At 55.0% G+C, this 47,960-nt stretch carries 34 protein-coding genes; 7 read left to right on the top strand and 27 right to left on the bottom strand.

The features are described from left to right. From FE784_RS34025 to FE784_RS33945, 18 genes are all read right to left on the bottom strand, one after another. Positions 1–488, bottom strand: a 488-nt coding sequence (locus FE784_RS34025; protein WP_218103860.1) for a hypothetical protein, incomplete at its 3' end; no start/stop codon positions are given. Between the two features lie 34 nt (positions 489–522). Continuing rightward, the gene (locus FE784_RS34020; protein ID WP_139606708.1) at positions 523–2,454 is read right to left on the bottom strand and encodes a hypothetical protein; all 1,932 of its coding nucleotides are present in this window, start codon (positions 2,452–2,454) and stop codon (positions 523–525) included. 316 nt (positions 2,455–2,770) lie between these two features. After that, on the bottom strand, positions 2,771–3,067 hold the full coding sequence (locus FE784_RS34015; RefSeq protein WP_139606707.1) for a hypothetical protein: 297 nt from the start codon (positions 3,065–3,067) through the stop codon (positions 2,771–2,773). A 188-nt stretch (positions 3,068–3,255) separates the two neighbouring features. Next, a complete protein-coding gene (locus tag FE784_RS34010) occupies positions 3,256–4,110 on the bottom strand; it encodes an HpcH/HpaI aldolase/citrate lyase family protein (protein ID WP_139606706.1) in 855 nt (284 codons plus the stop codon). Between the two features lie 87 nt (positions 4,111–4,197). Beyond that, a complete protein-coding gene (gene prpB, locus FE784_RS34005; RefSeq protein ID WP_139606710.1) occupies positions 4,198–5,109 on the bottom strand; it encodes a methylisocitrate lyase in 912 nt (303 codons plus the stop codon). A gap of 79 nt (positions 5,110–5,188) precedes the next feature. Then, the gene (locus FE784_RS34000; RefSeq protein ID WP_139606705.1) at positions 5,189–6,634 is read right to left on the bottom strand and encodes a bifunctional 2-methylcitrate dehydratase/aconitate hydratase; all 1,446 of its coding nucleotides are present in this window, start codon (positions 6,632–6,634) and stop codon (positions 5,189–5,191) included. A gap of 147 nt (positions 6,635–6,781) precedes the next feature. After that, on the bottom strand, positions 6,782–7,909 hold the full coding sequence (gene mmgD, locus FE784_RS33995) for a citrate synthase (RefSeq protein WP_139606704.1): 1,128 nt from the start codon (positions 7,907–7,909) through the stop codon (positions 6,782–6,784). Between the two features lie 56 nt (positions 7,910–7,965). After that, positions 7,966–9,153 (bottom strand): CaiB/BaiF CoA transferase family protein, encoded by a 1,188-nt coding sequence (locus FE784_RS33990; protein ID WP_139606703.1) that lies wholly within the window; start codon positions 9,151–9,153, stop codon positions 7,966–7,968. A 22-nt stretch (positions 9,154–9,175) separates the two neighbouring features. Continuing rightward, a complete protein-coding gene (locus tag FE784_RS33985; RefSeq protein ID WP_139606702.1) occupies positions 9,176–9,676 on the bottom strand; it encodes a MaoC family dehydratase in 501 nt (166 codons plus the stop codon). A 187-nt stretch (positions 9,677–9,863) separates the two neighbouring features. Next, the gene (locus tag FE784_RS33980; protein WP_139606701.1) at positions 9,864–10,049 is read right to left on the bottom strand and encodes a hypothetical protein; all 186 of its coding nucleotides are present in this window, start codon (positions 10,047–10,049) and stop codon (positions 9,864–9,866) included. 787 nt (positions 10,050–10,836) lie between these two features. Beyond that, positions 10,837–11,505, bottom strand: coding sequence for a GntR family transcriptional regulator (locus tag FE784_RS33975; RefSeq protein WP_139606700.1), 669 nt, complete (start codon positions 11,503–11,505; stop codon positions 10,837–10,839). Between the two features lie 534 nt (positions 11,506–12,039). Next, entirely contained in the window at positions 12,040–13,119 is a 1,080-nt protein-coding gene (locus FE784_RS33970) for a tartrate dehydrogenase (protein ID WP_139606699.1), read from the bottom strand. Then, a complete protein-coding gene (locus FE784_RS33965; protein ID WP_139606698.1) occupies positions 13,116–14,954 on the bottom strand; it encodes a CocE/NonD family hydrolase in 1,839 nt (612 codons plus the stop codon). The genes FE784_RS33970 and FE784_RS33965 overlap by 4 nt, the downstream gene beginning before the upstream one ends. After that, on the bottom strand, positions 14,930–16,267 hold the full coding sequence (locus FE784_RS33960) for a neutral/alkaline non-lysosomal ceramidase N-terminal domain-containing protein (RefSeq protein WP_139606697.1): 1,338 nt from the start codon (positions 16,265–16,267) through the stop codon (positions 14,930–14,932). Before FE784_RS33960 ends, FE784_RS33965 begins: the two co-directional genes overlap by 25 nt. Positions 16,268–16,472: 205 nt before the next feature. Continuing rightward, positions 16,473–17,537, bottom strand: coding sequence for a Gfo/Idh/MocA family protein (locus tag FE784_RS33955; RefSeq protein WP_139606696.1), 1,065 nt, complete (start codon positions 17,535–17,537; stop codon positions 16,473–16,475). Then, positions 17,534–19,429, bottom strand: a complete 1,896-nt coding sequence (locus FE784_RS33950) for an FAD-dependent oxidoreductase (protein ID WP_176706710.1) — start codon at positions 19,427–19,429, stop codon at positions 17,534–17,536. Before FE784_RS33950 ends, FE784_RS33955 begins: the two co-directional genes overlap by 4 nt. Next, positions 19,404–20,279 (bottom strand): FAD-dependent oxidoreductase, encoded by an 876-nt coding sequence (locus tag FE784_RS41285; protein ID WP_176706709.1) that lies wholly within the window; start codon positions 20,277–20,279, stop codon positions 19,404–19,406. Before FE784_RS41285 ends, FE784_RS33950 begins: the two co-directional genes overlap by 26 nt. A 33-nt stretch (positions 20,280–20,312) precedes the next feature. Then, positions 20,313–21,143 carry an AraC family transcriptional regulator gene (locus FE784_RS33945; protein WP_176706708.1) on the bottom strand — a complete coding sequence of 277 codons (831 nt, stop codon included), beginning with the start codon at positions 21,141–21,143 and terminating at the stop codon, positions 20,313–20,315. A 309-nt stretch (positions 21,144–21,452) separates the two neighbouring features. Here FE784_RS33945 and FE784_RS33940 point away from each other — a divergent pair, with 309 nt between their 5' ends. After that, positions 21,453–22,775, top strand: a complete 1,323-nt coding sequence (locus FE784_RS33940) for an ABC transporter substrate-binding protein (protein ID WP_139606693.1) — start codon at positions 21,453–21,455, stop codon at positions 22,773–22,775. 192 nt (positions 22,776–22,967) lie between these two features. On the opposite strand, the gene FE784_RS33935 is transcribed toward FE784_RS33940, so the two are convergent. After that, complete coding sequence (locus tag FE784_RS33935) at positions 22,968–28,961, bottom strand: carboxypeptidase regulatory-like domain-containing protein (protein ID WP_176706707.1); 5,994 nt, start codon at positions 28,959–28,961, stop codon at positions 22,968–22,970. Positions 28,962–30,234: 1,273 nt separating this feature from the next. Between FE784_RS33935 and FE784_RS33930 the strand changes: the two genes are divergently transcribed. Beyond that, the gene (locus FE784_RS33930) at positions 30,235–31,134 is read left to right on the top strand and encodes an acetylxylan esterase (RefSeq protein ID WP_139606691.1); all 900 of its coding nucleotides are present in this window, start codon (positions 30,235–30,237) and stop codon (positions 31,132–31,134) included. Here the strand turns inward: FE784_RS33930 and FE784_RS33925 are convergent. Then, positions 31,131–32,918, bottom strand: a complete 1,788-nt coding sequence (locus tag FE784_RS33925; RefSeq protein WP_139606690.1) for a sensor histidine kinase — start codon at positions 32,916–32,918, stop codon at positions 31,131–31,133. The genes FE784_RS33930 and FE784_RS33925 overlap by 4 nt on opposite strands. Positions 32,919–32,924: 6 nt before the next feature. Then, positions 32,925–33,701 carry a response regulator transcription factor gene (locus FE784_RS33920; protein WP_139606689.1) on the bottom strand — a complete coding sequence of 259 codons (777 nt, stop codon included), beginning with the start codon at positions 33,699–33,701 and terminating at the stop codon, positions 32,925–32,927. Positions 33,702–34,039: 338 nt separating this feature from the next. Between FE784_RS33920 and FE784_RS33915 the strand changes: the two genes are divergently transcribed. The 5 genes from FE784_RS33915 to FE784_RS33895 all read left to right on the top strand — a co-directional run bounded on the left by FE784_RS33915 (position 34,040) and on the right by FE784_RS33895 (position 39,662). Continuing rightward, positions 34,040–35,374 carry an ABC transporter substrate-binding protein gene (locus FE784_RS33915; protein WP_139606688.1) on the top strand — a complete coding sequence of 445 codons (1,335 nt, stop codon included), beginning with the start codon at positions 34,040–34,042 and terminating at the stop codon, positions 35,372–35,374. 133 nt (positions 35,375–35,507) lie between these two features. After that, positions 35,508–36,395: a carbohydrate ABC transporter permease gene (locus FE784_RS33910; protein WP_246132311.1), complete on the top strand. Its 888-nt coding sequence runs from the start codon at positions 35,508–35,510 to the stop codon at positions 36,393–36,395. Positions 36,396–36,397: 2 nt separating this feature from the next. Then, positions 36,398–37,237, top strand: a complete 840-nt coding sequence (locus tag FE784_RS33905; protein WP_139606686.1) for a carbohydrate ABC transporter permease — start codon at positions 36,398–36,400, stop codon at positions 37,235–37,237. A 45-nt stretch (positions 37,238–37,282) separates the two neighbouring features. Continuing rightward, positions 37,283–38,353, top strand: coding sequence for a Gfo/Idh/MocA family protein (locus FE784_RS33900; RefSeq protein ID WP_139606685.1), 1,071 nt, complete (start codon positions 37,283–37,285; stop codon positions 38,351–38,353). Between the two features lie 34 nt (positions 38,354–38,387). Further along, on the top strand, positions 38,388–39,662 hold the full coding sequence (locus FE784_RS33895) for a nickel pincer cofactor-dependent isomerase, group 22 (protein WP_218103859.1): 1,275 nt from the start codon (positions 38,388–38,390) through the stop codon (positions 39,660–39,662). Between the two features lie 449 nt (positions 39,663–40,111). Here FE784_RS33895 and FE784_RS33890 read toward each other — a convergent pair whose 3' ends face one another. The 6 genes from FE784_RS33890 to FE784_RS33865 form a co-directional block, all read right to left on the bottom strand. Next, positions 40,112–40,663, bottom strand: a complete 552-nt coding sequence (locus FE784_RS33890; protein WP_139606684.1) for an RDD family protein — start codon at positions 40,661–40,663, stop codon at positions 40,112–40,114. 133 nt (positions 40,664–40,796) lie between these two features. Next, complete coding sequence (locus FE784_RS33885; RefSeq protein WP_139606683.1) at positions 40,797–41,228, bottom strand: GNAT family N-acetyltransferase; 432 nt, start codon at positions 41,226–41,228, stop codon at positions 40,797–40,799. A 394-nt stretch (positions 41,229–41,622) separates the two neighbouring features. After that, positions 41,623–42,687, bottom strand: coding sequence for an amidohydrolase family protein (locus FE784_RS33880; protein WP_139606682.1), 1,065 nt, complete (start codon positions 42,685–42,687; stop codon positions 41,623–41,625). Positions 42,688–42,705: 18 nt separating this feature from the next. Then, positions 42,706–43,752, bottom strand: coding sequence for an amidohydrolase family protein (locus FE784_RS33875; protein WP_139606681.1), 1,047 nt, complete (start codon positions 43,750–43,752; stop codon positions 42,706–42,708). A gap of 482 nt (positions 43,753–44,234) precedes the next feature. After that, positions 44,235–45,266, bottom strand: a complete 1,032-nt coding sequence (locus FE784_RS33870) for a Cfr family 23S rRNA (adenine(2503)-C(8))-methyltransferase (protein WP_139606680.1) — start codon at positions 45,264–45,266, stop codon at positions 44,235–44,237. Between the two features lie 969 nt (positions 45,267–46,235). Next, a partial coding sequence (locus FE784_RS33865) for a carboxypeptidase-like regulatory domain-containing protein (protein ID WP_139606679.1) occupies positions 46,236–47,960 on the bottom strand: 1,725 nt, incomplete at its 5' end.

Below are 47,960 nucleotides of genomic sequence, written 5' to 3'. Positions count from 1 at the left end.
GGGAAGATGCCGCCGGCAAATTTGGACGACGGATAGTTCGGGTCGTCACAATCGATGATCGGCGCCATGTCTCCCGTGTACGTGTACGTCTTCGCATTCTTTGCATACGCCGCACGAACGCGAGCCGTACAATCTACGCCGGACTGGACGCCGACTTGTTTCATATCGATGCCGTTCGACAGATCCATCACGGCGACTTTTCCCGCTGTACTTAATGCATGATCCACAAAACCATCCGGAGTCCCCGCGTAGCTTGTACTCGCCACAATGCGATACCATGCGCCTCCGCCGTCGCCTGATGCATAGTAGCCGCTTGTCCTGACCCATTGTCCCTCATCCACACTGCTTAGCAGCAGCATCTGCGCAACCGTGTCAACTAGCATACACGACGAGCTTGCCGCTTCGGCGAGATTAAGCGGCAGCATGCTCCCTGCCAACATCGTGCCTCCTGCAAGCCCCAACGTACCAAGCAATGCACGACGACTCATCCTTTTGCTCTCCATCTTTTTCCCCCATCTCCTATTAGATTTGATCCAACAGCGACCATATGCCTGCGAGATTGGCCTTTGCCGTGTAGGTCTCCTGCGCAGCTACGATCTGTTGCGTACTGCTTGCCTCCCCGTTTCGCTTCAACTGGTCCGATCCGGTCGCTTTGATCCGCACCTGACCACCCGCTTGGGACGTATTGACAATCGTATACGTCAAACCAAGCGATACCGCCGACGCAGGCAATTCGACATCCAGCACGCCCGTCGCTGCCGCAGGCAAGCGCAGCTCGTACCCTGCCCAAGTCCCCGCCGCACATACAAGCGGCTGATCAAGCAGCTTGACCGGACGGTCCCCCTCATAGCGAACGGTTACACCTCCCGCTTCATTGACACGAACAAATCCTTTGTTGCCATCCAAATCGTTCTCCCCGTATGCATCCACAATCGTCAACCGCCGGATGGATGCGCCTGGCGCTGTCTGCATCCAGAACGGCGCCATCATTTTCGGTGTGGTTCGCGTATCGATTGCTTTCGGGCGAATCAAGGTCACTTTGCCAACCGTCGTCATGCCTTTCGTCACATCGTCCGCAGCGATCATCATGGAAAAGGCACAGCGCGCGTGATAAGACGAACCGCCGACACCACTCGTGTTCGCATCCAATACTGTAACGTCCGATGCGATCACCTCCGGCGCGGTATGGACCCATCTGCTCCAATCGACCCCTTTGGCGGCAGGACGCTCAATCGTTGCTTTGTGAATGACAATAGAGCCGTACAGCTTGCGATTGATATTGATGCTGCCGGACAAATCCGGATACGCAAATCGCATCGCGCCGACATTGCCATCTTCGACTGAACGATAGTTGCTCACGTAGACGTTGTAGAACGGCAGCTCCGGCAGCGGCGACGACAAAAAGCCGGGTACGAACTGCAAGCCGCCGCGCGAATTGCCGCGTGTCGCGACATCGATTAGCGACACATCGATGTATGACTTCGTTTGATTGTTCGGCTCAATATCGATGCCATAGGCAGGGTTGGCAGAAGCGATTTTTCCTGTATTGCGATACTCGCCGCCGACGATACGACCATGCTTGACCGCCGTAATGGATAAGCCTTGTCTTCGGTTGGAATCGGCGACACAGTTCTCCAGCGTAATATGCTCCGGGATCGGCAAATTCGGATTCGCGGGGTAAATCCCGATGTAGTAGCCATCGCCCCAAAACTTCTCTGCCAATCCTTCTTGAATCGTAATATGCTTCGCACCGGAAACGAGATAAAACCCGAAGCCCCATTCGCCGCCCGTACCTGTATGTGTCGTACCGACATCGCCTACAATCCACGGACGATACATCGTCACATGCTCACGGCCTTGAAAATTAAACAGCACATACTCCCCGTTCGCGCTCCCCTTTGCCTGAAAGCGGAATTGCCCGTCAAACCAATGGCTGCTAAAGCTTGGCGGGAAGATGCCGCCGGCAAATTTGGACGACGGATAGTTCGGATCGTCGCAATCGATGATCGGCGCCATGTCTCCCGAATACGTGTACGTCTTCGCATTCTTTGCATACGCCGCACGAACACGCGCGGTACAATCGACGCCGGACTGGACGCCGGCTTGCTTCATATCGATGCCGTTCGAGATATCCATCACGGCGACTTTTCCCGCTGCACTTAATGCATGATCCACAAAACCATCCGGTGCGCCTGCATAGCTCATACCGGCCACGATGCAGTATAACGCACCTCCGCCGTCACCTGATGCGTAATAGCCGCGTGTCATCACGAATTGCACTTTCTCCGGATGTGCCAGCGCCTTCAGTGCGGTTATATCATCAACCACAATCAGTTGTTCCTCTTTGGCAGCTTGCACATTGCTCTTCGCGAGCAGACTGCCCGTTACCAACATCGCACCCGCCGCTCCTACTGTGCCGAGCCATTTTCGCCGGCTCATTTTCTTGATCTCCATCGCAATCTCTCCTTATGATTGAATAACCGTAAGCGTTTGCATATCATTAGCCTATCGCAGCGGTTCCCCGCCTGACCATTGGCGATATGGACTTTGCGCAAGGCAATCCGGTCCTCCATAGGTTCACCGGCAACTCTATAATACGATTTACCGAATACAAAAAAGCGCACATCATTCAGATGCGCGCTGCGGTAAAACACTCTAATTCAGTTCCACGAGAATCCCAAAGCGACAAATGACCGTATAGCGACTATGGGGCGAAAAAAACAAGCGGGCCCCGCTGTGATACGGAGCCCGCTATATGTGTTACAAGCCTTCAGCCGAAGCTGCCGAGCAGGAAACGCGCCAGTTCACCCGCACGGAGCGGATCTCCGACATGCCGGAGTACGAACGTTTTGCCGAGCGCGTCATACTTCTGCTTGAGCACGTAGCCGTGCATCGGATGGTGGATCACAACGCTCACCGGAGCGTCCGCCGGAATGCGCGGAAGATCGAACTCGTAATCGTAGCCCATAAGGAGCGGAGGCGCTTTCTCGGACATGAACGTAATCGCCGAAGCTTCCTCGGCTAGCTTCAGAAATTTCGGAGTGTACAGGTCCTCGATCGAATCCATTCCGTAGAATGGCTTAGACTACTTTTTTTCTGCATGCAAATGTGAACGCCCTCGCAAACAGGCTGCCTGCTTGCGAGGGCGTTGTTTCCAGAAAATATATATTGTTACTTTTGCGATCCCCCACGTGGCATCCTGCGGCGCCCATTGCCATGCCAAACAATTACGGCGATTTTCCTGCATGGATTTCGTCAGTCAGCGGCGGACCCGCCCTCACGCTGCGCAACCAGGTCGCCCAACTTGCGCTTAGCTCTCACATATACCGGCAGGTCGATCAGCCTGCCTTCCAACTGAACCGATCCGCCCGAATGCATGCTCTCATACAAACGGACTGCATTGCGACACCAGTCCATCTCCTCCTCCGGTATCCGGTAGGCATCCCTGACCCAGTCGATATGTCGCGGATGAATGATCATTTTCCCATAAAAGCCGATCCGTTTGCCAAGCTCCGCATCTCTCATAAACGATTCCTTGGCGTCTAGCAGCGGAAATACGGCGTCGATCGGCGGCTCCAGTTCCGCTACCCGCGACAGCAGTACGATTCGGCCCATCGCGTACACCCGCTCTTCACCGCTTTCGCTCCAATCCGCACCGATATCGAGCGCGAAGTCGACCGCACCGAAGGCAACCCTGCGGATGCGGTTGCTAGCCGTGCCGATCCCCTCCACCTGCTGTACGCCCCGGGCCGATTCGATGAGCGGAATGAGCTCTGCAAGCGGGGCTGCTTCGTTCGCCGTGCGCAGCTCATCCGCACTCTCGCACTTCGGAATCATCGCTCCGACAGCACCGCATTCGCGAACAAGCCGCATATCCTCGGCAAAATGCGGACTGTTCGCCGGATTGCAGCGAATGACGAACGAGTTGTTCCGCCCGGCTTCTCTCCGCTTCTCCTCCAGGAAGGCGTACGCCTGCCGGCGGGCAGAAGCCTTGCACTCGGGGGCTACCCCGTCCTCCAGATCGATGATGACAACATCCGCGTCACTTCCTGCCGCTTTCTCCAGCTTGCTACGGTTGTCGCCCGGGGTAAACAAATAAACCAAACTCATGACATGCACTCCTTTACGAACCGTTTAAAATGCCGGATTCAAAGGGAAAATAGGCGGTCTATCCGATTATGGAGCAACGCCTTTGCGCTACCGTTCCCTCCCTTCCGTCGTTCCCGGCAGCACGGTGGCCGCAATGCCTGCATCCAGCTTCTCGTAATCGTAATACCGGATCGCTTCGTACAGCTCTTTGCGGGTCAGCATCCGATCCAGCGCGCCCACTTGGGTGCCATGCTCCATAATGTCCCGGAATACGAGCTCGTACGCCTTGGCGGCTACCCGCAGCGACGTGACGGGGAACAGCACCATCCGATATCCCCACTCTTCGAACTGCCGCACCGTATAATACGGCGTGCGTCCAAATTCGGTCATGTTGGCCAGCAGCGGCGCTTCGATCGCGGCGGCGAACCGGCGGAACTCCTCCTCGGTCGACAACGCCTCGGGGAATATCGCGTCCGCCCCCGCCTCCACGTACCGCCGGGCCCGCGAGATGGCCGCGTCAATCCCTTCAGCATCTTTCGCATCGGTTCGGGCGACGACGACAAGCGACGGACATACTTCCTTGATGACCCGGATTTTTTGAACCATTTCTTCGGGAGTGACGAGCTTCTTGCCGTTCAAATGGCCGCACTTTTTCGGCAAATCCTGATCCTCCAGCTGCACGGCGGCTACTTTCGCCTCGACCATTTCCTTCGCGGTACGCGCCGCGTTCAATACGCCTCCGAAGCCCGTATCGATGTCCACGAGCAGCGGCAAGCCCGTGGCGCGTATCAGCTCGCGCGCCCGGTCGGCCAGCTCCCCCGAGCCGACGATGCCGAGATCGGGCAAAGCCCGGCTAGCCGTATACGCCGCACCCGACAAATACAGCGCCTCGAACCCGGCAAGCTGCGCCATCCGGGCCGCCAATCCGTCGTGAGCGCCGGGCAGCTTCAATACCGCGTTACCTTGAATGAGTGTCAAGAAACGCTCGGCCAATTCCCGCTGCGATATGTCCCGTTCCATAAACCAAGTCAACCGATTCCCCTCCTGACGGAAGACGGGCGAGTCGGCCTATGCCGGTCCCGCCCCGTTTCCTTTACGATCAAATAACGAATTGTTCCATGAAATGATGCGCCGGCGTCGCATCCAGACGCTCGGTATCGACAAACAACCGGATGATGTCCTGCTGCTGCTTTTTCGGGAACCGGGTCGCTATGGCGCTTTCGAATTTCTCCACCAGCTTCGGAATGCCTTCCGTCCGTCGTTCCCGGTGACCGATCGGATATTCGCAGATGACTTTCTCCGTCGAAGTGCCGTCTTGGAAAAACACCTGGACCGCGTTGGCGATGGACCGTTTATCCGGATCGAGATAGTCGCGGCTGTATTGCGGATTCTCGCTGACGACCATCTTGTCGCGGAGCGCGTCGATGCGAGGATCGCCGGCGATCCCGTCCTCGTAATGGTCGGCGGTCAGGTCGCCGAACAGCAGGCCGATCGCGACCATATACTGCAGGCAATGATCGCGGTCCGCCGGATTGTGCAGCGGCCCTTTCTTGTCGATGATGCGGATGGCCGACTCGTGCGTGGTCAGCTCGATCCGGTCGATCAGCTCCAACCGGTCCTTCACGTGCCCGTGCAGCCGGAAAGCGCACTCGACGGCCGTCTGCGCGTGGAACTCGGCCGGGAACGATATTTTGAACAGCACCCTCTCCATGACGTAGGCGTCCAGCTCGCGGGCGAGCGTCAGCGTGTTGCCTTTGAACAGCACATCCTGGAAGCCCCAGCCTTTCGCGGTTAGCGCGCTCGGGTACCCCATCTCGCCCTTCAGCGCCATGAGCCCGAGCCGCACCGCCCGGCTCGTCGCGTCGCCCGCCGCCCACGATTTCCGCGAACCCGTATTGGGAGCATGCCGGTACGTGCGCAAGCTGGCATTGTCGATCCAGGCATTGGACAATGCGTTGATGACCTCATCCCGGCTTCCGCCCAATAGAGCGGTCACAACGGCGGTCGAAGCGATTTTCACGAACATGACGTGATCGAGGCCGACCCGGTTCATGCTGTTCTCGAGCGCGAGCACGCCTTGAATTTCATGGGCTTTGATCGCGGCCGTCAGCACGTCACGCACCGTAAGCGGCGCTTCTCCCCGGGCCGCGCGCTGGCGGCTGATAAAGTCGGACACCGCGAGAATGCCGCCGAGATTATCCGACGGATGCCCCCATTCCGCCGCCAGCCACGTATCGTTGTAGTCGAGCCAGCGGATCATGCAGCCGATATTGAACGCCGCATGGACCGGATCGAGCACATATTGCGTGCCGGGAACGCGCGCTCCGTTCGGGACGACGGTACCCGGAACGATCGGTCCGAGATGCTTGGCGCATTCCGGGTAACGCAGCGCCAGGAAGCCGCAGGCGAGCGTATCCATCAGCACGTAACGCGCGGTATCGTAGGCTTCCGCGCTATCAATCCGTTTATCGAGGACGTAATCGGCGAGTTGGACCAGCAGTTCATCCGGCGTTCCGCGGGATTGCTGGGCAAATTCATGATGCATGTGCAACATGCTCCTTCCATAGTAATATTTCGAAGCCGGGCAAGCCGCTTCGCCAACGGAGACTCGGTCGTATCCGCTCTTTCGCGCACCGCGCGGATCCCGGCACACAGTGCTGCATTGCACAGCGACGGCCGAACGTTTGCCGCCTCATTGCAGGGTCGGCCGTAATCCTCTCGGTCCGTTATACAGCACGCGCGGGCGAAACAGCCGGTTGTTCGCGTGCTGCTCCATGACATGGGCGCCGATGCCCGCCGTTCGCGAGGCCAGGAAAATCGGCGTATACAGGTCGATCGGTATGCCGAGCAAGTAGTAAACCGGGGCGGCGTAATAGTCGAGGTTTGGGTACAGTCCCTTCTCCTCGCGCATGATCCGCTCGCCCAGCTCGCACATCTCGTAAAGCTCGCGACTGCCCCGCCGCTCGCACAGGTCTGCAAGCGCTTCCTTCATGAGCAGCGCGCGCGGGTCCATTTTCTTCATGTATACCCGATGGCCAAAGCCCATAATGCGTTCCTTGCCCGCAAGTCTCGCCTTCATCAGCTTCTCCAGCCCTTCGGGCGTCTTCGCCTCCTGCAGCATGTACATGACCGCTTCATTGGCGCCGCCGTGCAGCGTTCCTTTGAGCGAGGCCACGGCGCCGGTCAACGCGCCGTACAGATCCGACTGCGTCGAGGCGATAACCCGGGCGACGAATGTCGAGTTCGGCATCTCGTGCTCGCTGTATACGATCAGCGACTGGTCGAATGCCCGTTCCTCCCGCTCGTCCGGCAGCCGTCCGGTCAGCATGTACAGGAAATTGGCGCCGTAAGACAGCTCCCGCTTCGGCTCGATCGGAGCTTGCCCCGTCTGCAGCCTGTAGCCGTTTGCCACGAGATTCGGGACTTTGGCCAGCAGGCGCAGCGCCTTGCGGCGATTCGCCTCCCGCGACCGGTCTCCCAGCTCTTCGTCAAAGGCGGCGAGTGCGGATATGCCGGTCCGCAAAATATCCATCGCTTCCTTGTGCGGCGCCGGGTAAGCGACAATGGGCCATATGGCGTCCGGCAGCGCCGCTTCCGCGGCCAACTCCGCCGCCAATTTCGTCTGCTGCGCCTCATCCGGCAGTGTCCCGTCCAGCAGCAATCCGACGACATCGACATAGGTGACGGTGCGCGCCAGCTCGATCAGGTCATAACCTCTAATGACGATTTGCTCGGCCGCAACGTCCAAATACGAAATGTCCGTTTCGCTGGCGATAATGCCCTCGAGGCCCGGGCGAAATTCCGTTTGTTCCGCCATCATCTTTCACTCCTTGTCATGGAATGGGATTCGGTTTCGGCAGATGGGGTAGCGCCCCGTCAGACGATCCGTTCGGCGGCCAGCCGGTCCAGCTCGGCGCGGGATAAACCGAGCAAGCCGCCGTAAATTTCTTCGTTATCCGCGCCGAGGGCAGGCGCGGCCCGGTAATCCGGCTTCCTGCCCGATACTTTGATCGGGGTGCCGATCATGCTGACCTCTCCGAAGGACGCATGGTCCACGCTGACGATCATGTCCCGCTCCCGCAGCAGCGGGTGCTTCATCGCTTCTTCCACCGTATTTACCGGGGCGACGGGAACGACGCCCTGCAGCTTCTCCAGCCAATGAGCCTTGTTCTCCCTCTCGAATACGGCGATCAGCTCGGCCACAAGCGCTTCCTTATGCTCGAACCGGGACTCGAAGTTCGCAAATCTCGCATCCTCAGCCAAATGCGGAGCTTCGATAGCCCGGCACAATGCCGGGAAAAACTTTTCCTTGTTGCACATAATGACGATATGGCCGTCTTTCGTCGGAAACAATTGGGACGGCACGAGGCTCGGATGGGCCGAATGCGCCGTTTTTTGCGGAACGTAGCCTTTGTTCAAATTCCAGATGGCCAAATAGTTGAGTACCGAAGCCGCCGTATCGAACAAGCTCACATCGACGTCGCAGCCTTCTCCTCGCGTCTTCGCCCTTAACAAGCCGACCATCAGCCCGAGCGCGGCCATCATGCCGGTCGAGAAGTCGATCATCGATAGCCCGTACTTCTCCGGAGGGCCGGAAGGATCGCCGGTGAGCGACATATGCCCGAGCATCGCCTGGAGCAAATAATCGTAGGCGGGCTCCGCCTTCATCGAGCCGCTTGTGCCGAAGCCGGACAGCGAGCACGTGACGATGAGCGGATTGACGTCTTTCAATTGCTCGTAGGTGAGCCCCAACTTCGCCGGCACATCGCCGCGCAGGTTGTTGAAGACGGCGTCGGACTTGGCGGCCAGCTGCCGGAACAGCGTCCTGCCGGTCTCCGATTTCAGATCGAGCGTGACGCTTTTTTTGTTGCGGTTGAACGCCTGATAATACAAGCTGTCGCCCTGCTCCGCATACGGAATGACCGAGCGCGAGACGTCGCCGCCCGTATGCGGGTCCTCGATCTTGATCACTTCCGCGCCCAGGTCGGCCAGCTGCAAGGTAGCGTATGGTCCGGCGCCGTACTGCGACACGGACAGCACCCGAATGCCTTCCAACGGTTTCATGCTTCTGCCCCTTTCCTGTCCGTCATTTCGGACGGGTATGCGTATGCGGTCGGATCGCGAATGCCCGCTTGGGCACCATCAGCCTCCTGCGGAAGCGCAGCACATCCTCGTTCCGCTGGTTGCTCGCGATCGTCTCGACATATACGACACCGCGGTCTTCCTTGCTCTTCGACTCCGTCTTGGACAATATTTCCGTACGTGCGTACAGCGTATCTCCATGAAAGGTGGGCAGCAGATGCGCGACGTTCTCGTATTCGAGATTGGCGATCGCCGCGCCGCTAATATCGTTAACCGTCAGTCCGACACTAATCGAGAACACGAGCGTGCCGTTGACGACGTTTTGGCCGAAAGACGTCTGAGATGCGTAGTGCGCATCGATATGCAGCGGATGCTGGTTCAGACTGAGCAGACTGAACAGCAGATCGTCCGCCTGTGTAATCGTTCGGCCCGGCCAATGCCGTATGACGTCTCCGACTTCGAAATCCTCGAACACTCTTCCGTAGGGGGTATGTATTTCCGCCATGCCGGTTTCCTTCCCTTCTCGCGATTACAGTCGCTTCCTATAGCAGCCGCCCGTTTCGACCCGATTGCCCGCCGGGACAGACCACTTCGTACCACTGCTTTCAACCTAATGACGCCGGCCGGGGATAGCACCAACAGTCCGCCGCCATCCCCTTCCCTTTCCCCGTATGCGAATCTCATGTTGTCGCCTACATGCTCCTGCGGAAGAAGCTGCGCCTCGATGCCGATCCGATCGCGGAAAGCTCCTGCAACACCCCGCCGCAAAGATCTGTCAGCCGTTTATCCAGAGAAGGAGACTCGGCCCGGACAAGCGGTTTCAGGTCGGCGAGCAACTCGTCTTGATTCGCTTTCAAATAAGCATATACATCCGTCATGCCATGCCCCTCTCCTTTGCAGGTCAAGCTTTGCAAACTCGCTCAATCATAGTATACATCTTTGTATACAATATTGAACAGACTTTTTTGCGTTTTGCGATCGTCTTTTTTCCTCGATGGTTCATGAATCCGAATATTTCCCAGCCACACAAGAAACCGAAGTTCTCCTGACCGAGAGAACGTTTCGGCTTCATTGTCTCTAAGTTCGGTGAATCAGTCGAACAATCTGGAAAACATGCAGTTATTTCGTTGTAGACTTGCCCTGCTGCCGTAGTGAACTGGAATACATACAGTTATTTTCGCTCATCAACGCTCCCTTTTCGGCCTGACGTCGATTTACCTGTATGTTTACCGGTTTTTTCGGCGAATTTTGCGTTTTTCCTGAAAATCACTACATATTTTACAGGAAACATGTTGGTAACGGACTGGCGGCAAGCTTCCGTTGACGTCATTCGGTCGGCTGTCTGAAGTTATCCACCAGCCTTCTGTACTCGAATCCTTAGCTTGTTTCGAACGGCGCCTTCAACGGTACATGCAGTCTTCTCAGCTCTACTCGCTCGATCTTCATCGCAAGTCTCCCTCTCGCCAATTCGCTCGTTAAGCTCCCTTATGCGCAAGGGTGCCAGGAAGACCGTGATTTACTCCTCTGCGGGTCTCTGAATAGGTCTTTCAAAAGGCCCGAATTAGTGTTATAAATTGCGCGATGCATTTAGTATACATCTTTGTATACATTTTTGGAAGAAAAAAATCGAACATCCGCAACCGGCGGATGCCCGGCTTGCTGCCCTTATTTGATAAAGTACATTTGCAGCGTTTCTTTGACGGTTTCGAGGCTTCGGCTCACATGCGCCACCATCGTACGCTCCGCCCCGTCGGCGTCGCCCGCCCGAACGCGGGTCAATATGGCCTCATGCTCCTCGACAGGGAGGTTGGCCGCATAGTGCGGGTGCTTGTACCCTCCGATTCGTCTATACCGCTCGAGCCGGCTTCTGAGCTGCTCCAGAAAACCGATGGCCGTCCCGTTTTGCGATAACTGGTAAAGCAATTGATGGAACTCGCTGCCGCAGCGCACGACCTCGGCATGATCGTGCGAATCGGCGGCAGCCTGCATTCTCCGCATCACCTGCTCCAGCTTCTCCAGCGTCGTCTCGTTCATGTTCCGTGTCGCATGACGGGTCAGCAGTCCCTCCAGCGCCGCTCTTACCTGAAACAATTCTTCAGCCTCGACGATCGTCAGTCTCGCTACTACGATACGTCCGGTAGACAGCTTGGTGACAAGCTTCTCCAGCTCCAGCCTGTGAAACGCTTCGCGCAACGGCGTACGGCTCACCTCCAGCGATTTGGCCAGCAGCTCCTCGCTAAGATGTTCGTTCGGTTCGTATTCGAATTCGATAATTTTCCGCTTGATTTCGGTATAGATCGCATCACTTGCTTTTCGACGCTTCGTTTGTTCCAAACTCGGTTCGCTCCTTATATCGGCTTCACTCTTCTCGCCCTATTGTGTACAATAATGTATTTTTACATTTTAAGTCGATTTGGGCGCATCGTCAATCCCGGGAGCGAATCGGGGTTGCGCCGATCAAGTTCGGCGATCCTGCTCGCTTCAAATGTCCCGAATGGCGCGGACAGTGCAACCGTCAGTCGTTGACCTCCCTCGAATCCGAGTACGTTGCTTGCCGATCGAACCGTAGCCTCCGCCTGCGACCGAACGGGTACTCGGCACTCTCGTGCCGGGCCCGGTCAGTTGCACCAGTATCGTTTGGAACGCGGGACTGCGGACTATGATCTGAAACTCCCGACCCTTGCCCCGACAATCTCGCCGCTTCGCTAACTAAAAGATGTAATCGAAATTCAAGAGTAAGGCAAACGCAATAAAGCCTCCGTCCCTGTTCCAAGGCGGAGGCTGGCTATTGCCCGTCAAGCGTTATCCGTTTCATGCCGATCGGTTCGGTTCAATCGATGGTTTCCTTTACGGGTTCCGAGACGGCTGTCACTTCGCAGCCAATCTAAGCTTGCGGCAAATATGATCGCCCACGTCCCGCGTACTGGCCTTGCCTCCGAGATCGGGCGTGAGCACCTGTCCTTCCTCCAGCACGTCCTGCACCGCTTCCAGCACCGCCTTGGCCGCTTCCGCCTCGCCCAGATGCTCCAGCATCATGCTGACGCACCAGATCGCCGCGATCGGATTCGCGATCCCTTTCCCGGCTATGTCCGGTGCCGAACCGTGAACGGGCTCGAACATCGAGGGGAACTCCTTCTCGGGGTTAATATTCGCCGAAGGCGCGATGCCGAGACCGCCTACGATGGCCGCTCCGAGATCGGTCAAGATGTCGCCGAACAAGTTCGACGCGACCACCACATCGAACGTATCCGGCTTCGTCACGAAGAAGGCGCACAAGGCGTCGATATGGACATTGCTTACTTCCACGCCGGGATATTCGGCCGTGATCCGACCCACGTACTCGTCCCAGAACGGCATCGTATGGTTGATGCCGTTCGATTTCGTCGCCGAGGTCAGCCGATTGCGCTTTCCGTTCGCTTGCGCCAAGCGGAACGCGTACCGCAGCACCCGCTCCACTCCGGTCCGGGTGAAGACGCTGTTCTGGATCGCCATATCGAGCGGCGTCCCTTCGTACATGCGGCCGCCCATGCTGGAATACTCGCCCTCGTTGTTTTCGCGAATGACGATGAAATCGAGATCTTCGGCGCTCCGTCCGGCAAGCGGGGACCGAATACCGCGGAGCAGCTTGACCGGCCGGATGTTGATATATTGCCGGAAGGCGCGGCGAATCGGAAGCAGCAGCCCCCACAAGGAAACATGATCCGGCACGCCGGGATAGCCGACGGCGCCCAAGTAGATGGAGTCGAAGCCGCGAAGCCGCTCCAGCCCGTCGTCCGGCATCATTTTGCCGTGCCTGGCGTAGTGCTCGCAGCTCCAGTCGAACTCGGTATAATCGAATTTCAGGCCGCCGTCGATTTCGCATACCGCTTCGAGCACCTTGCGGCCTTCGCGGATGACATCGACGCCGATCCCGTCTCCGGGAATAAGCGCGATCGAATAGTCTCTCATTGGTCGTCTCTTTTCTGCCGATCATTCGGCTCCGCCCCCGGAATAACGGGCAGTAGGATATGGGTCGGGCGAATCGTGTCGTGATAGATTGTCTGACGGGCGATCCGAACGTCCCGCTGCTCGGCGGGCGGCCCGAACGTGTTCAGGTTGCGGTTAAAGCGCGGAAAATTGCTGGACGACAGCTCAAGCTTGATCCGATGGCCTTTGAAAAACAGTTGGCTCGTCGCCCACAAATCGATCTCGTACGCGTATACGCGCCCCGGCTCGACCGGATGCGGATCGGCAAGCGACTCGCGGAAACTCGCGCGGATGACGCCGTCTTGAATGTTGATCTCCGTCCCGTCGGGATAGACGTCGATCAGCTTTGCCGTAAAGTCGGTATCTTCCGCATCCGTAGCCGCCCACAGCTTCATCTTGATATACCCCGTTACTTCCATGTCGGCTTCCAGCGGCTTGCTGACATACGACAGCACATCGTCGCGCGGAGTGTCACGTCGCTGATCACAAGGTCCGATATTCATCCCGATGCGCAAAATATTGCCGCCATTCGTCTGAACCGGATGGTCTGGGTCATACGCGTATTGGTCGGGCGGTTCGTCCACGGGCGGCTCGGGCGACAGCCAACCGCCGCCCCTCGCCTCATTCGCGGTCCCGTCGCTGTGCACGTACCAGCTCTGGTAGTCCGTTCTGGCGAGCGGCCACTCCCGCTCGTCGCGCCACCGGTTGACGCCCATAATAAATAAACGTACGGGCGGCGTCTCCGCGTAGCCGTTGTCGATCCCCTTCAGCCAATAATCGAAGTAAGCGGCGTTCAGATCATTGATGTATCGTTCGCTTTCGTCGATTTCCGGACCGAAATCCACATCGCCGATATTCCGCGAAAACGAGCCGTGAATCCACGGACCCATGATCAGCTTCTGCGAAACGCGTCCGGCCTCGCTTGCCAGGTGACGGGAAAATCCGACATAGTTGTCCAAAGTCGACCGGGCGAATTCGTCATACCATCCGCCGATATGAAGCATCGGCAGACGAATCCGACCGTACTCGTTTTCCGTATTGATACGCTGCCAGTAGCCGTCGTCCTTCCAATGGTCGAGCCAATCGAAGAAATATCCGCCGAGCTCTTCCGGAATCGGCAGCTCCCGCAGCGGCACCGGATTCAGCAGCCTCGACAGCAAAGCGACGATGCCGCGCTCCAACTCCGCCACATCCGATCCGGCTTCCGCGGAAGCCGACTTGCGAAGCTCGGCCATCGCTTCGGCCAGCTCCTTCAACGGCTTCGGCATCCCGCTTCCTTTGCGGGCCGCCGTATCGACCATCATGCGGACTACCCAGGTGAACCGGGTGAGCAGATTGAACGCCCCTCCGGCGTACACCCATGTATCGTAATGACTGGAGCCGGTGAAATACGGAAACAGCGCCTGCAAAGCCGGCGGCTTGGCGGAAGCTGCCAAAAACTGGGTCGCCCCCATGTAGGAGCCGCCGAACATGCCCACCTTGCCGCTGGACCACGGCTGCGCCGCCGCCCACTGAACCGTGTCGTAGCCGTCCTCCGCATCCCGCTTGTACGGATCGTACTCGCCTTCGGACTTGAATCTGCCTCGCACATCCTGAATGATGACGGCATACCCGCAAGAAGCGAGAAAAGCGGGGGACGGTCGGAAATTCGTTTTCGGCCATGTTTCCACAGTTTTGTTGTAAGGAGTTCGCTGGAGCAGAACGGGATAACGCCTGTCTACTTCCGGCCTGTACAGGTCCGCATAGAGGCGGGTTCCGTCTCTCATCGCGATCGGAACATCGCGGCTTACGCTTACGCGGGATCGTTGCTCGGACATCCGCTTTCAAGCGCCTCCTTTCCGGGTGAAGCCAAGCCTTGCAGAGCGTGCTCGACGAACAAGTCCCCGGCTCCCGACGGTATGCGATGGTTGCGCTTGAGCTTCGACTCGTAGCCCCCTTGCACATACGCTTCCTTCGTGCAGACGTATCCTTGTATCGAGCCGTTGCACAGCGTATTGATCATCGTATACTTGTACGATGAATGCCGCTTGAGGCGAAGTCCGAATTCGGCGAATATTTCGCCCGGAAGTCCGACCACCGCGAGCTCGCCCAATCGAAACGTCTGCACCTCGACCATGGCGGTCTTCTCCGGGTCGTTCAGCATGTTCAACAAATGCTCGGCGAAGTAGCGCTCCTTCTCCGTAGCCCCCTCCGAAGCGAGCGTCCGATGGGCCTCGTCGGCCTCGGCTTCCGTCGGCAGCCGGTACGCGATCGGAAAGAAGGCTTGCCGTACGGATACGGGCAGATCACCCGATTGAGACGGCATGATCGTCCGCCACACCTTCATCGTTTCGTCCGCCAGCTTGCGTCCCATGACGCGGTAATGGCCGGGCTCGATCGATTTGGGCTTCGTAAAGTCGTAATGGTTCAAATCCCCGCTCGCGCCCTGCACAAACAGACAAACCGCTTCCGAACCGAGCTCCCGTTTCAACAGCCGACTCAGCTCGCCCGGATAATCCGCGCTTAGTCCCAGATTGCCGCCTCCCAGCGTGTCGGTATGGCAAGCGAAATTCGTCACCGCCCCGATCGGACGGCCCTCCGTGTCCTCGATCCGCACGACCAGCAGTTCCGGGTCGGCCGGTCCGGCGGGACGGACAAGCTCCGGATGCCGGAAGCCCGGATTCGTACGGACCGTGCCGTCCTTCATCCAATACCGGCGATTGAAGGCGATGCCTTCCGCCCGGCCGATTCCGGAGCCGATTCGCGCCTCCCGCCTCCGATTATAGGCCAGAATGACCGCATCCGCCGTTCTCTCCACCATGTAATTGAGGTAGGAAGGGTGGTCGAAGCCGTCGAAGCCGGGACGAATCGGCGGGCCCGAGTGCGAGTGCGTGGCCGACACCATGACCCGATCCGGCGGAATCGGGGTATGGCGGCTTATGCGCTCCCGGATCTTCTGTACTTCTATCCGCTGCACGTACAAGGCATCCACGACTACAAGCGCCGCAACGTGACCGTTCGAATCGATCACCAACGCTTTCGCGTACAGGTCGTCAAGCACTTCGGCGGCCTTTCGTTCTCCGGCATGCCCCGGCATGGAGCTTCCCAGCGGAGGCGTAATAACGGCTTCATACATTCCGCAGCGGATCATCGAGATGCACCCGATCCGGCTGAGCGGCCCTCGAATGCGCTTGCGTTTATCCCCATGTCCTGACCCATCGCTCGAGCTCCTCCTTTATTCAAACGGCACTCTTTCAATATACATTTTTGTATACATTTTTTTGACAACTAAACAGCACCTTTTGACCTCGCGACGCCGATTCCGTCTCCGGGAATAAGCGCCATCGAATAGTGTCTCATATATTCTCGACCCGAACCGCTTCGCCGCGTCGCGCCGATTCGTACACGCCGTCGACAATTTTTTGCACGACAAGCGCCTGCTCCAGACCCGTGCTCGGCTGGCGGCCCTCCAGCACGGCTTGGGAGAAGTCCGCGAACACCCGCTGGTGCACCGTGCTGAAGGTTTCCTGCCCTTCCCACAACACTTGTTCGGCGATGCTGCCGTCCGCTTCCGCATATTGACTCAGCACGACGCGGGCATTCGATGGCACGACCGGGAAAGTCAACGTGCCGTCCGTGCCGATCAGCTGGCATTCATGCACCCGCTCCCCGACATAATGCTCGCCTTGCTCGATCATCAGCACCGGTCCGTTCTTGAAGCTGACGAGCGCCGACGTCAGAGTCTCCCCGTCCGAGCCCGCTGGTACATGGTCGGCGAACGAATCCGCGATCGTCCACGTGCGGGCGAGAATCGTATCCGGCTCCAGGCTCCAGCCGTTAATGCCAAGAAAGTAGTCCAGCATATACGTCCCCAGATTGGCCAAATTCCCCCCGCCGTTCACTTCCTTGGAGAACCGCCATAGCGGCGGCATCACCTCCGGCTTCGGCTTGGCGCTCGTCTGCCAGCGGCAGCGCATCATCCGCAGCGTGCCGAGCTTCCCTTGCGCGAGCGTATCGGCCACGACGGCCGCCGAATCGAGCAGCCGGGTTCTGGAGGAGGCGCAGCCCGCGATCAGATCGCCTCTCTCCCGGATCAGCCTGCGCACTTCGTCCGCATCGCGGGCGACCGGCTTCTCCGTCAGCACATGCTTGCCGGCGCGAAACGCCTGCACCGCCAGCTCCGTTCGCGCGATCGCAGGCAGCGCCAGCACGACAGCATCGACGTTCGGATCGGCGAACATCGCCTCCGCATCCGTGTAAACGGCGGCGACGCCGAACGTTTCCGCCGCTTTCCTCGCGCTCGCCTCGACCGAGTCCGCTACCGCAGCGGAGCGGATAAACGGAATTGACCGCGCCGCGTTCAAATAGACTTGCCCCATTACGCCGCAACCGACGTACCCGACATTCAGCACTTGTTTCATGCTCTCGCTCCCGTCTTGTCAAACCACGGAGCGATCGTTTTGGCGATAATGCCGCGCACCGTACCCGTCATCTCGTGCAATAATTCGGTATTGCCTTTCAACGTCACGGCCAGCGCGAATCCCGGCTGTCCGACGATCGACTCGATCCCTTCGGCGATATCCCGGCGCAGGCGGTCATGCTTCTCTCCGATCCGGTACAGCGCCATCAACGAAAAGGTGAAATATTGGAAGTAGTAATCGTCATCCGTATTGATAAATTCCGCATCCGTGGACGAATTGACGAACGATTCCCGGTCCCGCATAATCGCCAGCAGTTCGGGGACGATTTCCGCATCCCCCAGCGTGCCCAACAAATAGATCGCCGCATAGCCGCGCACCTGATTGTACTTCCGGCTCGTTTTCGGCACGAATGGATCGCGCGATTGTACGATTTCCCGCAACACCGGCATCGCCGCTTCGTCGCCTTGCAGCGCCAAAGCGAAAGCGCAGTTTTTAGGCAAATGCTCCTCCCATGTCTCGGTCATCCATTCCCGCAGCTGATTGTTCAGGCGCTCGGCGAGCCGCTTGGCCGACCAGATGGCGATTCCCGGCTTCATACCCGATAGCCCCTCGCGAATGGCCGACGGGTCGGTCATCCAGATCGAGGAGGCATCCCTTTCCGAGATCGCCCACGTTTCTTTCGGCAAGCTGGTGTCGCGGAAACGGACATAACCTTGCTCGTTCAGACAGCCCGTCTTTTTCAATTCGGCGGCCAACGGTTCGTAAGGCACTTCTCTCAATGGAACGCCCAGTTCGATGGAGAGCGCCGCGGCGGCGGCGGCGGCTTCGCCTGTCTTATGCATTTCCCGCTTCATCCGGATGCAGCCGGATATATCGTGATCGATAGCGAGGCAACGTCCGGCGGCCAGAAGCCCGTCGTATCCCTTCGGAATCAAAGCCCCGAGCGGGATCGGCACCGAAAAGTTGAGTCCCCACAGCCCCGCGCCGACAATCCAATCCTGCTGATTCGTACTTTCGAACGCAATGTCCTTGCTGTGATTGTCCAGATTGGAATAGGCATAAAACAGCGGACGGTCGCTCGTCGAATCGGTCAGAATAGCTTCCAGCGTCACCTGCTCTTCCCCTTCGATAAACCGGCCTTCGCGAATGCCGAGCAGCGGAGCAACCCGCACGATTCTCGAATGGTCTTCGTACTTGTCCTTCAGATGCGTCGGCAACAGTGCCGATTCGATAATCGCTCGGGACACATCCCCTCCATCGGTCGGATCGACATAGCCGGAGTCGGTATAAAAGGTCGCGATCCGATTGCCGTTGACCATCTCCAGCGCATTGGAGAACGGCTGCGACCGGCCGTCGCTTTCCCTTCCCCGCCGTATCCCGCAGCCCGCCATCGCGCACACCTCGGCGTTGCCGGTACAATCGATCACGATCTTCGCGCCCGCCTCCTGCTGCCCTTCCGGTGAAATCCAGCGCAGCCCCTTCACCGTATTGCCTTCGACGTACACGCCGACTACCGTCGACTCGTACCGAATGTCCATACCCGCGTCCAGAGCGTGGCGTTCCAGCACGAGCTTTTTCAGATCGCCGCTGCTTTTGCCCCGCTTCGGGTATCCGTCGCTCTCCAGCTTGGCGATCTCCTCGTCGAACTCCTCGTGCAAGCCGCCTCTCAGGCCGAAATAATAGCTGAATATGCCTCCGGCCGTTCCGGCCCCGCCCATGCAAGTCAAGCTTTCGATGCCGAGCACGGTCAAGCCGCGACGGGCCGCGGCGATGGCGGCGATCGAACCGGCCGTTCCGAGGCCGGCCACGATTACATCGTATTGGCGGGCAAACGCCGGCTGACCGACTTCCCGCTGTTCCACCCTATTATGAATGCGTTGAGAAAGTTTCATGCCGGATTCCCTCCTTTCCGAATGCAAAGCCCGCTTCAAACGACTGTAAGGCATTGTCGTAGGCGCAAGACGGCAGCCATATGCGACGTTCGCCGACGGCATGCGGTCCCGCTGCCGTACGAACTTCCATGGTGTCGGCCACGACGCCCAGCGTCCAAGCGCCGAACGTTTCTCCGCGTCCCGCCCAATACCGGTGCAGCTTGTTTCTCGCCGCGGGCATGTCATCGTCTGCATCGACGTGGAGCTTCAATATCACTTCGCCTGGAAAACGGCCCTGCAGCACCTCGGCGATTCCGTCCCCGACGACCGGCAGAACGGCTTGCGTATCGACATTGTGCAGCATCGCATTTATTGTTTTGCTTGCGATAACGGGGCGCAGCTCCGGCGAAGACAAGCAGGTTGAAGTCGTATCCACGATTTGATGCGCCAGAATGTGCCACAAGCCGGAGGCGTCAAACAACGTGACCAAATAATCGCCCGTTTGCTCCAGCTCCACGTTGACGACCTCCGTCAAAAAACGTATACGCAAACCGTCCATGGCGATCCGGTTCAGCAGTACGGGCGCCAGCGCGCCGAGATGCAGCCGGCCATCGCCCGACAGCAGGTTGCGCCCCGCAAGCTCCTCCCGCAACGCCCGGCCAAGCTCCGAGGCCGCTTCCCGGACCGGAGTGCCCGGATGGAAGCAAGGAATAAATTCCTGGCCCGGTCCCGACGTTCTTTCGACTGCAAGCGTCCGATCCTTATCCGCATAGGCGAGTCCGATCCCGGCCAGCGTCGCCCCTATTATGAGGACCGACACGGTCTCGGGAGCCGGTCGCGCGCCGGTCGCCGTATATATTTCGCTTGTCAATGCTATCGTCACCTTTCTGTCGCGAATTTTCCGCTAGGCTTTCCTATAAGCTCTGGGCGAAAATCCGGTTTCTTTGGCAAATACTCTCGCGAAGTAAAGCGGGTCTTGAAAGCCGACTCGGAGCGCGATCTCCGAGATCGGCAAATTGCTGTTGCGCAGCATATGCTTGGCGTTGTCCAGCCGCACTCTGGCTATATACTGCATCGGCGAGTAACCCGAGTATTGCTTGAACAAAAAAGAATAATGATTGATCGACAACGACACGCTTTCCGCCAATTCATGCCGTTTGAGCGGCTCGTTATAGTGGCTGCGAATATAATCCATGCTGCGAATAATCGATTGCGTCGTCTCGAGATCGCCCTGCTCGATCCGCTTCTGCTCGCTGATTTGGCAGAGCGCGTTCAGAAAAGCGACCCTCGCCTTCCATTCGAACCCCGTGTCCTTGCCGTGCCACACTTCGTACAGTCGCTGCATCCCGGAGGTGAACAGCTCCTGATCGTGCAGCTGCATGACCGACTCGAACGGCAGACCGGCATAAGCCGGCTCCAAACATTGCCCTGTCTCTCCTTCCCATTCGATCATTTTGTAATCATAGTGGACGGAATAATAGAGAAGAGGACGATCCATGGTACTGCTGAGCAAAAAACGGCAACGAAGCGGGACGTGGAACATGCTTCCGGAAGAGAGCATATGCCGGACGCCGTCCAGCTCGACATGCCCCGTCCCTTCGAAAATATAGAAGAAATTCCGGATGCTTGCCGATCTGACGAGCACCGAGTAATTTTTCTCTTGCCAGTACGAAGGATCGCGCTTCTGCACGCTGATGACTTTGGGATAAAACCGTTCGAAAAATCCCGGTTCCATTATGAACGCTCCGCTCCTTTCATTCTCGACACGCCGTATATGTCCGGTAAGCATGCCGGTGAATCGTCCGCTCTATCTGCATTATAGGGCAGCCTCTCCGGCAAGGAAATGGATGCGCGCATGTCAAATATGGACAATAACACGAAGTTTTGGAACCGATTTCAGCAATTGCCGATACGATCGGGCTATTGTCCATGTTTATCGGGTTGCCCTCCATTTACTTTGCGGCCGTCCGCTGTATACTGAGAATGTAACCGTTTCCTCGGCCGGGTGACGAACATTCGTTTCAGTTGAAGAGGGGGATCTTTCTTGCAACTCGTACACAAAACAAAATGGCTGGCGGCCATCGCCTGTTTGAGCGGAATCGCCACGGCCTGCGGCAGCGGCGGCGACTCCTCGTCCGCGCCTCCGCAGCCCCAGCAGCCCAAAGTCGATTTGAGCGCCCCGGCGGAGCTGTCTATTTTCACGACGATTACTTCCCAGCAGAAAGCGTTCGAGGAAGCCATCGCCAAGCTGAAGACGAAATATCCGCAGTATACGATCAAGCTGCTGCTGCCGACCAAGGAAATTACGCTGGACAGCCTCATCGCCTCGGGCGTCATCCCGGATATCGTGTGGGATTCCGCTTCGGGCATGAAGACGAGCTTGATCGACAAAGGCCTGCAGTACGATATGACCGAATTGATCAAGACATACAAAGTCGATCTGGAGCGCTTCGACCCGTCGACGATTCAAATGATGCGCGAAGCTTCCGGCCAAGGCCGCATGTACGGGCTTCCGGACGACGTCAACGGGACGGTCCTGTTTTACAACAAAGACATATTCGACCGATTCGGCGTCAAATACCCGAAGGACGGCTTGAGCTGGGAAGAGGCATACGATCTGGCCAAGACGTTGACCCGCACCGAAAACAACATCAACTATAAAGGGTTGGGCATGTTTTACAGCTTCCTGATGTCCAGCAATCAGTTGTCGCTGCCCTTGATCGACCCGAAGGAAGACAAGGCGTCGGTCAATACGGACTCCTGGAAGCGGCTGTTCAATACGTATAAGCAGTTCTACGAAATTCCGGGCAACCAGCTCGACAGCAAATTCAACAACTTCAACGGACAGTTGAACGCCTTCTATCAGGATCAAAATGTAGCGATGGTGATTTCCCCCTTGTCCGGCTCCGGACGGTTCGCACAAGCCCAGAACCTGAAGTGGGATATGGCGGCCGCCCCGACGTTCAAGGACGCTTCCAAGACGGGATTTCAAGCCGGCCCCCGATACTTCTTCGTCACGAACGGCAAAAACAAAGAGCAGGCGTTCCAGGTCGTCACGCACTTGCTCACCGACGAGGTGCAGCTGCAAAACAACAAAGAAGGCCGGGCGACCAGCCTGAAGGACGATAAAATTCGCCAGACGTTCGGGCAAGAAGGCGAGCAATTCAAAGGCAAGCATGTCGCGGCCGTATTCTATAATCAGTTTGCGGTATCGCCCGTGCCGAATCCGATCTCTTCCCTGGTCAGCCTCGGCGATATCAATACGGAATTTCTGAATGTGATCGAAGGCAAAAAAGACGTTAATACGGCGCTTCGCGACGCCGATGAGGCGATCAACAAGAAAATCGCGGAAGCAAAGGCCAAGTAAGACGACGAACATGTCAAGGATGCTCATCAAAAAAAGTATGCTCCCGGGGACGCACCTGCGGAGCATACTTTTTTGCCGCCGACTCTACCGCATTTGATTCATATATGCCGTCTCGGAATACAGTCAGTCCCTGCCGCTTTACAGGGCAGGGACTGGCTGAGGTATTGTCCGACGCAACGGTGATCGTCCGATTTAATCCATAGCAGACTCCAGAGCGTCCAGGATAATATAGTAGTTTTGTGCCGAAGCATGCTTCGTCCACGCCGCTTCCACGCGCATCACATGCAGGCCTTCACTCAGCGTTCCGGTATCGTACAGCACTTGCTGGTAGCGGGTCGACCCGCTGTACAGATCGATCGTAGCCTGAAATACTCCATCGATGTAAATGTTCGCCTGACCGTTGTTGACGTGACGGGTGCCGAGCAGTTGGGCCGACGTCCCGTAGAACGGAATGTCCGCATACGCCCCGTTCGATTGCCCCCGATTGACCGTGCCTTCCCAGTAGTTGGTACTGGAAAGACGCGTCCATGTTCCCGAATACGAAATAATCGGAGCCAAATCGTCGATTTTGGCCGCTGCTGGCTCGACTACCACGATCCCGTCGGAACCGGCCGTTACGCTGCCCGATGCATCGACCCCATACGCCTTGTACAGATCGGTCGCAAGACCCGTCGTACTTAATGTCCCGGCCACTCCTGCGGTTACGCTCGTCGATCTGCCGTTCGCCGATGCTCCGGCGGCTTCGATGGCGGTCTTCGTCGCAGCCGTAGAGGCGGGCACCAAATAAAGCGTGCTAGCTTTGGTGCTGGTCGCCTTTACGGACTGCCCCGCGACAATCGGTCCCTCCGTGACGCCGTACAAAGCGGGCTGGCTGAATACGCGCAAAACGTCCAGCGGCACATAATAGTTTTGGGCCGACGCCTGCTTCGTCCACGCGGCTTCCACACGGATGACGTGCAATCCTTCGTTCAGCGGTCCCGTATCGTACAACAGCTGCTGGTACTTGGTAGAGCCGCTGTACAAATCGACTGTCGTCTTGTAGACGCCATCGACATATATATGGGCCCGACCGTTATTGACGTGCAAGGTGCCAAGCAGTTGGGCCGACGTCCCGTAGAACGGAATGTCCGCGTACGCTCCCGCCGATCCCCCGCGATTGACCGTTCCTCCCGAGTAGGAGCCGCTGGAGAGACGCAGCCATGTTCCCGAATACGCGATCACGGCCGAATCGTCTTCGACATCGGCGGCGACGGGCTCGACAACGGCGATTCCGTCCGATCCGATCGATACGTTGCCGTTGCCGTCGATCGCATACACCCGATACAAATCCGTAGTCAAGCCGGTCGTATCCAAAGCGCCGTATACCCCTGCGGTTACGGCGCCCGTTCTTCCGGCCGCCGACGCGCCCGCCGCTTCGATGGCCGTTCGGGTCGCTTCCGTCACAGCCGGGACTAGGTACAACGTGCCATTTTTCGAGCTTTTGGCCGACACGGTGGCGCCCGCTGCAACAGGGCCCGCCGTTATGTTCGTCAGCTTGGGCGGTATTTGATTCGCTTGCAGCACCCGCACCGCATCCAGCGTCACATAATAGTTGGCGGCTTCCTCCCGCTTCGTTCCGGGCACGACGATCCGGAGCGTATGGACGCCTTCCGGCAGCTCGGCCGTTTCATAGAGAAGTTGCTGGTACTTGGTCGACGAACTGTACGTATCGATCGTCGCCTGCCATTCCCCGTCGATATAAATTTCCGCATAGCCGCCATTGAAGCCTACACTGCCGATCACTCTCGCTTGGCTTCCGTAAAACGGGATATCCGCATATGCGTCGACGGACTGCGCCCGCCTCACCGTGCCGCCGTAATAGTTCGCGCTTGAAATATTGGTCCATGTCCCCGTATACTGAATGGCCGGGCTATTGTCGTCGATCACATCGAGACCGGCTTGAATCAGCTGTACGGCTATCCCTGAAGATAAGACACCTTGCCCATCCGACGCGAATACCCGATAAAGCCCCGGCGCCAGTCCCGACGTGCCGATCGATACCGGCACACCTGGCACGGACGCATAGGCGGAGGCGCCTGCCGTTGCCGCGGCCGTCTGGATCGCGGACAAATAAGGCAAGGTCGAGTCGGGCACGAGATACAGCGTACCGTTTTTCGAACTCGTCGCCGATACCGGCATGCCCGCTCCGGCCGCCCCGGTTACGTCCGACAAGCGCGGAGGCGCTTCGCGGAGCAGCGGGATGGCCGTAAATGCCGTCTGACCGGAAGCTACATACACGGCGGCGGATACTTCCCTGCTGTATACGGCTGTGGCGACGGTTGCTCTTCGCACGCCTGCCGGTACGTTCGCCAGCGTGAAGCCGCCGTTCCCGTCCGTATTCGCGGAAAGGCCGGTATAGCCGGATATGTTGACGACGGCCCCTTCCACCGGAGCGCCGTACGGGTCGTATACGACTCCTGTCACCGTGCCTGTCGGCAGCGTCTCGGAAACGGAGCCTCCGCCCCAAGTTTTGTCATGGGCAATGCGGAACGTATGCGTTCCGGTCCATTGCTTGGCCGGGTAATAATTCAATTCGGAACTGCCGTCGCCCCGGACCGTGAAGCCCGGATCCTGCTCCGCCAGCACGATGTCCGTTTTGCCGCCGGACTGCGTAATGCCTCCGACTTTATATCCCCGCGTCATTTGGTCGGGGTGCCGGACGATGACGTATCGGCCGATCAGGTCTGTCGATACGGCCGTATCGGTGACGAGCGCGTTGTACGGATCGCCATCCGCCGTCCGCTTCGTCTCCAGGATCGTTCCCGCAGTAACCCCTGTATCGACGATCTCCGCGCTCCCTTTTCGGAGCAGCGTGCCGCCAATCAGGCGCATTTCCTCCACGGCCCCGCCGTTCAGTCGGATAAAGCCCATCTCGCCTCTCATCGAGATATCGCCGACCGTAAGCAGTTGATCCGGATGGCGGAGATTGCTCAAAATAATATCCGTCGTATTGCCGTACGTGATCCGGATGGCCGTGGCTCCCGCGGGAGCCTGCTCCGGCACCAGTCGGTCGATCCCCTCGATGCGCGCCGTCCCGCCGTCGGCATAAGGCTCCAGCACCGTCGCGAACGTGCTGGTCAAGTTCGTTCCGTCCCGCCGCAGCACCAGCTTCGGCATATCGTGCAGAGAGACGTCGTCGTTATTGTCAAAATCCCGTCCTCCGAGACGGGTAGATCGGATCGAGGGGGAACGGCCGAGAAACAGCTCGTTCGAGCCGTCTTCCAGCAAGCCCGTCACATTCAGCTTCGCCGTCTTTCCCCCGGCGCCGTAGGTAGCCAGCGTGACCCGGTAGCGGTCTTCCGACAGCTGTGCCTGCTTGACGTCCTTGACATATATGTACCCGGGATAATGCCCCTCCGCGCTACCGATCTCGCTTTGGGATTGGGCTTCCTGCGCCTGCACGCCCGGCGGCAGCAATCTCGGACCGTAATCGCTGAGCGGCAGCCCGGTCTGGAAGTAGGCGTCCCGGTTCGCATCGCCCTGCAGCGTATATTCATGGCGATCTCCGCCCGACACTCGGAACAGGTCCAGCACGTACCCTTTCCCGTTTTCGTCCGGGAAAGAGATCATCCACGGCTCCCGGCTGTATTCGCTCGTCTCCGGATAAGCCTCCGCCTGGCTCGCCCGCATCGCCTGGAACGGTCCGCCGCTTGCGCCCGTTACGAATTGCTCGACCTTGCCTCCCGGTCTGGAGCTGTCGTTTATCGTCATATTCCGGCTGTTGACGACAACCGTGTTATGGCCGATGGCGGAGATGGAAAAGTACCGGTATTTGGAATGCGTATATCCGAGGTCCGGGAGCAGTTCCTGACCTTCCGCATACAAATTGATGCCGAGCGGATCGTAATGATTATGTCCGTATTTCGGCGAAAACTGCATGTACAGCTGCGTTTGCTCTTTTCCCTCGCCGAGCGTCAGCCGTCCGATGCCCGAAGAAGGCTGCAGAAGGGCGCCTCTGTCCGGAGCCGGATCGGAAACGTTGGTCGATGCCCACGTATCCTGAATCGGCAGCACTTTATTATCCGGGTACACGAGCGTTTTCGGGAAGCTTCTGGCCTTCTCCAAAATCGGAAACTCATTGTACAGATTGAGATTGTCGAACCTTCTGCCGGTTCGCGGCGATACATAGCCCGCCGGATCGCTGTAGCCTTCCAGCAGCTTGATCGAGCTGATCAGACCGTTCGTCGCCTGGTTATGATACGAGACCGTCACTTCATACCAGGCGCCGTCTGGCAAAAATCGTTGTTCGGCATACCCGTTCATCGACTCGACGGCTATATGAATATATTCCGGCTGCTTCAGCGCCTTGCCGGCTTCGATCAGTCCGTTCCATAAGTAGGAGGACAAGTTGCCGAGCGTCTCCGGGTAGCTGAGCACGTAATCGATCGAAGGCAGGAACATGTCACCGACGATTTTCTGATCGACATCCACCCCGAGCTCGTTGCCGAGCACTTGCAGCGCATCCGTCTGCTGAATATTGGCGAATGCTCGGAACAGCGGACGCAGACTGTTCAGATCGTTGATATACCAGGCATTCCACATGCCGCCCCAGTAATTGAAAGGCGGTCCCGACGTAATGTTCAGCGGCCGGTTGTGCCATCTTTGGTCCGCGGTCGGCACATAATTTTCGTACGCTTGGGCGAATCGGTACAGCAACCGCGCGGCTCCGAGCGGGTCGGTCTTGGAGATCGTCTCCGTTTGGGCGATCGCGCGCGTTCTTTGCAAATACCATAGATGGGCGGTCAGAAAGTACCTCTTCCCTTCGGGGTCCTCATAGTAAGGATACTCCACTTCGACGTTGTTGCGCCCGATCGCCGTCAACACCTTGTTCTCGGGATAAGCCGCATTCGGGTAAACGGTGCTCGTACGATTGGATACGATGCTCTGCCCGTCTTCCGATAGTGTGTACATATCCTCCGGAGACAGCTCCGGCATTTCCGGCAAGCCGATGAAGTCGAACCCGTTCTGGTCCGGAATGAGCTGCAGCGTTTGCTCGACCAGAGAAGAGGCCGGGGCATACGTAACGGCGGTTGCTCCTCCGAACGAAGGCACGTAGTTCAGAGACGTTAAACCGGCTTTTACGAGCTGCTCCTTGTCAAAGGAAACGATCGCCATATACTTGTCGGCCGAGCCGCTGTCCTCCGCAACAAGCTTGAGCCGGTACATGCCGTTTCGCTGGGGAAACGGATGCGCGAAATCGAGCGTCACCTTCGAGCCTGAGGTCGAGACCGCGACATCCTCCAGCTCCTCCCAGTGTCCTCCAGGCCCTTTCCAATCGAGCCGGTACGTGTAGGCGGCCGATGTCGGACGATCAAACGCCAGACGCATTTCCGTCAAACCGACAAATGCCAGCTCCCGATTGGCCGGCAGCCAACGCTCTCCCGGGGCTTCCCCGAAGAAGACGCTTCCAAGAGCGCCGGCGTCGACGACATTGCCCAACAGCGTAACCGCCCCTCCCGAACGATCCATATACCGGGCCGTACGGATCGGCATCCAGGACGACATCGGCTGGGTATTGATGTTGTATACATGGATGATATTCATTCGCCACTCGTCGCCGGGCGATATGCCGCCGGAGAGGCCGAACGAAGAAAGAGGGATCGCCGCTTCTATGGAAAACAAGTCCGTTCCCGGGTGCTCCGCCGACACCGAGGGAAATCCGCTCAGAGCGATGCGCTGCGGCACATCCGTCGGCGCGATCGTCATGTTCCATTCCGTCGTGATCGACCGTTCCGGGTGAACCGGAACGCTGGCCACATAGTGAATCGGCTCCGCCGCCGACGGACTGAAAACGATCTCAATTTGTGAAAGCGCTTCCGAGTAAGGCAAAGACAACGACCCGCCGATATACAAGTTCGTGCTGTCGTAAGCGATCTTGTACTCGGCATTGCCGGCGGCGGGCTCGAACGAGTATATATTTCGGAAATCGCCGAGCGACTCCCCCTGCTGCCATACGGGCTCGTCCAACGTTCCGTCCACGACCGGAGCTTGGCTCCATTCGGGCAATACGGCCCACTTGTTTGCAAAAGGATACACCGGCCCTTCCTCCCCGAACGGCGGCGCTTGTTCCCCCCGTGCCGCATCGGGCAACGCGATGGGCGGAAGCAGCAAGCTCGCCGCGATCAACATCGAAATCCACTTTCGCAATTTCCATTCGCCTCCCTTTCCACGATCTGTTCTGCTGAAAACGACACTGCTTCGAGATCCTCCTTGTCGTCGGAAATACCCGCCGCCCGGCCGAAGCGACGAATTCGATTTCAGTGTATCATTGCGATGCGGAAAGTAAATGGAGGCACGAACGGCGTACATGGACGCCAGCACGTAGATGCGTATAAAGCTCACTTTCGCAGCCTGAAAGAAGAAAAGCAGGGCTGTTCTCTATGCCCCTGCGTATATTTGAAGCCAACTTCGTAGTTCTGTCGATCGGGACACAAACGATGACTTTGCCAAAGTATTGTCGCTCAGCTCGTCGCGTGCCCATAATCTGTTAAAAGGTGAAACATCAGCTTAGTTGCTTCGTGAAACGGACCTTAACATCATGTCGATCGCCGAAAACGTTGGCATTCACGATTCGAGCCATTACTACCGCTTCCTCGATCGCCCGATCGATATCTGTCATAATGACGTAATCTTGAATACGAGCGCTTGTTCCGCGCCAAGGTCAACGATCGATTCATTTTCCCTACTCCCCCGATACCCGAAGGGACTACGACAAGGGATGTAGGCGACATTCGGGGAAGAAGTATTATTTTTTTGTCGTCCCGCTCTATATGGCGATTTCGCCGCGAATGCAAACCGACCTGCGGTTGTAATTGCCGCAGGTCGTGCTTGATCGAAAAAAGCCCGAAGTTGGCAATGCTTGATTCCTTAAGGAATTCATGAACCGTTACTCGTGATTATCCGCACTAACCTCCATTCACGGAACGCGGGCTTGGCAAGTACGTCCCGTTGCCCGCGAGCTGGACCAAAAACGTCTGGGTGGCCGGGCTGCATAGTAATTTGATGACTTAAACGTTGGCTTCGGAGAGACGGTTTGCAAACACGCCCAGGGGGAGCGCCGAAATACGGGGACGAAGCGGAACAAAAAGTTCCGCTATCGGCTCGCGAAGTCAGTGGAACGGGCCTTAACGGAACGATTTTTTCCGTTATTTCGCGAAAAAGCCTCGGAAACGTGCCCCGAGACTACAATAAAGGAACTAATTGTTCCGCTAAGCCCATTTTCCGATACCGTGATGCGGATTAGCGGAACTTTTCGTTCCACGCCCCCATTAGCAGGCAATTCTCCTACTCAACTACAAACTATTTCTACACAAAGGAGGGAATGCCTTCCTTCCGGAGAATCTAGATTGGAGGGGTTAAAATCGCTCTCACATCGGTCAAGCCCCCGGAATCATCAACCCTTACACCAAGGAGAATCGGAATGAACGAAACAAATGACGCTGCTCAAAGATGGCTCGATAGGATCGGCAAGCCGAATCACTATGACTACAAGCCCTATCTGCGGCTGATTCGCAAATTCGAGACGGCCGAATTTGATGGCGAGTTGTATGAGCAGGCAAACGGTCCGGGTACCGTGCAAAGGACATTATTGATGCTCCCGAAAACCATCAAAGAAAAATTGCCTGCGGTAGTCGTTCCGTTTTACTACCCCGACCGGATGGCCGGATATAACCCGGACACGCTCGAGCCGACCAACGAACCTAACCTGGCGATGGCTCTGCAACTTGTGCGCCGCGGATATGCGGCTGTCACGGCGGAAGCCTATCACCTCACCTACCGGAGCCTCGAACTGGAACGCCAAGATTTTTCGCGTTGGCGGCTGTCCGCCGACGCCCTGCTTCGCGACCACCCCGAGTGGACCGGTATCGGCAAGCTGATTGCGGATACGCGGCTTCTGGTGGACCTCCTATGCTCCGACCCACGCGTCGATAACGAACGTATCGGTATAGCCGGGCATTCGCTTGGAGGAAAAATGGCTTTATACACTGGCAGTTTGGACCGCCGTATCAAAGCTATACTGGGCAGCGACTTCGGGTTGGAATGGGATCGGACGAATTGGTCGGAACCGTGGTACTGGGGAGACAAGCTCGACAAACTGAAAGCCGCCGATATGGACCATGCCGAGCTTCTCCGCATCGGCGGACTCAAGCCGTTTGTGCTGATCGCGGGACTTTACGATGACGAAGGGGCGTTGGACGTCCTGAAGCGGGCCGGCTATTCCGATGCGTCGCAATATCTCTTCATCAATCATGCAACCGGCCATCACCCGCCGCTGGAAGCCCTTGAACAAGGATACGATTTCTTGCAAACATGCTTCTAACCATTCGACGGCACAGGTCCTTCCGGCGAAGAGGGAATCGACATGGACACGACCGTTCCGAAGCCGGGCTTGCTTCTGAGCTGCAGGCCGTAGGCTTCGCCATACGTAAGCTTCAGTCGCTTATCGGTATTGAATAAACCGATATGATCGGAATAGTCTTCCGAGTCTTTCAGCTTTTCCTTGATCGTCTTCATCGTTTCCGGGTCTATACCGGCGCCGTTGTCGATAATGGAGATGCGGAGAAGGGAATTCGCGGCAAAGGCTTTTACTTTGATCAGGCTTTTCCCTTCTTTCTCTCGAATCCCGTGATAGATGCTGTTTTCAATAATGGGCTGCAGGATGAGCTTGATTACCGTATGCCGGTTCACTTCTTCGTCGACATCCCATATAAGGTCAAATTTGTCTTTGTAGCGTACTTGTTGAATATCCGTATAACTGATCGTCCTCCGTATTTCCTCTTCCAATGTGACCCGTTCCTCGGGCTTGCTCAGAGAATAGTCCAGAAGATCGGACAAATTTTCGATCATTAAACTGACGTCGTTCTGTTTTCCCGAGAGCGCAAACGATTTCCAATAGATCGTTCTCAACGTATTAAACAGAAAATGAGGGTTGATCTGCGCCTGCAACGCCGTAAGCTCCATCGCCTTCATCCTGAACTTTTTCTCGGACAATGTAATTTTCAAGAAGCTGTGCTCGATAAACGTTTTCAGGATATTATTGATGATATAGCTGTATTCGTCCGTAATGCGGGTCGACATGGGAGGAAGCGGATTTCCGCTTTCCGCCGAATCGAGTATATGGACGATTTTGGATATTTGTCCGTAGTTTCGTCGCGTAATAATATAAGCCAGCCCGAGGCCTATTAAAAATGCCGCCACAAGCAGCATCAGCATGAGCTTGCCGAGCTGGGACGGGAATTCGTAGAGCGTATGCTGCGGGACGATCGACAAGTATTGCCAGCCATATCGATCGGATTGAAACTTGGAAATGATATAGTAACCGCTTGCAAATTTCAACGTAAAAAAGTTCAGGGGCGATTCGCTTATTTGATTCAGATCGATATCTTGGAGCAAGGCGGCATTCGAATTTTTAAATAGGACCTGCTTGTCCGCATTCATAATGAGCAGGCTTTGCTCGGGAAGCGGCGTAATGCTGGTAAGAATGTTCTCGATATATTGCGGCAATATATTCAGGATAATAACCCCGTTGCGCGAAGACATGCGATGGTAAATCGTCATAATTTGCAAAGGCTTTTCATCAAAGGAAGCCCGCTTGATTTCTCTCGCTTCCGTCCAGAACGTTTTGTTCGGATCTTGATTCCGGTAGCTTGCGTACCACGCGTTATCCGCCTCCTGAGCCAGGTTGACGACGCCCTCGCTGGACGAGAAAAACCGGCTGCCCCCGCTCTCGTAATAAACATAGATGGAATTAATATAAGGTCTTGCGCTGGGGTCGGCATTCATAAACCCCTTAATTATTTTCGTTACGGCATTTCTTTCGTAGGTGGTCGAGTAGCTTTGCAGGATGGCATCCATTTCAAACCCGATGTCGGCGTTTGTATCATAGACCAGACTCAATTGATCGATTTCGTTTAAAACAAGCTCGACGTTTTCCTTCGTTTGTTTTAATATACTGTCGTTATTTGTATTGATATTGTTTTTCAGCTCATTTTGTGTCAGCGCAATGGACGAGGCTCCATAAATGATTAACGGGATTAACAAGAGGATCAGGAACAGGGCTAGGTTTTTTAAAAAAAATTGTTTTTTCATAGGCTGTCCCGCCATGCCGTGTTACTCCTCCCGATTGACGTTTTCATTCGTTCGAAAAGCTCGCGGACTTTTGCCGTAATAGCTTTTGAACCTTCTCGTGAAATTTTTCACGTTACTGTAACCGACTATAGCGCTTACATCAAACGTTCTATATCTTACATCTTTAAGCAGCTCGACCGCCTTTTCCATTCTGACCGTTAACAGGTAATCGGAAAAATTTTGTCCCGTCTGTTTCTTGAACAGCTTGCTGACATAATTCGGATGCATATGCACAAGCCTGGCTACGTCGTCGAGCTCCACATCTTGATAATGCTCCTTGATATGGTTTTTGATGGTGAGGATCACCCGATCGTAAAAGTTTTGGACTTCTTCGGCATCTTCCGCAGCTTGTTCTTTGCCGGACGGATCGGTTGCATACGCTTCCTGATCGAGCTCGTCCTTTACCTTTTTAAACACGTTGACCAGCTCGCTGAATTTGGTTGATTTGACCACATAGCTTTTTACTCCGAAAGACAAAGCTTTTTGGGCGTATTCGAAATCTCTGTGACCGCTGAAAAAAATAATTTTGATTTTGGATTTTTGTTTTTGCAGCTCCTCGGCCAGCTCGATCCCGGTCATCACGGGCATTTTGATATCGCAAAGGATGACGTCGACGGTGTGACTTTTTACGAAATCCAGTGCCTGCTTGCCGTGCTCCGCCTGTCCGGCAATCTCGAAACCGATCTCGTCCCAAGGGAAATATTGGCAAAGCCCCGTTCTTATTTCGTATTCATCGTCCACTAAAAGAAGCTTGTACAAGTTAACTCCCCCTGGCGGTTTCATCATGTGCTTTTCATGGTATCCATCTCTATGCCGATCGTCAAGTTAATTTTAGGGCTGAAAAGATCGCGGCAGCAGCCGGACTCGCCAAATGAAAGTGCTTTAGGATGCGGTATTATCCCATTATGATCGGATAAAATCCGTTCGTGAGGCGATAATATCATTTCATGATACCCTTTTCATTCAAGAAGCCGGACAACTGGCTAAATAACGATACCTTAAGTGAATTGCGGTCCGTTATTGGAACAAGAGCCAGCTGTTATACTTAAACACAAGGTTGATCGATCACCGATAGAAAACAAAAGAGGAGGTCAAATATGAAAGGGCTTTCGAAAATAGTAAGCGCAGTATGCATCGTTCCCATGTTGGCTTTGGCGGTGGCCGGATGCGGTGGCAGCGATTCGTCTTCATCCTCTGAAGGCGCAAAGGCTTCCGGCAACAAACCCGTCACCTTGCGATTTTCCTGGTGGGGATCGGACCCGCGTCATAAAGCTACGCTGGATGTCATTGCCCTGTACGAATCGAAAAATCCGAATGTAAAAATCGAAGGCGAATATATGGGGGCGGACGGCTACAAAGAGAAGCTGATGACACAGCTGGCGGGAGGCTCCGCGCCGGATATCATGCAGATCGACCCGCCATGGCTCGCCGATTTTACGAAGCAGTTCAACTCCTTCGAGGACTTGAATCAACTGAAAAGCATCGATACGAAAAGCTTCGATGAAGCGTTCGTGAACAATTACGGTGTCGTCAACGGCAAATTGGTCGGTCTTCCAACCGGAATCAGCGGCATTACGATGCTCATCAACAAGGATGTTTTGACCAAAGCTGGCATTAGCCCCGACACCGTATGGGATTGGGATACGATCCTGTCCGAAGGGGCGAAAGTGAACAAGGCGGACCCGAAATCGTATTTCCTCGTAACCGACCAATTCGCTACGGTCGTGCAAATTTTGCCGCCCTATTTGAAGCAAAAGACCGGCAGCCAAATCGTCAAGGAAGACTATACGCTCGGGTTTACGAGGGCCGATCTTGTTGACGCTTTCATCTACTTGAAGAAGCTGTTCGATCAAAAGGTCGTGGAGCCTGCCGCTCAACAATATATGTTCAAGGCCAAATATTTCGAAAACTCCGTCTGGACGAACCAACAGGCCGGGGCGACGATCGAATGGATTGCGGCCCTTGGTCCCAGAAAGGAACCGTTCAAAAACTCGGCGGATGTCGTCCTCCCTCCTGTCGCCAAGGATGCCAAGGATACGGGAATTATTGTGAGGCCCGCTCAAATGATCAGTATCAACGGCAAGTCTGCCAACAAAGAAGAGGCGGCCAAATTTTTGAACTTCTTCTTCAACGATAAAGAAGCTCTTGCCATCTTGAAGGATACCCGATCGGTGCCTCCGACCGAAATCGGCAGAAAAGTAAGCGCGGATTCAAACCTGATCGATCCCCTCATCCTAAAGGCGATTGATTTGGCTACGAAAAAGCAAGGCATGGCGGACAATGTGATCTCGCTCAATATCCAGCTGCAAAATATTATGATGGATGCGGTTGAAAAAGTCGGGTTCGGCAAAGCGACGCCCGAAGCGGCGGCAGACGAGATGATCAAGCAGTTCCAGACCAAGCTGACCGAATTAAGAGCGGCGGCCAAATAAATTGTGAACGACTGTTTGGCGGAAATTCAGGGCAGAGCGACGTACCTGCTCTCTGACGACCGGGGCTTGCCGGAACCGGCAAGCCCGTTGTTGTCAGTCTTCTCCCTACTTTATGCGAAAGCTGGCTGATAGGATGAATTACAGGGATTACAGGAATTACACAGGATTGTTTTATATTTCGCCATGGATTATCGGTTTTCTTGTTTTTCAGTTTTATCCGATTTTTGCTTCCCTCTACTACTCTTTCACCGATTATTCTTTGGCCCGGGACCCGAAATGGATCGGATTGAAAAACTACACGGATATGTTTACGATCGATCCGAACTTTCTGCTCTCATTAAAGGTCACTATCGTTTATGTTTTGATGGCCGTGCCGTTAAAGCTGATTTTTGCTCTCCTCGTAGCCGTTATTTTGAATCTCAAGCTGAAATTCGTCAACTTCTTCCGGACCGTATATTATATCCCCTCCATTCTCGGAGGAAGCGTCGCCATCGCCATCTTGTGGAGGGCCATGTTCTTGAAAGACGGATTGGTCAACCATGTGCTCGCTTTTTTTCATATTCCGCCGGTGGAATGGTTCGGAAGCACGTATATGGCGCTATTCACCTTAAGCTTGCTGACCGTCTGGCAGTTCGGTTCCTCCATGGTGCTGTTTCTGGCAGGACTGAAACAAATTCCGCAAGAGCTCTATGAGGCGGGAACGATGGATGGCGCGTCCAAATCGAGGATGTTTTTTACGATAACCGTCCCCATGCTGACGCCGATCATATTTTTCAACCTGGTCATGCAGCTGATAACGGCTTTGCAGGAGTTCACATCCGCCTTTGTCGTCACCAACGGCGCGCCAATGAAGGGAACTTATTTGTTCGGGATGAAATTGTACGAGGAAGCGTTCTCCAATTTTAAAATGGGCTATGCCTCCGCCCTCTCCTGGGTCCTTTTTATCCTTATTCTGATTATATCCTTCTTGATATTCAGATCGTCCAAAAGCTGGGTGCACTATGAAGACGGAGGTCATTAACGGTGAGCATCAGGGGAAACCGCTATATTCAATATATTGTATTAATCCTGTTCGGAGCCATTATCGTGTATCCGCTGATATGGCTGTTTCTGGCCTCGTTCAAGACCAATGAGGAAATATTCGGCGCGGCGAACAGCTTCCTGCCGGCGAATTTTTCCTGGAAGGCGTATGCGGCCGGTTGGAAAGGAAGCGGTCAGTTTACGTACGGCGACTTTTTTATCAATACGTTCAAGCTGGTCATTCCTACGGTTCTGTTTACCGTTGCCTCCAGTATTTTGGTGGGCTACGGGTTCGCCAGATTCAAGTTCCCTTTAAAGAATATATTGTTTTCCATCATGATCTCGACGCTGATGCTTCCCAATGCGGTTATTATCATTCCGAGATATATTCTGTTCAAAAAATTGGGCTGGCTGGACAGCTATTACCCTTTCATCGTTCCGGCCATATTTGCCTGCTACCCCTTCTTTGTATTTCTGATGGTTCAATTTTTCAGGGGACTGCCCAAAGAACTGGATGAGTCCGCTCATCTGGACGGGTGCAATTCGTTTAAAATTTTGACCCATGTATTGCTGCCTTTATGCAAGCCGGCGGTATTCTCCGTGGCGCTGTTCCAGTTTATATGGACATGGAACGATTTTTTCAACTCCTTGATCTTTATTAACAGCATTAAGAAATACACCCTCATGCTCGGCCTTCGCATGTCTTTGGACGCGCAAGCGGCCGTAAACTGGGATCAGGTCATGGCCATGGCGATTGTAACGATCGTGCCGAGTATTTTGCTGTTCTTTTTTTCGCAAAAATATTTTGTGGAAGGCATTGCGACAACTGGTTTGAAAGGGTAACGATCCATCGAATGTCCGCAGAGGACCAATTAGGGAGGAATTTGGATGAAAGCTCGAGTAGGCGTAATTGGTGCAGGGATTTACGGGACGAAAATATTAAAGGCTTTCTCGTTCGCCGCCAAAATGGGAGACATCGAACTGGTCGCCTTGGCCGATCTGAAAGAGGAGGTTGTCGATCAGCAAGCCAAAGCGTTTGCCATCAAAGGGTACCTGGACTATAAGGAAATGCTCCGCAAGGAGAACCTCGATGCGGTCGCCATCGTCACCCCCGACTTCCTGCATCGGGAGATTACGCTGGAAGCGGCCAAGTACGGCGTGCATGTTCTGGTCCAGAAGCCGCTGGATACAAGCAGCGACGGCGGTCGGGATATGATCCGGGCGGCGCGGGAGAATAACATTATGCTGTTCGTCGATTTCCATAAACGATTTGATCCGGCGCATATGCAGCTCAAAAACGATATCAAAAACGGAAAGCTGGGCAAGATTCAGTACGGCTATGCTTATATGGAAGATAAAATCGTCGTGCCCTCCGTCTGGTTCAAAAATTGGGCGCAGCACAGCTCTCCGGCGTGGTTTCTCGGTATTCACTTCTATGATTTGATCTATTGGCTGCTGGAATCCAAGCCCAAGAAAGTATATGCCACCGCCAACAAGGACAAGCTGGCCGGCATGGGTATCGATACGTATGACTCGATTCAGGCGAAATTCGAATTCGAGAACGGCGCTCAATTCTCGATGGACTCTTCCTGGATTATTCCAGACGGGTTCCCGTCCATTGTCAATCAAGGGATTCGCGTCATCGGCTCGGACGGGATGACGGAAGTAGACAGTCAAGATCGCGGCGTGCTGAGCGCCTTCGAGGACGAAGCGGCCTCCATCGTATCGAACCCTTATGCGGCGCTTGAAGTCGAACGGCCGTTTTACGGCATCGCTCCGCAAGGGTACACCTTCGAATCGATGCTGTACTTTACGAAACTGATCGGCTTGCTGAAAAACGGAATGAAACTGGAGCAATTGGAAGGGGCTTATCCTTGCGGAGAAGAAGCCTTGGTGTCAACTCAAATGTGTGAAGCGGTGCATCAAAGCGTGAAATCGGGGCAAATCATTCAGTTGTAAAGGATCGGAGCAAATCAGGGAGAGTGATCGGCCGGTGACTGTTTTTTATGATTTGTTAAATGAAGTGCCTATTCCTAAAATGGTCAAGGTCAAGCAGAAATTCCCGCGTCCTTCGATTCCTCCGGATAATATTCCGCAGAAGATCAACGACATTTTGGGACAAGACGATATCTCGAGCATCATTCTTCCCGGCATGCGGATCGCCATCACGGTCGGAAGCAGGGGCATACGCAATATTGCTCTTATTACACGGGAAATCGTCAGGGTTCTGAAAGAAAAAGGAGCACTTCCCTTCATCATTCCCGCCATGGGCAGCCATGGCGGAGGAATTGCGGAAAACCAGCAAAAAATCATCGAGGAATTTGGCGTTACGGAGGCGTACTGCGGCTGTCCGATCAAGTCGACGATGGATACGGTGCAAATCGGCACGACGCCTGAAGGTCATTCCGTAGTCATTGACCGGTATGCTGCGGAGGCTGACGGTATTGTCGTGCTGGGACGCGTGAAGCCGCATACCGCATTCCGGGGGGAATATGAGAGCGGCCTCATGAAAATGATGGCAATCGGTTTGGGCAAACGAGAAGGAGCCAACGCCTGCCACGCGGCAGGCTGGAAACATATGCGCCGGTTAATCCCGCTTTTTGGAAATACCATTTTAAACCATGCCAAAATCCTGTTTTCCGTAGCCATCGTAGAAAACGCCTTTGATGAAACCTGCCTCCTGGAAGCGATTCGAAAAGAGCATATTGCCGAAAGAGAGCCGGAGCTGTTAGTGCAAGCCAAACAATTCATGCCGCGTATATGGATCGAGGAAACGGATGTATTGATTGTCGATAAAATCGGCAAAAACATTAGCGGCGACGGCATGGACCCCAATATTACAGGAACCTTCGCTACGCCCTATGCCAGCGGCGGGCTGAAGTCGCAGAAAGTGGCCGTGCTTGATGTTACGGATGAAAGCCACGGGGTTATCATCGGAGCCGGAATGGCTCATGCAACGACCCGAAGATTGTTTGACAAGGCGGATTTGGAAGCTTCCTATATCAACGCTTTAACCTCCACGGTTTTTGACGTCGTGCGCATCCCCATGATCTTGAACAGCGATCGGGCCGCAATCGCCGCGTGTATCCGGGCAAGCAATGAAATCGATGTTCGGAAGCCAAAAATCATTCGCATAGCGGATTCGCTTCATATGGAATATATTTATATTTCCGAAGCGCTTTTGGACGAGGCTGCCAGCCATTCGAATTTGGAAATTGTCGGAGAGCTGCAAGACATGCCGTTTGATGAAAACGGAAATTTGTGGTAATCAAGTAAAGTCGCCGCACCGTCCGCTCAAGACGCGGAGAATGAACCAGCTCGGGGTGTTGTTTAACAATATCGGCAATTCGTTCGAGACCGGCAGTGGCGTCGCCCGTAACGTTGACACCCGATATGCGACGCCATCCCTCCGCCGGGGCCGACTAGTAGAGCGTTCTAAAAATTCGTTCCCCGAAAGCAACCGTGCCCTCGAGAACACGGATGAGAAGGCCATTGTCGGGATTCAGGCCCAAGGAGAGCCAGATGATGTGGCCCCTGCGCCGTGGCCAGCTTCCCTGCTCTGTAAAGGGACGAACTTCGGAAATGGCGCACTAGCTTGCAACGACGCTACCAGCCAGGTGAACCGTCACGCCTTCCGGTGCCTTAATCGCCGTCGCAATTGTGCCGTCGCTCCGTTTCCGGTGCTCGACCGCGAGCGTACAAAACGGGGTCGGGAAGCTACCCGCCGCCCAATCCAGATCGGCTTATTACAGTTCCTGCGATCGAGTCATAAACCGTTTGTTTCTTTTTGCTCCATAGCGGGCTGATCAAATAAATAAGCACCAGACCGTAGACCGTCCCCAATAAAGAATAGATGAAATAATCCGGATACTCGGAAGGAAGCACCATGTGCCAAATGGTGAAATGAGCCAGTTCCCAAGGGAAAAATTTAAGGGCGGAACGAAAGAGCGAGGTTACGAGTCCGATCGGTTGACCATGCACGCCCGCCACCGCAATCCCCATTTTTCGTTTCCCCCATGTTGCGTGCGATTTCGTCCCCTCGCATATGGCAAAATAAAGATAGACGGGCAGTGTAATGAAGAGAAACCCGGAAATCTCTGCCAACAAGGGACTTGTCGTAAATAGCGGACTCACCAGCGGTCGCGCAGGAAAGGATACTCCGATCAGTAGGAGGATATAACCCAAAATGATCACATAATCCCACAAGAAGGCAACGATGCGGGTGCGAAACGGTACGCTCTTCGGACTTTCATCTATCCGTTCGTCCACTGGCTCCAGCCTCCCTATACAGGCAAGTATGACAGCAGCGATATGGATGTCAAGACGGAAAACAAGTCGCTGGTTTCCATACTAAACTGCGCGTTAGTTTCAACAGGCTGCTGGTGATGCAAGCAAGGTCTGATCATTCGTACCTCATTAAACAATATAAACCTTCTGCGCTCTCAGCTTCCTGTTCGATGGTCCATTGGTTTGATAAATAATAATTCAAAGCGTCGGTATTTGCCTTTACACATTTAAGGGTTAATGGCAGCCCTAATCTTCTGCTCACTTCTTTTACAAGAGCTGTTCCTATACCACGACCCTGGAACTCTTTTCTAACAAACAAATTATGTATAAATCGGTCCGGCTCCCACACGGATACGAATCCTGCAAGTTCGTTCTCTATAAAGGCGGCAAGTATTAATTCATCCTTCGTGCTTTTATCAAAATCGGATAAACTTAATGTTAGAGGATCCACCCAGTGGAAAGAATCGCGACGGACCGTAAAGAAGATGTCACGCAATTTTTCATAGTCGAAGTCTTTAGCTTCTGCAATGGTCACCTTATCCTGCATGTTGTACCACCTCGATATTGATTATCATAATGGATCGTAAGCAATGCGGTCAAAAACGATATGGTGCTTCCGATTGTTTTTTAACAAATGACAGCCACTAGGCCGTCTGATCCATCATTTTCGCCAAAAAGCAATGATTGAACATGAGAATTCATTTGTAAGCAACATGCAATCGTCATAGTAAGATTGTCTTCAACGCCTACTATCTGCTATTCTCCTATTCTGTTACTCTCAATAAGCTTGCCGGAGTTTCGGACTTGAACGATTCTACGACTCAATTTTATAAAAAGACAGCGACGGCTGCAAAAAGTGTCAAACCGGCGAAAACGAACCAAGCCTCCATCGCCGCTGGGCTTTGGAAGGCTTGGTTTGCTTACATTAATTGGAAGGCAATTTACAAGTTATATAATTTTTTGGCGTTATCGTAATATATTTTTTGCTTATGTTCCGGACGCAGCTTCTTCAAAATTTCCGTCGGCATATCGTTATCCCAATGCGGATAGTCGGTCGAGAACATAAGGAAGTTTTCGGCGTCGATCATGTCGAATATAGTCATTAGCTGCTTCGGATCATCCGGCTCCTCGATCGGCTGCGTAGATAAATAGCAGTGATCGCGAATATATTCGCTCGGCAATCGTTTCAGCCACGGCATCGTAGCGCGCAGCTGCTTGTAAGCTTTGTCCATCTGCCACATCAGTCCCGGCAGCCAGGCGATGCCGCCCTCCAGCAATACAAACTTCAGTTTCGGAAATTTCTCGAACACGCCTTCGCATATTAAGCTGGTCAGTTGGGCCATATAGTTTTGGGACAAGCTGGTGTGCCATTCCAAGTACCGGGTCGGATAGCCGTGCCCCGTCGGCGGCGGCGTTCCTCCGGCGCCTTCGTTGCCCGGATGAATCGCTACAGGCAGACCGTGTCGGGAAGCCGCCTCATAGATCGGGTAAAAATTGCGTTGGCCGAGCAAGTTCCGCTGGCCGCTGCACATAATGACGCCGACCATCTTCGGGTGATCGGCCATCCGGTCGATTTCTCTCGCCGCCAAATGGGCGTCGAACGAGGAAACGAGTATCGAACCGACATAATGCTCATGCTTCGTATTCAGCCAATATTCGACGAGATGATCGTTATAGGCCGAGGCGATAGCGGCGGAAAAATCCGGATCGTGTCCCGTAGAAATGCCCATCATATCGCCGGTTAAAACAACGCGTTCGATATTGTACGGTTTCAGCAAGTCTTGAACCATAAAATCCGGGTCGGAAGCTGTAGGACCGCCGGACGGCGGACGGCAATCTTGACGGATTACCCCAACCGGGTTGTGCAGGTTCATGCCCGAGCCGCCTGAGCCCGTTTTGGCGTACCGCGATTTCCACGGCTCCGGCAAGTACGGAAGCAGCGCTTGCCCGCTGGGCAGCATTTGATGCACATCGACGTCAATGACTTTCTGTATTTGACCTGCCATCGAATCGGACAACTCCTCTCATAGCCGATACAGCTTCTTGGCGTTATCGTAAACTATTTTTTTCCGCGCTTCCGGGCTTAAACGATTCAATAAGTTCGTCGCCGTACCGTCGTCCCGGTTCGGATAGTCGCTCGAATAAAGCAAAACGTTCTCGGCGTCGATCATATTGAACAGATCGAGCATATTTTGCGGGTCGTACGCTTCTTCCAGCGGATTCGCAGAAAACAGGAAATGGTCGCGAATATATTCGCTCGGAAACCGTTTCAGCCACGGCACCGTAGAGCGCAGCGCCTTGTAGTTTTTATCCAGCCGCCATAGCAGATGCGGTACCCAGGAGACGCCGCCCCCGAGCATCGCGAATTTCAAATTCGGGAACTTCTCGGGAACCCCCTCGCACACCAAGCTGATCATGTGTCCGAGGAAGCTTTGCGAGGTACGCAAATGATATTCCATAAAATGGGTCGGATAGCCGGACGGCGTCGGCGGATACGTCCCGCCCCCTCCGTCTGCTCCCGGATGAATCGCGATCGGAAGACCATGACGCGCCGCCGCTTCGTAGATCGGATGAAACCGTCGCTGCCCGAGAAGCCCTGGCTGGGCCGTGCTTAACACGACGGCTGCCATCGACGAACGTTCGGCCATCCGGTCGATTTCCCGCACCGCCTGAAACGGGTCTTGCGTGGCGACGACGATTGTGCCGCGGAACGACGCATGCTTCGGCAGCCAATCGTTCGCCATATAGTCGTTGTAGGCGCTCGCAATCGCCGCTGCATGATCGGGATCGACCAGTGCCGATACGTCGAAATAATGGCCGGTCATGATGGCGAATTCGATATCGTTCGGCTCGATCAAATGCTGCACGATATAATCGGCGTCGGAAGCGGCCGGCCCGCCGGACGGCGGTATGCTGTTTTCGCGTTTGAAATCGATCGGCGAAGGATAACCGCTTGTGGGCAGCCCGGCCCCTTGGGATTTCCACGGCTGCGGAAAATAGGGATAAATATCTCTCGGGCTTTTCAGCGCATTATGCACATCGACGTCGATCTTTTTCATAGTGGCGCTCATCTGTTCTAACTCCTCCCCCGAATCAACCGCTGCATATAAAGTTTCCTGGCGTTGCTACTGCCTAGGCCCGACGCATAAGCAGCAGCAGCAATCTTGTCATCATTCATTGTAAATCGCTTGCTAACAGAATACGATTGGTAATCGTTCATTTTCTTTAGTAATTCTTCGATTCCCCTATATTGATTTATCGATGGTTCGGCGGTATGCACGATATGACAAACAAGCCCCGGCACCGGGGCTTGTTCGCATTTTGATAACGGAGGATTTTAGGCCGACTTACGGCCACTCGTCCATATGGAACTAATTAGGCGATGCACTTCTCACCGTTCCTGCATGCCCTTTCCGCTGTTCCAATCTACCGGCTCCTCTCTTTCCTTCTTATCTGAAACTACAAACACGGTTGCCATTTTCAGGGCAGCCGTGTTTTCTTCCAGCTGGCGGACCGACGGAGACCGGAGAACAAATTAAGTTTTCAACATCGATTATCTGGTTCGGTATAACTGACCGCAAGCCGCGTCAATGTCCGATCCGAATTGGGTTCGAACCGTGACGTTGATTCCCTTCGACTTTAAGACCCAAACGAACTTTTTGATCCGGTTTCGGTCAGATTGCCCGAAGCTTTCGGGCGTTACATCGGTTGAATTGTAGGGAATCAGGTTGACGTGATACAGATGCTCCCCAGATCCCCTACCCCGCAGCAGAACGGCAACCGCTTCCGCATGCTCAGTCGAATCGTTAATCCCTCGAAGCATAATATAGGCGATATATACTTTTCTCCCCGTATCCCGGATATGCCGGTCTAACGCCTTCATCACGTCATGTAACGGGAAGCGGTCGTTGATTGGCATCAGCTCGCTTCGCTGTTCATCAAACGGCGAATGCAGCGAGAAGGTCAGGTTGACCTGCGGGAACTCCCTTGTCAGCCTGTCAATGCCCGGCATAATGCCGATCGTGGAAACCGTAATTCTTCGATGGCCTAAACCAAATATACGCGGGTCGGTCAAAATCGTTAGCGCATCGAAAATATGCGGGTTCGCTAGAGCCTCTCCCATTCCCATAAATGAGATGCTGTCCAAAGTTTGGCCGTTCAAATGAAAGTACAACAGTTGGTCAGTTATTTCATTAGCGTTAAGATTTCGTTTCAAGCCGATAGCGCCGGTGGCACAAAACCGGCAGCCGAATCCGCAGCCGCACTGGGAGGAAATGCAAAACGAATTCCATCCACGCTGATAGCTAAGTCGAACTGTCTCCACTCGCTCTCCGCCCGCAATGGCAAACAATACCTTGCTGACCTGCTTCGACGATTTTTCGAGTATCGGCGTAACGCTGGAGACGTGCCGACCAAGCGTCCGAATCAATTCGTCGCGCAACACCTTGGGAAGCATGGTCATCCGTTCGTATTCGCCGATTTTTCGCTTGAATATCGCATCCAAAATTTGCAGATACCGAAATTCGGGCAACTTCAGATCCGACAACATTTGTCGAATCGTTTCGTATTTCGAGGTTGGTTTCATTAATTCTCCTTCCAGCCGGAGAACAACGCTAAAAGCATCCGTAACCTTTGCTTTCGAGCGTCCATTAATCAACTATGCTGGAAAGGACACGAAGCGTATGCAGACTGATTCGCTACGTGCATTTGTCGATAAATGGATAAATCTCCGGCATTCGTGTAATTTTATGATGAACCGCGTCAATCGACAGTGACCGGTTCACTTGATCATCTACAACCTCAATCATCATCGCTTTCATCCTCCTAGAAATAGTTAGCTTTTCAAATCAACGATCTTTGATGTTGTCTCAGCTGCCTTCATGGGCAAACGTCAGTTTCATCACCATGAACTCCTTTTGATAAATAAAAAAGCTACAAGAAAGTTACCTTTCTTGTAGCTCAATGAAATACAGCGATTCAAGCCGATACAGGCCAAATCAGAATATATTTATTGAGTGAAAAGAATAAGTAACTTTCTTGCCGGATAAAGAACAGAACAGAGCTTGATTGTTCTTTAAGCGGTAAGCAAGAAAGATTACATTATCCTCTTCATCTCCCATCGTTAAGCGTTAGCGAAATTCTAACATACCTTATTTCCCAATGCAACCAAATAGCGGGACGACTCATTGGCTAGGCGGAAGATAAAGTAAATTTGCGATGCAGATATCCTTTTACTTCGTATATGAAAGATTGATTAATACAATCCGGCTCTGGATACGGGAGCGGCGTATCCACCCGGATTTGCAGCCGCTGAAGCGGTGAAGGGCGGGGCGGTCAGCCGCCCCGCGTATCACTGTTACGTCGCGATCCCTGCACGCTTAAGGACAGCCGCTCCGCCTCCTATTCATCAAATTCTCCCAGCCAGCCTTTGGTCCAATCGGCTCATTTACGCAACAACAATCTCCCTATTTTGTTCCAGTATTACTTCTTGCGTATGATGCCGATCCACCACTTTCGTCTCGAAGCTGTTGCGCAGCCCAAACAAACAACGAGGTTATGGCTCGTTTATCGCCCGAAGCGCGTCAAAGTGAACCAAATAGTCGCTGGAGGCGGGGTTTTTCTCGCCGATCCGCTCGTATCGGATCGTATGCAGCCCTGCCGGCAGCTCTCCCGTATCGAATATGACCTCCTGCGCCTTCCAGCTTGCGAGGTAGTTGTCTACGGTCGTCCGGTACTCGCCATCGATGTAAATCGCGGCTTTGCCGTGCGTATGAAAGCGAATGCCGAGCAGTTGCGCCCTTTTCCCGTAAAACGGAATGTCGACATAAGCCCCATCGTTCATCGCAGTCACCGCGCTATTGCCAATATGCCGAATGTCATTGCTTGTGGTATACCACGTACCGCTATAGTAGACAACCGGTCCTGCGCTGTCTACAATCGTTTCGTCGGGATCGATCACGGGAATCGGCGGAAGCGCTTCGGATACGTCGCCCTTCGCATCGATCGCATACACGCTGTACAGCCCCGGCGAAAAACCGATCGTGTCGAGCAGCCCGTATGCCGCAGCCGTCACCGTTACGCTTGCTCCGTTAGCTGCTGCCCCTGCCGCTTCAATCGCACTGCGGGACACGCTCGTGCTTCGCGGGACAAGATAAAGGGTAGCGCTCTTGGAGCTTGCTGCCGCTACCGGCGTGCCGATGGCAACCGGTCCTTCCCCGACGCGATTCGCAATAGGAGGCAACTGCGCCGCAGTCATGATACGCAACGCGTCGAAATGGATGAAATAATTGCTGGAGGCGGGGTTTTTCTCGCCGATCCGTTCGTACCGGATGATGTGCGCTCCCTCCGGCAGCGGTCCCGTATCGAATATGACCTCCTGCGCTTTCCAGCTTGCGCGGTAGTTGTCTACCGTCGTTCGGTACTCGCCGTCGATATATATCGCGGCTTTGCCGTGCGTATGAAAGCGAACGCCGAGCAGCTGCGCCCGTGAGCCATAAAACGGAATTTCGAGAGAGGCTCCGTCCGTCGTCGCCGTCACGGCGCTGCTGCCGATATGCCGGTCGTCATTGCGTGTCGTCGCCCATGTCCCGGCATAACGAACGAGCGGATCTTCATTGTCCACGACCGATTGGTTGGCCGATAGCAGCAGCACGGGCGATCCTGCCGATACGCGTCCGCGTCCGTCTACCGCATACAACATATACCGCCCCTCGACGAAGCCGGATGTATCGAGGAAAGCCGGGTTATGGGCCGCAACCCCGGTGCGGACGGCGTACACCGAAGTGCTGACGGCAGCCGCTTCGAGCTGCGCCGGCACCGGGAGCACCGATTCCGGTACGAGGTACAGCCATCCGTCGCGGGACACCGTCGCCTGTACCGGTTCCCCGATTCCCTCGCCTACCGCCGGCGTACCGGTCAACACCGGAGGCGAGCTGTCCTCCAGCTCAAGCATGATGCTCACAGTTTGACCTGCTTCTACATAGACGGCATCCGAAACTGTCGTGCGATAGTCGTCTTTCCTTGCCGTTATCCGTTGCCAGCCGCCAGGAACCCGAGGCATCACGAAGGCACCGTCCGGCCCGGTTACGACTGATAAAACGCCGTAGCCGCTCACATTCACATTCGCGCCTTCCAACGGTTCAAGACCGGGACCATACACCGTTCCGCTTACGGTTCCCGCTGAAGGTTGCGGAAGAGCAACAAACCCGCTTGACTCCAGATTGGCAATATGCAGCGCGTGAACGCCGGTCCACTGCTTCATCGGAAAATACAGCTGCCG

Source organism: Paenibacillus hemerocallicola (assembly GCF_006265175.1).
Lineage (GTDB): Bacteria > Bacillota > Bacilli > Paenibacillales > NBRC-103111 > Paenibacillus_AB > Paenibacillus_AB hemerocallicola.
The sequence above is the reverse complement of the archived record's forward strand: the minus strand, read 5'-3'. Positions and strand labels throughout refer to the sequence as shown.

Bases quoted from the DNA above. Each gene is read 5' to 3' on its own strand.
- FE784_RS33990 (WP_139606703.1), bottom strand. From the start codon at position 9,153: ATGAAACCGTTGGAAGGCATTCGGGTGCTGTCCGTGTCGCAGTACGGC.
- FE784_RS34015 (WP_139606707.1), bottom strand. From the start codon at position 3,067: ATGGATTCGATCGAGGACCTGTACACTCCGAAATTTCTGAAGCTAGCC.
- FE784_RS33960 (WP_139606697.1), bottom strand. From the start codon at position 16,267: ATGATCCGCTGCGGAATGTATGAAGCCGTTATTACGCCTCCGCTGGGA.
- FE784_RS33870 (WP_139606680.1), bottom strand. From the start codon at position 45,266: ATGAAACCAACCTCGAAATACGAAACGATTCGACAAATGTTGTCGGAT.
- FE784_RS33945 (WP_176706708.1), bottom strand. From the start codon at position 21,143: ATGGAACCGGGATTTTTCGAACGGTTTTATCCCAAAGTCATCAGCGTG.
- FE784_RS33950 (WP_176706710.1), bottom strand. From the start codon at position 19,429: ATGAAACTTTCTCAACGCATTCATAATAGGGTGGAACAGCGGGAAGTC.
- FE784_RS33910 (WP_246132311.1), top strand. From the start codon at position 35,508: ATGAATTACAGGGATTACAGGAATTACACAGGATTGTTTTATATTTCG.
- FE784_RS33880 (WP_139606682.1), bottom strand. From the start codon at position 42,687: ATGGCAGGTCAAATACAGAAAGTCATTGACGTCGATGTGCATCAAATG.
- mmgD (WP_139606704.1), bottom strand. From the start codon at position 7,909: ATGATGGCGGAACAAACGGAATTTCGCCCGGGCCTCGAGGGCATTATC.
- FE784_RS34020 (WP_139606708.1), bottom strand. From the start codon at position 2,454: ATGGAGATCAAGAAAATGAGCCGGCGAAAATGGCTCGGCACAGTAGGA.
- FE784_RS33970 (WP_139606699.1), bottom strand. From the start codon at position 13,119: ATGAGAGACTATTCGATCGCGCTTATTCCCGGAGACGGGATCGGCGTC.
- FE784_RS33980 (WP_139606701.1), bottom strand. From the start codon at position 10,049: ATGACGGATGTATATGCTTATTTGAAAGCGAATCAAGACGAGTTGCTC.
- FE784_RS33925 (WP_139606690.1), bottom strand. From the start codon at position 32,918: ATGGCGGGACAGCCTATGAAAAAACAATTTTTTTTAAAAAACCTAGCC.
- FE784_RS33875 (WP_139606681.1), bottom strand. From the start codon at position 43,752: ATGAGCGCCACTATGAAAAAGATCGACGTCGATGTGCATAATGCGCTG.
- FE784_RS33955 (WP_139606696.1), bottom strand. From the start codon at position 17,537: ATGAAACAAGTGCTGAATGTCGGGTACGTCGGTTGCGGCGTAATGGGG.
- FE784_RS33930 (WP_139606691.1), top strand. From the start codon at position 30,235: ATGAACGAAACAAATGACGCTGCTCAAAGATGGCTCGATAGGATCGGC.
- FE784_RS33985 (WP_139606702.1), bottom strand. From the start codon at position 9,676: ATGGCGGAAATACATACCCCCTACGGAAGAGTGTTCGAGGATTTCGAA.
- FE784_RS33900 (WP_139606685.1), top strand. From the start codon at position 37,283: ATGAAAGCTCGAGTAGGCGTAATTGGTGCAGGGATTTACGGGACGAAA.
- FE784_RS33915 (WP_139606688.1), top strand. From the start codon at position 34,040: ATGAAAGGGCTTTCGAAAATAGTAAGCGCAGTATGCATCGTTCCCATG.
- FE784_RS33885 (WP_139606683.1), bottom strand. From the start codon at position 41,228: ATGCAGGATAAGGTGACCATTGCAGAAGCTAAAGACTTCGACTATGAA.
- FE784_RS34000 (WP_139606705.1), bottom strand. From the start codon at position 6,634: ATGCATCATGAATTTGCCCAGCAATCCCGCGGAACGCCGGATGAACTG.
- FE784_RS34010 (WP_139606706.1), bottom strand. From the start codon at position 4,110: ATGAGTTTGGTTTATTTGTTTACCCCGGGCGACAACCGTAGCAAGCTG.
- FE784_RS33965 (WP_139606698.1), bottom strand. From the start codon at position 14,954: ATGTCCGAGCAACGATCCCGCGTAAGCGTAAGCCGCGATGTTCCGATC.
- prpB (WP_139606710.1), bottom strand. From the start codon at position 5,109: ATGGAACGGGACATATCGCAGCGGGAATTGGCCGAGCGTTTCTTGACA.